General features: G+C 68.7%; 28 protein-coding genes and 2 rRNA genes (1 of these 30 running past the window's edge). 24 read left to right on the top strand and 6 right to left on the bottom strand.

Annotation, left to right across the window (positions count from 1 at the left end):
* Nucleotides 1-18,025: the 3' portion of a non-ribosomal peptide synthase/polyketide synthase gene (locus tag E1P53_RS00150; RefSeq protein ID WP_165484376.1), read on the top strand. 7,931 nt of this gene lie to the left of the window's left edge; only the last 18,025 of its 25,956 coding nucleotides appear in the window; the start codon falls outside the window, past its left edge; the stop codon is at nucleotides 18,023-18,025.
* Nucleotides 18,026-18,124: 99 nt separating this feature from the next.
* Here the strand turns inward: E1P53_RS00150 and E1P53_RS00145 are convergent, their stop codons facing one another.
* The 3 genes from E1P53_RS00145 to E1P53_RS00135 form a co-directional block, all read right to left on the bottom strand.
* Nucleotides 18,125-20,479, bottom strand: a complete 2,355-nt coding sequence (locus tag E1P53_RS00145; RefSeq protein WP_131733123.1) for a HelD family protein — start codon at nucleotides 20,477-20,479, stop codon at nucleotides 18,125-18,127.
* A complete protein-coding gene (locus E1P53_RS00140) occupies nucleotides 20,476-21,126 on the bottom strand; it encodes a hypothetical protein (RefSeq protein WP_109239504.1) in 651 nt (216 codons plus the stop codon). The genes E1P53_RS00145 and E1P53_RS00140 overlap by 4 nt, the downstream gene beginning before the upstream one ends.
* Before the next feature lie 97 nt (nucleotides 21,127-21,223).
* Nucleotides 21,224-22,306, bottom strand: coding sequence for a DoxX family protein (locus tag E1P53_RS00135; RefSeq protein ID WP_131733122.1), 1,083 nt, complete (start codon nucleotides 22,304-22,306; stop codon nucleotides 21,224-21,226).
* Between the two features lie 296 nt (nucleotides 22,307-22,602).
* Here E1P53_RS00135 and E1P53_RS00130 point away from each other — a divergent pair, with 296 nt between their 5' ends.
* Complete coding sequence (locus E1P53_RS00130; RefSeq protein WP_006901977.1) at nucleotides 22,603-23,415, top strand: hypothetical protein; 813 nt, start codon at nucleotides 22,603-22,605, stop codon at nucleotides 23,413-23,415.
* 91 nt (nucleotides 23,416-23,506) lie between these two features.
* On the opposite strand, the gene E1P53_RS00125 is transcribed toward E1P53_RS00130, so the two are convergent.
* Nucleotides 23,507-24,202 carry an MBL fold metallo-hydrolase gene (locus tag E1P53_RS00125; protein ID WP_006901976.1) on the bottom strand — a complete coding sequence of 232 codons (696 nt, stop codon included), beginning with the start codon at nucleotides 24,200-24,202 and terminating at the stop codon, nucleotides 23,507-23,509.
* Between the two features lie 285 nt (nucleotides 24,203-24,487).
* Here E1P53_RS00125 and uvrA point away from each other — a divergent pair, with 285 nt between their 5' ends.
* Nucleotides 24,488-27,370, top strand: a complete 2,883-nt coding sequence (uvrA, locus tag E1P53_RS00120; RefSeq protein ID WP_131733121.1) for an excinuclease ABC subunit UvrA — start codon at nucleotides 24,488-24,490, stop codon at nucleotides 27,368-27,370.
* A 106-nt stretch (nucleotides 27,371-27,476) separates the two neighbouring features.
* On the opposite strand, the gene E1P53_RS00115 is transcribed toward uvrA, so the two are convergent.
* Both E1P53_RS00115 and E1P53_RS00110 read right to left on the bottom strand, forming a co-directional pair.
* Nucleotides 27,477-27,803, bottom strand: coding sequence for a PspA domain-containing protein (locus E1P53_RS00115; RefSeq protein ID WP_131733120.1), 327 nt, complete (start codon nucleotides 27,801-27,803; stop codon nucleotides 27,477-27,479).
* A 66-nt stretch (nucleotides 27,804-27,869) separates the two neighbouring features.
* On the bottom strand, nucleotides 27,870-28,295 hold the full coding sequence (locus tag E1P53_RS00110; RefSeq protein ID WP_006901973.1) for a DUF1844 domain-containing protein: 426 nt from the start codon (nucleotides 28,293-28,295) through the stop codon (nucleotides 27,870-27,872).
* Nucleotides 28,296-28,566: 271 nt separating this feature from the next.
* Here E1P53_RS00110 and infC point away from each other — a divergent pair, with 271 nt between their 5' ends.
* The 21 genes from infC to E1P53_RS00005 all read left to right on the top strand — a co-directional run.
* The gene (gene infC, locus E1P53_RS00105; protein WP_165484379.1) at nucleotides 28,567-29,226 is read left to right on the top strand and encodes a translation initiation factor IF-3; all 660 of its coding nucleotides are present in this window, start codon (nucleotides 28,567-28,569) and stop codon (nucleotides 29,224-29,226) included.
* A 122-nt stretch (nucleotides 29,227-29,348) separates the two neighbouring features.
* Complete coding sequence (gene rpmI / locus E1P53_RS00100) at nucleotides 29,349-29,543, top strand: 50S ribosomal protein L35 (protein WP_006901971.1); 195 nt, start codon at nucleotides 29,349-29,351, stop codon at nucleotides 29,541-29,543.
* A 43-nt stretch (nucleotides 29,544-29,586) separates the two neighbouring features.
* Nucleotides 29,587-29,967, top strand: a complete 381-nt coding sequence (rplT, locus tag E1P53_RS00095) for a 50S ribosomal protein L20 (protein ID WP_006901970.1) — start codon at nucleotides 29,587-29,589, stop codon at nucleotides 29,965-29,967.
* A 47-nt stretch (nucleotides 29,968-30,014) separates the two neighbouring features.
* Nucleotides 30,015-30,824 (top strand): TrmH family RNA methyltransferase, encoded by an 810-nt coding sequence (locus E1P53_RS00090; protein ID WP_131733119.1) that lies wholly within the window; start codon nucleotides 30,015-30,017, stop codon nucleotides 30,822-30,824.
* Nucleotides 30,825-30,870: 46 nt separating this feature from the next.
* Complete coding sequence (locus E1P53_RS00085; RefSeq protein ID WP_371830980.1) at nucleotides 30,871-33,324, top strand: Tex family protein; 2,454 nt, start codon at nucleotides 30,871-30,873, stop codon at nucleotides 33,322-33,324.
* 144 nt (nucleotides 33,325-33,468) lie between these two features.
* Nucleotides 33,469-34,821, top strand: a complete 1,353-nt coding sequence (locus E1P53_RS00080; RefSeq protein WP_131733117.1) for an acyltransferase family protein — start codon at nucleotides 33,469-33,471, stop codon at nucleotides 34,819-34,821.
* A 190-nt stretch (nucleotides 34,822-35,011) separates the two neighbouring features.
* Nucleotides 35,012-36,064, top strand: coding sequence for a phenylalanine--tRNA ligase subunit alpha (gene pheS, locus E1P53_RS00075; RefSeq protein ID WP_006901965.1), 1,053 nt, complete (start codon nucleotides 35,012-35,014; stop codon nucleotides 36,062-36,064).
* Nucleotides 36,065-36,121: 57 nt separating this feature from the next.
* Nucleotides 36,122-38,593, top strand: a complete 2,472-nt coding sequence (pheT, locus tag E1P53_RS00070) for a phenylalanine--tRNA ligase subunit beta (RefSeq protein WP_131733116.1) — start codon at nucleotides 36,122-36,124, stop codon at nucleotides 38,591-38,593.
* Nucleotides 38,594-38,700: 107 nt separating this feature from the next.
* Nucleotides 38,701-39,738 carry an N-acetyl-gamma-glutamyl-phosphate reductase gene (argC, locus tag E1P53_RS00065; protein WP_131733115.1) on the top strand — a complete coding sequence of 346 codons (1,038 nt, stop codon included), beginning with the start codon at nucleotides 38,701-38,703 and terminating at the stop codon, nucleotides 39,736-39,738.
* On the top strand, nucleotides 39,735-41,009 hold the full coding sequence (argJ, locus tag E1P53_RS00060) for a bifunctional glutamate N-acetyltransferase/amino-acid acetyltransferase ArgJ (RefSeq protein ID WP_109239513.1): 1,275 nt from the start codon (nucleotides 39,735-39,737) through the stop codon (nucleotides 41,007-41,009). Before argC ends, argJ begins: the two co-directional genes overlap by 4 nt.
* Nucleotides 41,006-41,956, top strand: a complete 951-nt coding sequence (argB, locus tag E1P53_RS00055) for an acetylglutamate kinase (protein WP_006901961.1) — start codon at nucleotides 41,006-41,008, stop codon at nucleotides 41,954-41,956. The genes argJ and argB overlap by 4 nt, the downstream gene beginning before the upstream one ends.
* A complete protein-coding gene (locus E1P53_RS00050; RefSeq protein ID WP_131733114.1) occupies nucleotides 41,953-43,158 on the top strand; it encodes an acetylornithine transaminase in 1,206 nt (401 codons plus the stop codon). The genes argB and E1P53_RS00050 overlap by 4 nt, the downstream gene beginning before the upstream one ends.
* Nucleotides 43,155-44,078, top strand: a complete 924-nt coding sequence (gene argF, locus E1P53_RS00045) for an ornithine carbamoyltransferase (RefSeq protein WP_006901959.1) — start codon at nucleotides 43,155-43,157, stop codon at nucleotides 44,076-44,078. The genes E1P53_RS00050 and argF overlap by 4 nt, the downstream gene beginning before the upstream one ends.
* A 49-nt stretch (nucleotides 44,079-44,127) precedes the next feature.
* On the top strand, nucleotides 44,128-44,664 hold the full coding sequence (locus E1P53_RS00040) for an arginine repressor (protein ID WP_109239516.1): 537 nt from the start codon (nucleotides 44,128-44,130) through the stop codon (nucleotides 44,662-44,664).
* A gap of 148 nt (nucleotides 44,665-44,812) precedes the next feature.
* Nucleotides 44,813-46,012, top strand: coding sequence for an argininosuccinate synthase (locus E1P53_RS00035; RefSeq protein ID WP_006901954.1), 1,200 nt, complete (start codon nucleotides 44,813-44,815; stop codon nucleotides 46,010-46,012).
* Nucleotides 46,009-47,460 carry an argininosuccinate lyase gene (gene argH, locus E1P53_RS00030; RefSeq protein ID WP_109239517.1) on the top strand — a complete coding sequence of 484 codons (1,452 nt, stop codon included), beginning with the start codon at nucleotides 46,009-46,011 and terminating at the stop codon, nucleotides 47,458-47,460. Before E1P53_RS00035 ends, argH begins: the two co-directional genes overlap by 4 nt.
* 84 nt (nucleotides 47,461-47,544) lie before the next feature.
* Nucleotides 47,545-50,541: an AMP-binding protein gene (locus E1P53_RS00025; RefSeq protein ID WP_131733113.1), complete on the top strand. Its 2,997-nt coding sequence runs from the start codon at nucleotides 47,545-47,547 to the stop codon at nucleotides 50,539-50,541.
* Between the two features lie 5 nt (nucleotides 50,542-50,546).
* Nucleotides 50,547-50,762: a Trm112 family protein gene (locus tag E1P53_RS00020; RefSeq protein WP_131733112.1), complete on the top strand. Its 216-nt coding sequence runs from the start codon at nucleotides 50,547-50,549 to the stop codon at nucleotides 50,760-50,762.
* Between the two features lie 78 nt (nucleotides 50,763-50,840).
* The gene (gene tyrS, locus E1P53_RS00015; RefSeq protein ID WP_131733111.1) at nucleotides 50,841-52,178 is read left to right on the top strand and encodes a tyrosine--tRNA ligase; all 1,338 of its coding nucleotides are present in this window, start codon (nucleotides 50,841-50,843) and stop codon (nucleotides 52,176-52,178) included.
* Nucleotides 52,179-52,607: 429 nt separating this feature from the next.
* Nucleotides 52,608-54,131: ribosomal RNA gene (locus E1P53_RS00010) — 16S ribosomal RNA — on the top strand.
* 464 nt (nucleotides 54,132-54,595) lie between these two features.
* A 23S ribosomal RNA gene (locus E1P53_RS00005) occupies nucleotides 54,596-57,671 on the top strand; the annotation flags it as partial.

Genomic DNA, 57,671 nt, shown 5'->3' with positions numbered 1-57,671 from the left:
CGAGCTCTACCTCGGCGGTGTGCAGCTCGCGCGCGGGTACGCACGCCGCGCGGACCTGACCGCGGAGCGTTTCGTCGCCGACCCGTTCGGCCACGGCACCAGGCTGTACCGCACCGGCGACCTCGTGCGGCGCAACCGCGACGGCGCACTGGAGTACCTGGGCCGCAGCGACTTCCAGGTCAAGCTCCGCGGCCAGCGGATCGAGCTCGGGGAGATCGAGGCCGTCCTCGCCGCCGTCGACGGGGTCCGGCAGGCCGCGGTCACCCTGGTGCGCGCACCGGGCGGGGCCGAGCATCTCGTCGGTCACCTCATCGGGCCCGACGCCGACGGCGCGCTCGACCGTGCGAAGCAGGCGGTGGCCGACTCGCTGCCGGCATACATGCATCCCACCCTGTGGACGACCCTGGCCGAGGCCCCGTTGAGCAGCACGGGCAAGCTCGACCGGAAGGCGCTGCCCGCGCCGCGATTCGACGTTGCGGCCGAGTTCGGTGGCGACGCCGAACCGGCCGACGACGCCGAACGGGTCGTCGCCGATATCGTCGCCGCGGTCCTCGGCGCCGACCGCGTGGCGATGACCGAGTCGTTCTTCGCACTCGGCGGGGACTCCATCGCCTCCATCCGCCTGACCTCGATGCTCCGCGCCGCAGGTTTCACCCTCAGCCCGCGCGACGTCTTCGCCGCCGGATCGATCCGTGACCTCGCCCGCCTTGCCCACCGCGAACCTGCCGCCGTCCTCGAGGAACTGCCCGGCGGAGGCATCGGAGCGGTCTCGCCGACGCCGGGCGTCGCCTGGATGTTCGAGCTCGCCGACGACCCCGCGCAGATCTCCGACTTCTCGCAGACCACGGTCCTCACCCTCCCGGCCGACATCGACGAGGATGCCCTGCGCAGCGTGATGGTCGCGGTGGTCGCCGCCCACCCGATGCTCACCGCCGCCCTGACCGTCGACCCGGACGGTGAACCAGTGGTGGTCGCCGGTGCCGGGAACGCCGAGGACATCCTCGTCACGATCGCCGAGCGGGACCTCCGGCACGATGCGCCGCAGGCGTCGCTCGACGATGCGATCAGCGACGCGCATCGCCGGGCACTCGAGGCGCTCGCGCCCGCGGACGGTCGTCTGGTGTCGGCCGTCGGCGTCCGCCTCACCGGCGCCGGACACACCGTCGGTCGCCTGGTGATCGCCATCCACCACCTCGGTGTCGACGCGGTGTCCTGGCCGACGATCGTCTCCGGACTCGGTCGCGCGTGGTGGCAGTACCGCAACGGCGAGCGACCCCACCTCATCACCACCGGGACGTCCTTCCGCCGGTGGGCCGCCGTCCTCTCCGGGCTCGCCGAGCGGACCGAGGAGATCGGTTGGTGGACCGAGCAACTCGGCGGCCGGCGGGACGCGGTGATCGACCGCGCCCGCGACACCTTCGACTCCACGGTGTCGACGACCCACACGATCGACGTCGCCCGCTCGGAGGCGACCGTCGGACGCGTGGCCGAGGCGTTCGGCGCGCGCGTCGACACCATCCTCGCGGCGGCGCTGGTGAGCGCGATCGCCGGCGGCCCCGGTCGGCAGCGACTCGGGTTCACCGCGGACGAGATCTCACTGGTGCTGGAGAACCACGGCCGAGAAGAGGACGTCGCCCCGGGCGCCGATCTCAGTGAGACCGTCGGCTGGTTCACCTCCTTCGTTCCCGTGTCCGTCGAGGTGAGTGCGCAGGGGGAGACGACCGGACGGGAGGTCGCCCGCCTGGTCAAGGCGCTCAAGGACCGACAGAAGCGCATGCCCGACAACGGGATCGCGTTCGGCCCGCTCCGGTGGCTGCGCCCGGCGTCACCCCTGGCCGACCTGCCGCTGCCGCCCGTCACCGTCAACTACCTGGGCGCCCTCACCTCCGAAGGGGACGAACAGGGCGCGGGGGCAACGGAATTCGTCCCGGTGGCGGACGCCCCGTTCCTGCCGCCGTCGGTCCGCGGGGACATGGTGGCCCCGGCCGCGCTCACCGCGACGATGGGAACCGTGGCGTCGGGCGAGGGCAGGAGGCTCCGGCTGGACCTGACCGCGCCCGAGGCGATCCTGACGCGGGCCGATCTCGACGGCCTCGCCGATCGCTGGGAGTCGGCGCTGGCGGCGCTCGCCGGATACGTCGACGGCATCGGTGATCCCGGCCCCGCCGAGACCGATGTCATCGGCGGCGGACTCGTCCAGGCGGAGATCGACGCCCTGGTCGACAGGTACCGGGGTCACACGGGCACCCGTTCGGCGACGATCTGGCCCGCCACACCACTGCAACAGGGACTGTTCTACGAAGCGGAACGGACGGCGGCCGCGGAAGCGGAGGACCCGTACGTCACCCAGTCGGTGATCGAGTTCGCCGGCGAGCACGCACCCGAGGCCCTGTTGCCCGCCGTACGGGAGGTGCTGGCCCGGCAGCGTGTCCTGCGGTCGGCGTTCACCCGCTCGGCGTCGGGCCTGCCGGTGGTCGTCGTCCCGCCGGCCGACCACCCGTGTGTCCGCGAACCCGACTTCCGCGGCGTCGACCTGACCGCGGAACACCCGGTGGTCGCCGCGGAGCTGATCGCCGAGCTCGCCGCGGAGGATCGGGACAGGCCGTTCGACCTGTCGGCACCGCCGCTGATCCGGTTCACCGCGGTCTCGCACCGCACGGCGGACGGCCCCGCCCACACGTTGGTGATCACCGCCCACCACATCATCCTCGACGGCTGGTCCGGACCGATCCTCGTCGCCGACCTGCTCGCCGCCCACCTCGGGCGCCCGGCGATCACCCCGGCCGCCGACATGGAGTCCTACCTCGCGTGGCTCGACGACCGCGACCGCGACGCCGCCCGGGCGGCCTGGCGCGCCGAGCTCGCCGACGCCACCCCGACCCTCGTGGCGCCCCAGCACGCGGCTCGGACGGAGCCGGGCAGGCGCCGTCCGCACGAGGTCGCGGTCCGGCTCGACGCCGCCACCCGTGACGCCCTCGAAATGCGTGTCCGAAAACTCGGCAGCACCGTGAGCACGGCCCTGCACGCGGCCTGGGCGATCGTGCTGTCCCGGCTGACCGGCGAGCGACGGATCGTGTTCGGCGAGACCGTGTCGGGCCGTCCGGCGGATCTCGACGGCGCCGAGGCGATGATCGGGTTGTTCATCAACACGGTTCCGGTGGTGGCCGACGTGGCGCCGGACCGTGCCGTGGGCGACCTGGTCGCCGAACTCCACGAGACGCGGGCGCGGCTCGTGGACCACCAGTTCCTCGGACTCGGCGAGATCATCGGTGCGACCGGGCATTCCGCGCTCTTCGACACTCTCGTCGTCTACGAGTCCTACCCGGTCGACGCCGACGCGGTGATGGACGGGTCCCGCGACTCCGGACTCGAGATCCGCGATGTCGCCACCTCCGACGCCACCCATTACCCGCTGGCCCTCATCGCGTCACCCGAAGGCGACGGTCTGTCCCTCGTCGTCAGGGCCGACCTCGCCGCCGTCGATGCCGAGGTCGTCGAGGTGGTCGCCGCCAACCTGGTCGACCTGCTCGGCGCCGTCGCGGACGACCCGACCACACCCGTCGCCGCACTCGACCCGATGCCGGAGCAGATGCGTGGGGTTGTCGAGTCGTGGTCGGGTGGTCCGGTTGTGGGGTTTGGGTGGGGTGGTTGTTCGTTGGGGTCGTTGGTTGCTGGGTGTGTGGGTGTGTCGGGGTCGTCGGTGGCGGTGTGGTGTGGGGATCGTGCGGTGTCGTATGGGGAGTTCGGTGGGTTGGTTGCGGGGGTTGCGGAGCGGTTGTTGGGGTTGGGTGTGGGTGTGGATTCGGCTGTGGGTGTGGTGATGTCGCGGTCGTTGGAGTTGTTGGTGGCGGTGCATGCGGTGGTGGTTGTGGGTGGTCGGTATGTGCCGGTGGAGCCGGATGTGCCGGTGGAGCGGGTGGGGTTTGTGTTGTCGACTGCTGGGTGTGGGGTGGTGTTGAGGCGGTCGGGTGATGTGGGTGTGGTGGTTCCGGAGGGTTTGGGTGTGGTGTGTGTTGAGGTGGATTGTGGTGTGGGGTCGGGTGTTTCGGGTGATTTGGCGGGTGTGGTGGAGCGTGTGGGTGAGTTGTCGCCGTTGGTGGGTGCGTACACGTTGTTCACGTCTGGGTCGACGGGTCGGCCGAAGGGTGTGACGGTGTCGCATGGGGCGGTGGTGAATCGGTTGGCGTGGATGCAGTCGTTGTTCGGGTTGTCGGTTGATGATGTGGTGTTGTGGAAGACGCCGGTGTCGTTTGATGTGTCGGTGTGGGAGTTGTTCTGGCCGTTGATGGTTGGGGCGTCTGTGGTGGTGGCGGAGCCGGGTGGTCATCGGGATCCGTGGTATGTGGCGTCGGTGGTGGAGCGGTTCGGGGTGTCGGTGTGTCATTTCGTGCCGTCGATGTTGTCGGTGTTTGTGGATGCGCTCGGTGGTTCTGTTGATGGTGGTGTGGGTGTGTCGGGGTTCGGGTCGTTGCGTCAGGTGTTTTGTTCGGGTGAGGCGTTGGGTGTGGGTGCGGTGCGGGGGTTGCAGGGGTTGGTGCCGGGTGTGCGGGTGGTGAATTTGTATGGGCCGACTGAGGCTGCGGTGGATGTGACGTCGTATGTGTGTTCGGGTGGTGAGGTGGTGGTGCCGATTGGTCGTCCGGTGCCGAATGTGTCTGTGTGGGTGTTGGATTCGCGGTTGCGGCCGGTGCCGGTCGGGGTGGTGGGTGAGTTGTATCTGGGTGGTGTTCAGGTGGCTCGGGGGTATGAGTCGCGGGCGGGGTTGACTGCGGAGCGGTTTGTGGCGGATCCGTTCGGGGTGGCGGGGTCGCGGTTGTATCGGACGGGTGATCTGGTGCGGTGGAGTGGTGTGGGGGAGTTGGAGTATGTGGGTCGTGTTGATTTCCAGGTGAAGTTGCGTGGGCAGCGGATCGAGTTGGGCGAGATCGAAAACGTCCTCGCAGACGCGCCCGGCGTGATCTCTGCCGCGGTGCTGGTCCGCGACGAACGACTCGTCGCCTATGTGTCCGGTCCCGTCGGCACGACGGGGGCCGACATCCGCGAGCATGCCGCCCGGCACCTCGCGCCCTACATGGTTCCCGACACCGTCGTCGTGCTCGACGAGATGCCGCTGGGGACCTCGGGGAAGATCGATCGCAAGGCGCTTCCCGCGCCCGACCTCACCCCGCGCGCGATCGTCCCGCCGGCCTCGGACACGGAACGACAGATCGCCGACATCGTCGCGGAGGTCCTCGAGCGCCCGGCCGGCCAGATCTCGGTGACCGACGGATTCTTCGAGATCGGTGGCCATTCGCTCTCGGCCACGCGGGTGGCGGCGCGGGTCTCCCACGCCTGCGGCGTGCCGTTCGGCGTCCGGGAACTCTTCGACGGTCCCTCGGTGCGCGCCATGGCCCGGTGGGTCGACGAACGACGCGACGAGACGACCACCGGGCGGGAGCACGATGCGGCACATGTCCGCGACCTGGGGTCCATCCCGCGGCCCGCGCGTCCTCCGCTGTCGCCCGCGCAGGAGCGGATGTGGTTCATCAACCAGTTCGATCCGTCGTCGCCGGCCTACAACATCCCCTTCGCCCTGCGGCTGTCCGGGCGCGTCGACGTCGTCGCGCTCCGCACGGCCCTGGCCGACGTCATCGTCCGCCACGAGGTGCTCCGCACCCGGTACCCGCAGGATCTCGAGGGGCGCCCCTGGCAGGACGTCCTCGACGTCGAGGAGCTCGGCGTCGGACAGTGGTGGTACGACGCCGACGTCGAGAACCTCCCGAACACCGCCTTCGACGTGACCCGGGACCTGCCGATCCGCGCCGGAGTCGTCACGCTCGGATCGACCGGAGACCACCTGCTCGTCGTCGTGCTGCACCACATCGCCGCCGACGGGGAGTCGTTGCGGCCGCTCGTCGCCGATCTGCTCACGGCCTACCGTGCGCGCGTGGCCGGAACCGAACCGACCTGGGAACCGCCGGTCGTGCAGTATGCGGACGTCGCCCTCTGGCAGCGTCACACCCTCGGCCGTCTCGACGACCCGGATTCCGAACTCGGCCGCCAGGCCGCGTGGTGGAAGGATCAGCTGGCCGATCTGCCCGACGTCCTCGAACTCCCGACCGACCGTCCCCGGCCGGCGGTCGCCTCTCACCGGGGCCGGGTCGTGGACATCGAGGTACCCGACGACCTCGCGTCGGTGATCGAGGACTACGCACACCGACGCGGCGTCACGCTCTTCATGGTCCTGCATGCGGCCGTCGCGGTCGTCCTGTCGCGCCTGGCCTCGACCACCGACATCGCAGTCGCCACCCCCGTCGCGGGCCGCGGCCGCGCCGAACTCGACGACCTCGTCGGCATGTTCGTCAACACCGTGGTCCTGCGCACCCGGGTCGATCCGAACACGACCTTCGGCGAGGTGATCGGCCAGGTCCGCACGACCGATCTCGATGCCTTCGCCGCCTCGGACGTGCCGTTCGAGTACCTGGTCGATGCCCTCGCACCCACGCGCAGCGAGGCCTTCGCCCCGCTCGCGCAGGTCATGTTCACCCTCGAACAGTCCCCGGTCGGGGAGATCTCCGTCCCGGGTCTCACGGCCACCCCCGTCGACACGGGCAGCCCCGCGGCGCGATTCGACCTGATGATCGGCATGACCACCGACCGCGACGACGACGGCCGTCTCGCCGGTCTCGCCGGTCGCATCGTCTACGCCACCGATCTCTTCGACGAGCGGACGGTTCGCGAACTGGGGGCGCGCATCGTCGACGTCCTGACCGCAGGCGTCGCCGACGACCGGGTGGTCGTCGGCGACATCGACCTCGCCGACGCCGCCGAACGTGGGGTTGTCGAGTCGTGGTCGGGTGGTCCGGTTGTGGGGTTTGGGTGGGGTGGTTGTTCGTTGGGGTCGTTGGTTGCTGGGTGTGTGGGTGTGTCGGGGTCGTCGGTGGCGGTGTGGTGTGGGGATCGTGCGGTGTCGTATGGGGAGTTCGGTGGGTTGGTTGCGGGGGTTGCGGAGCGGTTGTTGGGTGTGGGTGTGGGTGTGGATTCGGCTGTGGGTGTGGTGATGTCGCGGTCGTTGGAGTTGTTGGTGGCGGTGCATGCGGTGGTGGTTGTGGGTGGTCGGTATGTGCCGGTGGAGCCGGATGTGCCGGTGGAGCGGGTGGGGTTTGTGTTGTCGACTGCTGGGTGTGGGGTGGTGTTGAGGCGGTCGGGTGATGTGGGTGTGGTGGTTCCGGAGGGTTTGGGTGTGGTGTGTGTTGAGGTGGATTGTGGTGTGGGGTCGGGTGTTTCGGGTGATTTGGCGGGTGTGGTGGAGCGTGTGGGTGAGTTGTCGCCGTTGGTGGGTGCGTACACGTTGTTCACGTCTGGGTCGACGGGTCGGCCGAAGGGTGTGACGGTGTCGCATGGGGCGGTGGTGAATCGGTTGGCGTGGATGCAGTCGTTGTTCGGGTTGTCGGTTGATGATGTGGTGTTGTGGAAGACGCCGGTGTCGTTTGATGTGTCGGTGTGGGAGTTGTTCTGGCCGTTGATGGTTGGGGCGTCTGTGGTGGTGGCGGAGCCGGGTGGTCATCGGGATCCGTGGTATGTGGCGTCGGTGGTGGAGCGGTTCGGGGTGTCGGTGTGTCATTTCGTGCCGTCGATGTTGTCGGTGTTTGTGGATGCGCTCGGTGGTTCTGTTGATGGTGGTGTGGGTGTGTCGGGGTTCGGGTCGTTGCGTCAGGTGTTTTGTTCGGGTGAGGCGTTGGGTGTGGGTGCGGTGCGGGGGTTGCAGGGGTTGGTGCCGGGTGTGCGGGTGGTGAATTTGTATGGGCCGACTGAGGCTGCGGTGGATGTGACGTCGTATGTGTGTTCGGGTGGTGAGGTGGTGGTGCCGATTGGTCGTCCGGTGCCGAATGTGTCTGTGTGGGTGTTGGATTCGCGGTTGCGGCCGGTGCCGGTCGGGGTGGTGGGTGAGTTGTATCTGGGTGGTGTTCAGGTGGCTCGGGGGTATGAGTCGCGGGCGGGGTTGACTGCGGAGCGGTTTGTGGCGGATCCGTTCGGGGTGGCGGGGTCGCGGTTGTATCGGACGGGTGATCTGGTGCGGTGGAGTGGTGTGGGGGAGTTGGAGTATGTGGGTCGTGTTGATTTCCAGGTGAAGTTGCGTGGGCAGCGGATCGAGTTGGGCGAGATCGAAAACGTCCTGGCCACCACTCCGGGGGTCGCCGAGGTCGTCGCCTCGGTCATGTCGCTGCCGTCGGGCGACCAGCTCGTCGCCCACCTCACCGGAACCGGCCTCGATCTCGACTCCGTCCGCGCGGTCGCCGAGGAGCGGCTGCCCGCCTACATGCGGCCCACGTCCTGGGTGGTGCTCGAGGAGATGCCGCGCAACACCTCCGGAAAGATCGACCGCAAGGCGCTGCCGCTGCCCGACTTCGCCGGTGACGAGCACGTCGAACCGGCGAACCCGCTCGAGGTCGCGATCGCCGAGATCTTCGCCGACGTCCTGGGCCTCGACGAGGTCTCGGTCACCACGAGCTTCTTCGACGCCGGCGGCAACTCGCTGGCCGCCACCCGGCTCACGGCGCGCATCGGCCGGATGCTCGACGCCGCGGTGACAGTGCGTGACGTCTTCGACGAACCGACGGTCCGCGGACTGGCCGGACGCTTCGCCGGCGCCGCCCGGATGTCCACGGTGCCGGCGGCCGCGACACCGAGACCGCGGCCGGAGACGCTGCCGTTGTCCAGCGCCCAGCGTCGGATGTGGTTCCTCAACCAGTACGAGCCCGATGTGGCGTCCTACATCATCCCGTTCGCGTTCCGGATCGGCGGGGGCGTCCGCGCCGACGACATCCGGGCCGCGATCGGCGACGTCGTCGCCCGCCATGAGATCCTGCGCACCACCTACCCGGTCGGTGCCGACGGACGCCCGCACCAGGTGATCGCCGTGGACGCCGACTTCGACTGGGCCGTCGTCGATTCCGAGGAACGGGCGCGCGAACTCGTCACGATGCCCTACGACCTCACCCGCGACCGTCCGATTCGGGCGCGCCTGTACGACGATCCCGCCGCTGGCTCCTTGCTGGTGCTGGCGATCCACCACATCGCCGCCGACGGCGCCTCGGGGCCGGTGCTCGCCCGCGACCTCCTGACCGCCTACGAGGCCCGCCGCGCCGGACGACGCCCCGACTGGATTCCACTGTCCCGTCAGTACGCCGACCATGTGCTGAGCCTGGTCGAGGACCCGGCCGTCGCGTCGCAGCGCCGCCGTTGGTGGGTGGAACGACTCGCCGGCGCGCCGACCCTCTTGGAGATCCCGACCACGTACCCGCGTCCGGGCACGCGCGATTCCCGAGGAGCGACGGTCGAGTTCACCATTCCGGGCCGGACCGCCCGGGCGGCGGCCGAACTGGCACGCACCGCGGGCGTCAGCACGTTCATGGTCCTGCACGCCGCACTCGCCGCGCTGCTGGGACGGCTGTCCGGCGGCCGCGACGTGGTGATCGGCACCGCGACCGAGGGGCGAGACGGCGGCACCGACGACCTCATCGGCATGTTCGTCAACACCGTCGCGCTGCGGACCGGGGTCGAACCGTCTGCGCCGTTCCGGGATCTGCTCGCCGTCGTGCGGGACACCGATCTCGACGCCCTCGCCCACGCAGACGTGCCCTTCGACGAAGTGGTCGACGCGCTCGGCATCGCTCGCACCGGATCGCACGCGCCGCTGGTGCAGGTGCTGCTGACCACCGACGCCGCCGGAGGCGCCGGTATCGCCGCGGAACTGCCACAGGATCTCGACATCGTGCCGATCGCGATCAGCGACGAGACGGCGAAGTTCGATCTGACGGTCGCGATCCGGACCGACGGGAGCGAAGGAGCACCCTGGCGGGGCACGCTGGGCTACGCTCGCGATCTCTTCGACCACGCCGACGCCCGCCGCCTCGCCGACCGCTACGTCGGACTCCTGGCCTCCGCGGTCGCCGACATCGACACCGCAGTCGGCGAGCTCGACCTCCTCGTCGACGGCGAGGAGACGTCTCCGTTGGTGTCCGGGGAACCCGATCCGGACCCGGTGGTGCTCGGCGACCTCTTTGCCCACGCGGCTGCGACCCGGCCGGATCACGTCGCGGTCGTCGACTCCGGACGGAGCTGGACCTACGCCGAACTGGACCGTGCGAGCACACATCTCGCCGCCGAGCTAGTCGAGCGCGGGGTCGGCCCCGACGACGTCGTCGTCTGTGCGTTCACCCGCTCGGCGGTCGCGCAACTGGCGTTGTGGGCCGTGGCCAGGTCCGGTGCGGTGTATTGCCCGATCGACCCGCGGCACCCCGCCGATCGCATCGCCCGGATCATCGAGGCGAGCGGCGCGGCGGTCGGGCTCACCGACGGCTCGGCGGATGCCTTCGACGACAGCGGCTCCCGAGGCGCCGGCCTCACCTGGCTGCGAGTGGACGACGGCCGTGCCGCCGACCTCCGGGCCCGCGCCGACCTGCCGCGACCGGAACCCCGCACCGCGGTGCGCCCCGACAACGGGGCCTACATGATCTTCACCTCCGGTTCCACGGGCCTGCCCAAGGGCGTGCTGGTGACCCATCGCGGACTGACGGGTGTCGCGACGGTGCTCCGCAGCCGGCACGGTTCGGGGCCGGACGCGCGCTGGCTGGGGATCAGCTCGCCGGCCTTCGACGCCGCGATGCTCGAGGCGTTGGGCGCCTACGGCAGCGCTGCGACCCTCGTCGTGGTGCCGCCGGAGATCTACGGCGGACGCGAGCTGGCCGACTTCATCACCGAGCAGCGCACCACACACGCGTTCCTGGTCACCTCGGTCGCGGCGTCACTGCCCGATCCCTCGACGTTGCCCATGACCGATGTGCTCGTCGGCGGGGAGGCGGTGCCGGACGCGGAGAAGGACCGGTGGGCCGGCCACACCGGGTTCCACAACGGATACGGCCCCACCGAGACGACGATCATCAGCGTCACCTCCCCGGCGATCGGCCCGGCCGAGCCGGTACGGCTGGGACGCCCGGTCCCCGGCGTCACCGCCCATGTTCTCGACGAGCGTCTGCATCCGGTTCCGCCGGGCGTCGTCGGCGAGCTCTATCTCTCCGGCGGCGCCCTGGCCCGCGGCTATCACGGCCGAGCGGCCCTGACCGCCGAGCGCTTCGTGCCGTCGGTCTTCGGGCCCCCGGGAAGCCGGATGTACCGAACCGGCGACCTGGTCCGGCGGTCCCGCACCGGCGATCTGACGTACCTCGGCCGCAGCGACTTCCAGGTCAAGCTGCGCGGGCAGCGCCTCGAGCTCGGTGAGATCGAGGCGACGCTGAGAGCACATCCGGCGGTTCGGAACGCGGTCGTGATCGGCGTCGGGGATCCGGTCACCGACCTCGCCGGATACGTCGAGCCCATCGGGCCGGATCGCGATCTCGGGATCGACGAGTTGCGGGATCATCTCGCCGGTCATCTGCCGCCGTACATGGTCCCGGCCGCGCTGCGCATCATGGACGAACTCCCGCGCAATCCGGTCGGCAAGATCGACCGGGCAGCTTTGCCACCGATCGACCTCGACGCCGGTACGGAGGCGTTCGTGCCCCCTGTCGGCCACACCGAGCGCGTCCTCGCCGCCGTGGTCGCCGACCTGCTCGACCTCGAGAAGGTGTCGGCCACCGAGGATTTCTTCGCCATCGGCGGGAACTCGCTGTCCGCGACGCGGTTGTCCGCCCGCGCCGGCGACGAGTTCGGCGTGCGGGTCGGCGTCCGAGACGTCTTCGAGAACCCCACCGTCCGCGGCCTCGCCCGGCACATCGACACCGTCCACAACTCCGAGGCACCTCTCGTGCCAATGACGGCGGTCCCAGACCGGCCGGCCCGTATCCCGCTGTCGTATGCGCAGCAACGCGTCTGGTTCCTCAACCGGTTCGAACCCGAGTCCGCTGCGTACACGATCCCCCTCGCGGTCAGGCTCGTCGGGGACCTCGACCGGGACGCGCTGTTCGAGGCCTTCTGTGATGTCGTGGCCCGTCACGAGGTGCTGCGCACGGTGTTCCCGGATGACGCAGGCGAGCCGTACCAACGCATTCTTCCGGCAGATGCGGCGCGCGAGGCGCTGCGCTGGGATGATCTGACGGTCACCTCGGCGACCGACGTGCCCGCCGAGGGTGGCCTCGGTGAACTGGTGGGCACGACCGGATTCGATCTCACCGCGGAGATCCCGCTCCGTGTCCGCCTCATCTCCGGGCCGGGCTACCACGTGCTGATCGTCTTGATCCATCACATCGCCGCGGACGGCGAATCGATGCGCCCCCTGATGTCGGACCTCTGGAGTGCCTACCTGGCCCGATCCAGCGGGCGCGTGCCCGAGTTCTCCGAACTGCCGGTGCAGTTCGCCGATCACGCCCTGTGGCAGCGTCGGACACTGGGCGACGTCGAGGCCCCGGATTCGGTTCTGGGCCGGCAGGTGCACTACTGGGTGAACCGGTTGTCGGGCCTCCCCGACGTGCTGGCTTTGCCGACAGACCGCCCGCGGCCCGCGGTGGCCTCGCAACACGCTGCTCAGGTGCGGGGAGAGATACCGGTCGAGCTGACCCGGCGTCTCGCTGACGTCTGCCGCGAGCACGGCCTCACCGAGTTCATGCTCTTGCATGCGGCGCTCGCGTTGCTGCTCGCCCGGTTGTCGGCGACCCGCGACATCGCGATCAGCACGCCGGTGGCCGGCCGCGGACAAGCGCACCTCGACGACCTGGTGGGCATGTTCGTCAACACCCTCGTGTTGCGCAGCGAGGTCGATCCGACGTTGCCGGTCGGCGAGTTCCTCGATCGCACCCGTATCGACGACATCAACGCCCTCGCCCGTCCGGACGTGCCGTTCGATTACCTGGTCGAACGGCTCTCTCCTGTGCGCTCCGAGGCGTTCGCCCCGCTGTGCCAGGTCATGCTTTCGGTCTTCCACGGATCGACCGACGAGAACGTCGGTTGGCCGCAGTCGCTCGCCGGTCTCCGGATCGAGCCCGTGTCGGTGTCGACTGAAACCACCGAGCTCGACATGACCGTCGTGGCCACCGTCGACGAGGGCCGGGCATGGCCGATCGTGATCGTCTACGCCACCGACCTGTTCGACGAGTCCACCGTCCGCACGACCCTCGCCCGCCTGATACGCGTCCTCGAGCAACTCGCCGAACCTGCCGAACGCGAGGTCGGGGCGATCGACCTCGCCGACGCCGCCGAGCGGGCCCGAATCGCCACCATGGCCACCGGACCGGAACTCGACCTGCCGTGGTCGTCGATCACCGAGACCGTCTACGTTCAGGCCCGCACGAAACCGAACGCAGTCGCGCTCGTCGCGGGGGACCGGACCCTGTCCTACGCCGAATTCGCCGACCGCGTGTCGCAGCTCGCGCGTCGCCTGGCCGATGCCGGCGTCGGTCCGGAAACGGCTGTGGGCGTGTGTATTCCGCGGTCGGTCGATCTGGTCCTCGCCGTCCACGCCGTGGTCGCCGCCGGCGGGGGTTACGTCAGCATCGACCCGTCCACCCCGCCCGAGCGGCTGCGGGCCATGATCGACACCGCGGCGATCTCGGTGATCCTCACCGCCGACCCGCAGCCGGCGGTGCTCGACGGCGTCGCGCCCGCCGTGCTGACCGTCGACGCGACCGAGCCGGGCGCGGCCGACGCCGACCTGTGGTTCCGGCCCGTCCACCCGGACACCGGGCTGTACACCCTGTTCACCTCCGGATCGACCGGAACGCCCAAGGGCGTCACCGTGAGTCGTCGGGCGGTGCTCAACCGGCTGGCGTGGCTGCAGGACCGGGAACTGCTGTCTGCGGATGCAGTGGTGATGCTGAAGACCCCGGTGACGTTCGACGTGTCGGTGCCCGAGTTGTTCGCGCCGCTGCTCGTCGGCGCGCGACTGGTCATCGCCGAGGACGGGCGTCACGGCGACCCGTCATACATCCTCGACGAGATCGCCCGGCAGAAGGTCACCTCGGTCCACTTCGTGCCGTCGATGATGGCATCTTTCGTCGAGTACGTCGGCGACGATCCTCGGCGGCGAGAAGCACTCGCGTCGCTCCGGCGAGTGCATTCATCCGGCGAGGCCCTGCCCGCCGCGACCGCGCATGCGATGGCCGCACTCGCGGAAAACGCTGCCCTGGACAACCTCTACGGGCCCACCGAGGCCGCGGTCGATGTCACCGCGCACCTGCTCCACCCCGACGACGAGACGGTGCCGATCGGCGCGCCGGTCGCCAACACGCTCACGCTGGTCCTCGACGATCGGTTGCGACCGGTCCCGGTCGGGGTGGTCGGCGAACTCTACATCGGTGGGCCGCAGCTGGCCCGGGGCTATGCGTCGCGGCCGGATCTGACGGCCGAGCGGTTCGTCGCCGACCCGACCGGTAACGGCGCGCGTCTGTACCGCACCGGTGATCTGGTGCGGTGGAACGCAGCCGGCGAACTCGACTACCTCGGGCGTGCGGACTTTCAGGTGAAACTGCGCGGCCAGCGGATCGAACTCGGTGAGATCGAGTCGATCTTGACCGGAATCGACGGCATCACCCACGCCGCCGTAGCGGTCCACGGCGGCGCATCGACCGGTGTGCTCGTCGGCTATCTCGCGGGAGACGTCGACCTCGACGCCGTACGGGCCCGGGTCGCGGCGACCCTGCCGCAGTACATGCGGCCCACGCAGTGGGTGGTGCTCGACGATGTCCCGCTGACGGCGACGGGCAAGCTGGATCGTCGGGCGTTGCCGGCACCCGAGATCGCGGCAGGCGAGATCGTGCGCCCCGCCGACGGGATCGAGCGGGCCGTGGCCGGGATCTTCGCCGAGGTCCTCGGCGTCGACGAGGTCTCGGTGACCGTGCCGTTCTTCGAGCTCGGCGGTCACTCGCTCCTCGCCATGCGCGTCGTCGCCGCGATCGCCGACCGGCTCGGCGTCGACATCGACATCCGCGATCTGTTCCGCACCCCGAGCGTGCGTGAACTCGCCGCCACGCTCACGAGGCGACGGCTCGGCGCCCAGCCGCTGCGTGCCCGGCGCCGTCCGTCGCGGATCCCGCTGTCGTATGCGCAGCAACGCATCTGGTTCATCAACCAGTTCGACGTCACCTCGCCCGTCTACAACATGCCCGCCGCCTTCGACGTCCTCGGCGACCTCGACACGAGTGCGCTGCGCGCGGCCCTCGTCGACGTGATGAGTCGGCACGAGCCGCTGCGCACCGTGTACCCGCTGGGTGACGACGGGCTACCCGAACAGTCCGTCCTCGATGCCGACGATGCCGCGGAGCAGTTGGCCTGGCAGGAGACCGACGACATCGGAACCGCGATGATGCTGTGCGGCAGGGGCTTCGACGTCGCACGTGAGCTGCCGGTCCGGGTTGCGGTCGCCCCGATCGAGGGCGGGCATCGCGTCGTCGTGGTGATCCACCACATCGCCGGCGACGCGGCGTCCCTGGAGATCCTCACCGAGGAGCTCCTCGCCGGGTATCACCGCCATGCGACCGCGTCGGGGTCGGCCGGGGAGACCGGGGGCGCAGGAGCGGCGGAGAGCGCGGAACCGCTGGAGATCGGCTACATCGATCACACGCTCTGGTCGCGCGAGGTCCTGGGCGACATCGAGGACGAGTCGTCGCCGATGGCATCGCAGTTCGAGTACTGGTCGCAGACCCTTCGCGGGATCCCCGCGGCGATCGACCTGCCCGTCGACCGGCCGCGGCCTCCCGTGACCGACCATCGCGGCGGGCGGCTGACGATCGACTTCGGGGCGGAGCGCAGCGACGCCGTGTTCGCCACGGCGCGTGCCCACGGGATGACCGCGTTCATGGTCTGTCACGCCGCATTCGCGGCGACCCTCGCCCGCCTCACCCGAGTCGGCGACGTGAACATCGGCGCCGCGGTCTCCGGGCGCGGACAGGCGGCGACCCGGCGCATGATCGGCATGTTCGTCAACACCGTCGTGCTGCGGACCCCTGTGCGCGACGACGACACCGTCGGCGACCTGCTCGATCGGGTGCGCGCCATCGACCTCGAGGCCTTCGCCCACGCGGACATCCCGTTCGAGATGTTGGTCGAACACCTCGCGCCGGTGCGTTCGACGGCGCACCCGCCGCTGGTCCAGGTCATGATGAACTACCTGTCGGCAGGGGATTCGGCAGCGGCTCCCGTCGGCGACGAGGACTCGGCCTGGGATCTCGACGGGCTGCGGATCGTGCCCGTCGACGCGGGCGCGCCACCCGCGAAGGTCGATCTGAGTCTCGGCCTCGCCGAGCGGCACACCGCCGACGGGCTGTCCATCGTCGGCGAGATCGACTACGCGGCAGCGCTGTTCGACATCGAGACGGTCGAGACGATCGGGCAGGCCTTCTTCGTGATGCTCGACGCGATCACCGCCGGGTCGGACCCGACGGTCGGTGACGTCGAACTCGTGCCGAGCGCAGTGGCACAACGCCTGCGGTCTGCGACCGAAGCGATCGTCGTCGACGAGTGGGGACGGGTCCTGCCGCCGCGCGTGCCCGGCGAGCTGCGCTCGGCCGGTCGAGGTGTCTCCGGCGAGCGTCTGCTCGCCCGGTGGATCGACGGCGCCTCCGCTCCCCGGATCGAGATCCTCGGTCGCCTCGACCGGCAGACCAGGATCGGCGGCCTGCGGGTGGACCTGGACCGAGTCGAGTCCGTGCTGGCCGAACTCGACGTCGTCCAGTCCTGCGCCGTGGTCGCGGTCCCGGGGAATGATGGCGACGAGATCCACGCGTGGGTGGTCGTGGCCGCTCCCGACAGGACCGACGACGGCAACCGCGCGGCGACACTGCGTCGGGAGCTCGTCGAGCTCCTCGCACCGCACGAGATTCCGACCACCCTCACCATCGTCGGCGAACTGCCCGTGGATTCTGCCGGCCGGCCGGACCACGCCTGGATCGCCCGCAGGATCGCCGACACCTCGCCTGCACGGCTGCCGGGGGCGCCGGCCGCGCCCGACGGGCCGTGGGAGGAGATGGTCGCCGAGTGCATGTCGGAGGTCACCGGCAAGCCCTTCACCGATTCCACCCAGGGCTTCTTCGACCTCGGCGGCACCTCGCTGTCTGCCGTCCGGCTCGTCGCGGAGCTGCGACGACGCACCGGCATCCCGGTCGAGGTCGCGTGGGTCTTCGCCGGGCCGACCCCACGGGACCTCGGCGCCCGGCTCGCGGCGCACCACGACCCCGGCGTCGAGGAGCCGGCGCCGACGGGCGTCGTCGTGCCGCTTCGCGCCGAGGGGGCGCGGCCCCCGGTGTTCTGCGTCCATCCGGCGGACGGCCTCGCCTGGCTGTTCGGCGCGTTCACCCCGTATCTCGACGACCGGCCGGTCTACGGACTCCAGGACCCGTACGTGGTCGCCGGCGAGCTGCCGGATGCGACGATCCGCGACCTCGCGGTGCGCTACGTCGACGAGATCCGGCGCGTCGTGCCCGACGGTCCGTATCACCTGCTCGGCTGGTCGATCGGCGGACTGATCGCGCAGGAGATGGCCGTCGCGCTGCGCGAGCACGGCGCCGAGGTCGGATTCCTCGGACTGCTGGACAGTTACCCGGCCGACGAGGCGGGAGCCGACGAGCATCTCGCCGACGGGGTTGCCGCCGAGGGTTTGCCCGACGGATTCGATGCCCGGCGAGCGGCCGCCGGCCTTCTCGGCGGATGGCGGCAGGTCATCGACGTCGACGAACTCGTGGACCCGACCGATCCGCAGTCCGAGTCGCCGGAGGCCCTCGCCGCCGCGATCCGGGATCGGGTCATCGGCCTCGGACTGCTCGACGCGGACTCCTTCGACCGGATGTTGCAGCGGCTGGGCAGCTCCGCGGATCGGATCATCGCCCACCGGCCGCGTCACCACGCCGGCGACATGACGCTCGTCGTCGCGACCGGCGAACACGACGACCAGGTCGCGGAGTCGATCGCGGCTCGCTGGGAACCCTTCGTGGGAGGCGAGATCACGCGCGTCGACCTCGACACCGACCACCTCGGCATCGTCGGCAGCGAGGCGCTCGACCTGATCGGTCCGCGGATCGATGCGGCACTCCGTGAGGCGGACGGTCCTCGCGAACGCTGAGTCGGGATCTCGGGGACCCGACGCAGCGGTCGCTCCATGGTCTCGAAAGCCCGGTCGGGTCGTCGCAGCGTCGTGCGGTGCGTCCGGCCCCCGGGCCGCTCAGCCTGCGACGGCAGGCATGTCGGACAGCGACTCGGGGAGTTCCTCCGCGTGGACGACGAGGAGACGCTGGGTGGCGCGGGTGAGGGCGACGTACAGGTCGCTGAGACCACGTGGCGACTGGGCCACGATCTCGGCGGGTTCGACGACGATGGTCGTGTCGAACTCGAGGCCCTTGCAGGACCGCACGGTGTAGACCTTCGGCACCTCGACGTCCTTCGCCTCGAAGGATGCGGGGTCGAGCGCCGAGGTCACCGTCTCCAGAAGCGAGTCCGGTACCACGACCGCGGTGAGGCCCTCCGGCTCGGCGAGATCGACCGCGCGCAGGATCCCCTCGGCGATCTCGGAGGTGTCGTCGGATCCGATCGACACGGCGAGCGGTTCGATCCCGTTGCTGCGCAACGACGTCGGCGGCGTCTCACCGTTGCCGATCTCGTCCAGGACACGGGCCGCATAGGTCATGATCTCGGCGGGGGTGCGGTAGTTGACCGTGAGTTCCTTGAACTGCCACCGCTTGGCCACATACGGTTCCAGGACCTCGCCCCACGACCGGGTGCCCGCCTCGTCGGAGGTCTGGGCGGTGTCGCCGATGATGGTCATCCAGCGATTCGGGATGCGGCGCATCACCATCCGCCACGCCATCGGCGAGAGCTCCTGCGCCTCGTCGACGATCACGTGACCGAACGTCCAGCTGCGGTCGCCATAGGCCCGCTCCGCGGTGGTCAGGCGCTTCGTCTCGGTCTGTCGGGCCGCGAGCTGTTCGGCGTCGATCAGGTCGTAGGCCATGAGGATCTCGGGATCGAGTTCGTCCTCGAGATCCTGTGGCGCCGAACCGGTCAGAATGTCGAGCGCATCCTGGGCCTCGGCGAGTTGCCGGCGCCAGCGGGCGCGTTCGGCACGCTCGGCGTCGTCGGTTCCGTAGCCGACGAGCTCCGCGAGTTCGTCGAGAAGCGGCACGTCCGCGGGGGAGAAGTCCTCGCCCTCGCCGGAGTACGTCCGCGGCTTGCGGTACAGCGCGGCGCGGTCCTCGTCGCTCCACCCGGTGGTCGCCTTGCGGATCGCCTTGGCATCCGAGAGGAACTCCCGCAGCATGTCCTGCGGGGTCAGGGTCGGCCAGTACTTCAGGAGGGCGGCCCGGATCTCGGGGTCGCGGCTCATGTCGTCGCGGATGTCGGCGATGTCGCCCGGGCTGAGCAACTGCGAACCGTCGAGCAGGCTGGACCCGATGGCCGACGCGTGGCGCGCCGCCAGTTCGGCGAAACCGGCCTTCAGAAACGCCGGTTGGGCCTGGTTGTGCGGACGGCGCGAGGCACGCGCCTTCGCGCGCGCGGCCTTGATGAGCGCGGAGTCGATCTCGACGCGATAGCCGTCGAAGTCGATCGACTCGGGCTTGGACGGCAACGCCTGCTTCGCGCGGACGGCCTTCTTCATGACGTCGACCATCCGCAGGCTGCCCTTGATCGCGGCCGTGGCGCGCGGGTCCTCGGCGCGGGCACGGACGCCGGGGAACAGGTCGCCGATCGTCGAGAGCAGCACCCCCGACTCGCCGAGCGACGGCAGCACCTGTCCGATGTAGTTCAAGAAGTCGTCGTTCGGGCCGATGATGAGAATGCCGCTGCGCGAGAGGATCTCGCGATGCGTGTACAGCAGGTAGGCGGCGCGGTGCAGCGCGACCGCGGTCTTGCCGGTGCCCGGCCCGCCCTGGATGACCGTCACACCGCGATGGGTGGACCGGATGATCAGGTCCTGCTCGCGCTGGATGGTCTCGACGATGTCGGTCATCTCGCCGGTGCGGGCTGCGTTGAGCGCCGCGACGAGTGCCGACTCGTTCACGACGTCGCCGTGTCCGAGGTCGTCGAGCACGGCGTCGCCGGCGATGAGCGATTCGTCGCTGACGCCGCGCACCTTGCGGTTTCGGGTGCGGATGTGACGACGGCGCGACACACCTTCGGGGGACGCCGGGGTCGCGAGGTAGAACGGCCGTGCGAGTGGTGCGCGCCAGTCGAGGAGCAGGGTGGCGTCGGTCGCCGAGTCGTCGAGCGACCCGTCGTCGCCGAGTCCGTCGTCGAGGATGCCGATGCGGCCGATGCGGCGGATCTCGCCGTCCTCGAGGTCGAGTCGGCCGAAATACAGGTTGTGCTCGGCGGCATCGATCTTCGCGAGGTCCTCGATGTACATCCGCTCGTACGACTCGCGCTCGGACAGGGCCTGCGGGGTCCCGCCGCGTTCGCTGAGCGTTGCGGAGAGCCGACGCCTCGTGGTCTGGCGCATGCGGTCGAGGCGACCGTAGACCCGGTCGAGGTGGTGCTGTTCCTCGGCGAGCCTGGGGTCGGTGTCCGGGGAGAGCGCGGTCATCGGGCGCCTCCGTCCGCGGCGAGGGACGGCCAGGCCGGCTGCGACAACCCCGCGGCGCGCATGAGACCGGTCACCCGGGCACCGAGGTCGCCGGTCGCCAGCCGCGCACAGACGTCGGCGGGCGGACCGTCGAGTTCGGTCACTCCCAATCGGCGTGCGAGCCACGCCAGCACGGTCGGCTGATCGCCGAAGGGCAGCACGGAACCGCCGTCGGGGTCGGCCAGGACTCCATGACGTGAGACGTAGAGGTCGAACTCGTCCGGAGTGGGGACGCCCGGCAGGCGGTCTGCGAGCTGGAGGGGATGGTCGTGCGTGTTCACTGTCCGTCGATCGTAGTTGGGTTCGGTGCGGTCCAGAGCCTCGGTCTGCGACGGCGTCAGCCATGCACCGACGGTCGTCAACACGCCCTGACCTGCGTGAACAGGTGCTGCGGGGATGTATCCGCGAGCCGCGACGTGGGCGGAATGGCCCACTGTGATGTTGGCGACCCGCACCCTGCAGAGGGCGGGTTCCACCGCGTCACCGAGATGGTCCAGCTTACGCCGGAGAACGCTCGGGGCGGCATTCGAGCCGACGGCCATGACCAGACGCGAGTTCGGCGGCGGGGCCACGGACCCGAGCGGCTGCAGCAGAACGGACGCGGGCACCCACGGGTAGTCCTCCGGTGGGTGCGCCGCGTCCGGTCTGTTCTGGTTCGTACTCAGCGTCGTTCTCGGACCGAGCGGTGTGACGGGCCGCGCTCGATCAGGCGCGGGCCTTGCGCCAGCGCTTGCGTCCCTCGTCGGCGGTGTGAGCCGCGGACTCCTCGGCGGCGGCCGCGAGCTGACGCGCGGTCTCGGCGAGTTCGGCCGAGCGCTGACGCGCGATCTCGGCGAGCTCCGCCGAACGATCGCGGACGACATCGCCCAGTTCGGGGGCACGCTTGCGGGCGACCTCGGCGAGTTCCGCGGAACGGTCGCGGGCGATGTCGGCGAGCTCGCGGGCGGCGTCGGCGATCTCGGGTGCGCGCTTGCGCGCCTTGCGAGCGAGGATCGGTGCGCGCTTGCGGGCGGTCTCGGCGATCTCGGTCGAACGCTCGAGTGCCGCGTCGGCGAGTTCGGGAGCACGCTCGCGTAGGAGCTCGGCGGTCTCCGCGGCGCGCTCGGCGATCTCCTGCGAACGCTTCTGCGCTGCCTCGGCGATCTCCGGGGCGTGCTCGCGGAACCGCTCGGCCGCCTCCGCCGAACGCTCCGAGAGCAGATGCGCGCCCTTGCTCAGCAGCTCGCCGGCCTCGACGGACCGCTCGCCGACCAGCTCGGCACCCTCATGGGTGCGTTCGCGCAGCGAGTCCCACGTCGAGTGGCCGGCGGCGGTGCCGATCGGCAGTGCCGCGGCGACGGCCTGCGCCTTCTGCCGGCCACGCCATGCCAGCGACGGCTTGCCCTCGGTGTCCACCGCGGCGAGCAGGACTCCGCCGAGCAGGCCGACGTTCTTGACGAACGCGTCGCGCTGGGCCTGCTTGCGGACCGGATCGGCCTCGTTCCAGAAATCGGTGCCCGCTGCGGTCGTCGGGACCAGGGTGCCGGCCAGCACCACCGACGCCAGTCGCGGCAATTTGCCGGTGGCGAGCAGGATGCCGCCGCCGATCTGGGCGGCGGCGTTGATCTTCACCAGGGTCTCGGTGTCCTCCGGGATCTTCTCCGCCACCTCGGGCGGCAACGCGGTGCGAGCCCGGTCGACGACCGGCTCCGCGGACTGCGCGATCGGTTTGGGGCTGCGAATCGTCTCGACGCCTTGCGCGATGAACGCGGAGGCGAGGAGCGGGCGGGCGATACGGCGGAGAATCATCGGTCACAACCTTCTTCAGTCGATGCGGTTCGAGATCCGTCGGGTCGCGCTGACTTCGGGGTCAGAGCGATGGGCCTCGTCAACGCTACCCGTCCTTCGGATATGTGCTGGTGAATCGACTCTTCGTGATCCTTTCGGGGATATCCGTCCCAGATCGCGAACACAGTGCGCTTCGTCAGACCACGTATCCGGTGGGGGAGAAGGTCAAACACCGGCCGTCACGGCCCGCCGAGGACGTTGCGACTCGTCTCATATCCACCCGCTCGATGTCGTGGGTGCGTCCTAGGATTCGGCGCGTGGGCTCCAAGAAGAGTGACAACGGCAGCGCCATCGTCGTGGGGATCGTGCTGGTCGCCGTGTTCTGCGCACTCGCGTGGCCGTACTACCTCGGCACCTGGCTCGCGGTGGAGTTCGGAGCGGACAATCCGTCCACGGCGCGAACGGCGACGGGTTGGGTCCTGGAATCCATCTACCTGATCGGCCTGGTGAGCCTCGGGATCTGGTCGTGGTGGTCGGACGAGCGGGAGAAGGAGAAGGCCCGGCGTCTCGAAGCCGAGAAGCGTCAGCGCGAGATCGACTTCGGCTCGGACGGTGCCCGGCTCTACGAATCCGCCGAGGCGGCGATCGCGCGGATCGCCGGATCCGAGGCGGCCCGCGCCGGCTGGCTGGGGGACCCGGCCGACTTCGACTTCCGGGCAGATCTCTGGTCGATAGCGGCGAACCTGCGTCGCGCGGAGGAGATCCGGAAGGTGATGGCCGGCGCAGCCGGGATCCGCAGGTTCACCAGGACCGACGAGCAGATGCTCGACGACGCGCGGCGGACCGTCGCAGCCCTCGAGCAATCGGTCCAGCGTCGTGTCGAGCTCATCGGAGAGTGCGCGCGGCAGGCCGAGGACATCGACCGCGCGTTGCGCGAGGAACGCGAGAACGCCGAGGACGCGAGGCGACGCGAGGAGCTACGCGGCCGCCTCGGCACCGTCCTCTACGGTTCGCCTGCCACGCCGGCCGAGGAGGGCTCGGAATCCGCCGACGTCGTGAAGGCGCGGGCAGCGGCGTTCCACGAGCTCAAGGCGCTCGTCGACAAGCACCGGATCGACGAGGGGCAGTAGCGCCCGATCGGCCGGACCCACCACCGTTTGCGTGAACCCCTCCGGCCGATGCCGGGGCAGGAATGCGGAACGGCGGCGGGTGTGCGCGGGCTCACCAGCCGCGCTCGCGCCACTCCGGCAGGTGCGGGCGCTCGGCACCGAGCGTGGTGTCCTTGCCGTGCCCGGGGTAGACCACCGTCGAGTCCCCGAACCGGTCGAAGATCTTGGTTGACACGTCGTCGAGGAGTTTCTCGAAGTCGCCGGGCTGCCACGTCTTGCCGACGCCTCCGGGGAACAACGAGTCGCCGGTGAACAGCTGCACGACCTCCTCGCCGTCGGCGGTGGTGTCGGTCAGCGCGAGGGCGATCGACCCGGGGGTGTGGCCGACGAGGTGGATCGCCTCGAACCGGAGGTCGCCGATCTCGATGACGTCGCCGTCGTCGACGAGGCGGTCCGGGGCCACCGGGATCTCCGGGGCATCGTGGCGGCCGGCGGCGGTCGGGGCGCCGGTGTGCTCGGCGACCGCCTCGAGGGCCTGGACATGGTCGAAGTGCTGATGGGTGGTGAAGATGAGGGCGGGCTTTCCGCCGATCGCGTCGAGCGTGGCGATGATCGTCTCGGCGTCGTTCGCGGCGTCGATGATCAGCTGATCACCCGTCGCCTTCGAGGTGACGATGTAGACGTTGTTGTCCATCGGCCCGACCGAGAGCTTCACGATCGTGGCCTTGCCGAGGGTGCGGCGTTGCGGGGTCTTGGACTCGGAGAGGTCGCCGGTGTAGTCGTCGCTGATCGGTGTCGCGGAGGTCATGGGGAAAGGCTATGACACCGCGCGGTCGCCATCGCGCCCGTCACCGCCGTGTCGTGTGACGCTCGCGACGGCCGGACGCGCTCTGAGCACGGGTATCGTGGACTATCGGTTCGATGGTGTATGGCACGGGTGGCGAGACCGATCCTCCGGCCCTCGGACTGCGAATCCCCAACGGGTCTACGCCGTCGAGACGGCTTGTCGGTACCTGCCGATATGGTGCCCATGCGCCGCGCGTGCGCCCTGAGCTCGATGGACCTGTGACTCGAAAAGAATGTTAGGACTGCAGTGGTTGATCGTCTGATCGTCCGAGGTGCCCGCGAACACAACCTTCGCGGTGTCGATGTCGACCTTCCCCGGGACAGCCTCATCGTGTTCACCGGATTGTCGGGCTCGGGCAAGTCGTCGCTCGCCTTCGACACGATCTTCGCCGAGGGACAACGCCGTTACGTCGAGTCGCTGTCGGCCTACGCCCGGCAGTTCCTCGGCCAGATGGACAAACCCGACGTCGACTTCATCGAGGGGCTCTCGCCGGCGGTGTCGATCGACCAGAAGTCGACCAACCGCAACCCGCGGTCGACGGTCGGCACCATCACCGAGGTCTACGACTACCTCCGCCTCCTCTACGCGCGCGCCGGAAAGGCCCACTGCCCGGAATGCGGCGAGCCGATCGCCAAGCAGACGCCGCAGCAGATCGTCGACCAGGTCCTCGCGATGGAGGAGGGCACCCGATTCCAGGTGCTCGCGCCGGTGGTCCGCACGCGCAAGGGCGAGTTCGTCGACCTCTTCGCCGAGCTGCAGACCCAGGGCTTCTCGCGTGCCCGCATCGACGGCGTCGTCCACCAGCTGACCGATCCGCCGAAGCTGAAGAAGCAGGAGAAGCACGACATCGAGGTCGTCGTCGACCGCCTCGTCGTCAAGCCCAGTGCCAAGCAGCGCCTCACCGACTCGGTCGAGACCGGCCTGCGCCTGGCCGACGGGATCATCGTGCTCGACTTCGTCGACCTCGACGAGGACGACCCGAACCGCGAGCGCCGCTTCTCGGAGAAGATGGCGTGCCCCAACATGCACCCGATCGCCATCGACGATCTCGAACCGCGATCCTTCTCGTTCAACTCGCCCTACGGCGCCTGCCCGGAGTGCGACGGCCTCGGCGTTCGCAAGGAGGTCGACGAGGACCTCGTCGTCCCGGACCCCGACCTGTCGCTGGCCGAGGGTGCGATCGCGCCGTGGTCGACCGGCCGCAACGCCGACTATTTCCTGCGGCTGATGTCGGGTCTGGCCGACCAGATGGGCTTCGACGTCAACACCCCGTGGAAGAAGCTGCCGGTCAAGGCCCGGCGCGCGCTGCTCAACGGCAGCGACCACCAGGTCCACGTGAAGTTCCGCAACCGCTACGGACGCACCCGCTCGTACTACACCGAGTTCGAGGGGGTGATGTCGTTCCTCGAGCGCCGGATGGAGCAGACCGAGTCCGAGCAGATGAAGGAGCGATACGAGGGGTACATGCGCGACGTGCCGTGCCCCGCGTGCGAGGGCGCACGCCTGCGCCCGGAGATCCTGGCCGTCACGCTCGACCACCCCGAGTACGGGGCGAAGTCGATCGCCGAGGTCTGTGCGCTCTCCGTCGCCGAATGCGCCGACTTCCTGGACAACCTGCACCTCGACGAACGTCAGGCCGCGATCGCCGGACGCGTCCTCAAAGAGGTCCAGGCCCGCATCCGGTTCCTGCTCGACGTCGGTCTGGAGTACCTGTCGCTGTCGCGCGCGGCAGGTTCGCTGTCCGGCGGTGAGGCCCAGCGCATCCGGCTCGCGACGCAGATCGGCTCCGGCCTCGCCGGCGTCCTCTATGTCCTCGACGAGCCGTCGATCGGCCTGCACCAGCGCGACAACCGACGACTCATCGAGACCCTCACCCGCCTGCGGGATCTGGGTAACACGCTGATCGTCGTCGAACACGACGAGGACACCATCCGCGCCGCCGACTGGATCGTCGACATCGGCCCGCGCGCGGGCGAGCACGGCGGCGAGGTCGTGCACTCGGGCAGTTACAAGGACCTGCTCAAGAACAAGAGGTCGCTGACCGGCGCATACCTGTCGGGCCGCGAGGAGCTGGCGATCCCGGAGATCCGCCGACCCATCGACCGCAAGCGGCAGCTGACCGTCGTCGGCGCCCGCGAACACAACCTGCGCGGCATCGACGTGTCGTTCCCGCTCGGCGTGCTGACCGCGGTCACCGGTGTGTCCGGGTCGGGCAAGTCGACGCTGGTCAACGACATCCTCGCGACGGTCTTGGCCAACAAGCTCAACGGCGCGCGGCAGGTGCCCGGCCGGCACACGCGCGTCAAGGGACTCGACAACCTCGACAAGCTCGTGCAGGTCGACCAGTCGCCGATCGGTCGCACCCCGCGGTCCAACCCGGCGACCTACACCGGCGTCTTCGACAAGATCCGCACCCTGTTCGCCGCCACCACAGAGGCGAAGGTCCGCGGCTACCAGCCGGGCCGCTTCTCGTTCAACGTCAAGGGCGGCCGCTGCGAGGCGTGCACCGGCGAGGGCACGATCAAGATCGAGATGAACTTCCTGCCGGACGTCTACGTCCCGTGCGAGGTGTGCCACGGCGCCCGCTACAACCGCGAGACGCTCGAGGTCCACTACAAGGGCAAGACCATCGCGGAGGTCCTCGACATGCCGATCGAGGAGGCCGCCGACTTCTTCGAGCCGGTCACCTCGATTCACCGGTACCTCAAGACACTCGTCGACGTGGGCCTCGGCTACGTCCGCCTCGGTCAGCCGGCGCCGACGCTGTCCGGCGGCGAGGCGCAGCGCGTGAAGCTGGCCGCCGAGCTGCAGAAGCGCTCGTCGGGCCGGACGATCTACATCCTCGACGAGCCGACCACCGGCCTGCACTTCGAGGACATCAAGAAACTGCTCGCGGTGATCAACGGACTGGTCGACAAGGGCAACACGGTCATCACCATCGAGCACAACCTCGACGTCATCAAGACCGCCGACTGGATCATCGACATGGGTCCCGAGGGCGGCAGCGGCGGCGGCATGGTCGTCGCCGAGGGCACGCCAGAGGACATCGCGGTCGCGCCCGGCAGCCACACCGGCAAGTTCCTCGCCGAGATCCTCGACGTCGACCAGACGGTCGCGTCGGCCGGCTGACGCAACCGCAAGAGGAATCGCCACTTCTGGTACAGGATCGCGGGTTTCACCCAGCGACTCGGTCCGGAAGTGGCGATTCTGCTGAGACTCGAATGGCGCCGGCGGGCTACTTGCCCATCGACTTGCGGATCTCCTCGAGGCGCTTCTTGGCGGCCTCGTCGCGCTTGCGCACCATCTCGTCGACGCTCTGTCCCTCGGGCGTGGCCTCGGCGAGCTCCTGCGATCCGATGGCCGTCGTGATGCGGTTCTCGATCTTCTCCCGCACGTAGTCGAAGGTCGGGATGCCGTCCTCGGTGTAGTCCGGGTCCGGGAGAGAGCCCGGCAACGGGGCCCCGGTCACCGGGCCCGGCACGATCTCGGCGTCGACGATGTCGTCCGACGGGGTGCCCGCGGGCTGCGTGCCGTGGGTGCCGGATTCTCCTGGGGTGGTCATACCGTCAGGGTAAGCGGTTTCGGCATGTGTCGTCGGCACGCTCGGCCCACCAGGTGAGGCCGAAACCTATTTCCTCGGCGCCCGGACCGGCCCGGTGTACTTCTCGCCGGGACCCTCGCCCGGCTCGTCGGGGTAGGCGCTGGCCTCGCGGAACGCCAGCTGCAGGCTCTTCAGGCCGTCGCGGATCGGCGCGGCGTGGATGCCGAGGTCGGCCTTCGAGGCGTCGACCAGGCCGGCGAGCGCGTTGATCAGGACCCGGGCCTCGGGGAGGTCGATCTTGTCCTCGGGGGTGCCCTCGGCCAGGCCGAGCTTCTCCGCCGAGGCGCTCATCAGCATCACGATGGACCGGGTGATCACCTCGATCGCCGGAATATCCTGCAGGTCGCGGACGTTCTCTGCCTCAGTGTGCGCCGCGTCTTCCGCGCCGGTGCCACTGCCCGTCGCACCCTTCTGGGGTTCCGGTGCTGGTGACGAATAGGAGTTCTCGGCCATGGCTGATAGACTCCCATAGCACGACCGCCCTGGGATGCGCCGGGGTCGTAAGTGGAGTTCCGCTCCCACCGTGTGACGCGAGTCCTCGCCAGTCGAGATCGCAGTTGCTCGGTCCGGTTCACGCCGACGGTCACGACCACATCCTCGTCGATGTGTCGCACGACGTCGGCAGTCGCCACGCGAACACGCGGCGATGCGAATCGGTCGGTATCGGAGCCCCGCGGACCTGTGTCCCGGGGCTCTCTTGCTGAGGGTTTCACACTCGGATCTCCTGCCTACGGCCCCCGCGCGACGACGCGACGGTTACCACTGCAGGATTGAACTAGGAGGCCCCATCAGCACTGAGACCCGCATCAACGAGCGCATCCGCGTCCCTGAGGTCCGACTCGTCGGACCCAACTCGGAGCAGGTGGGCATCGTGCGTGTTGAAGATGCGCTTCGCTTGGCCTACGAGGCCGACCTCGACCTGGTCGAGGTGGCCCCGGACGCCCGTCCGCCGGTCTGCAAGATCATGGACTACGGCAAGTTCAAGTACGAGGCGGCCCAGAAGCAGCGTGAAGCACGCCGCAATCAGCAGATGACCGTCATCAAGGAGCAGAAGCTCCGGCCCAAGATCGACGACCACGATTACGAGACCAAGAAGGGTCACGTCATCCGGTTCCTCAAGGACGGGTCCAAGGTGAAGGTCACGATCATGTTCCGCGGCCGTGAGCAGTCGCGTCCGGAACTCGGCTACCGGTTGCTGCAGCGCCTGGGCAACGACGTCGCCGACTACGGCTACGTCGAGACCGCAGCCAAGCAGGACGGTCGCAACATGACGATGGTCCTCGCCCCGCACAAGGGAGCGAAGACCCGCCAGAAGGCGCAAGAGAGCCGCGAACGTTCCGGCGGAGGCCAGAAGAAGGCCGACGCCCCCGCGGACGAGAGCTGAGCCGATCGGCCGGGCGGGGAGCACATGCCCCGCGCCGGCCGTGATCACGAGACGTGAACCCGGGATTCCAGCCGTACCTGGTCAGGTTCGGTTGCCCGCGTTCGCCCGACAGAAGGAAGAAAATGCCTAAGAGCAAGACCCACAAGGGCACCGCGAAGCGGTTCAAGGTGACCGGCAGCGGCAAGATCGTCCGCCAGAAGGCCAACCGCCGCCACCTCCTGGAGCACAAGCCCTCCAAGCGCACTCGTCGCCTCGACGGCACCACCGTCGTCAGCGACAACGACGCGCCGCGTATCAAGCGCCTGCTGAACCGCTGACGCGAGCGACCCCGGACATCTGACGAGCAAAAGGATCTAGAACATGGCACGCGTGAAAAGGGCCGTCAACGCCCAGAAGAAGCGTCGGACCACCCTCGAGGCCTCGAAGGGCTACCGCGGTCAGCGGTCGCGCCTGTACCGCAAGGCCAAGGAGCAGCAGCTCCACTCGCTGAACTACGCCTACCGGGACCGTCGTGCCCGCAAGGGTGAGTTCCGCAAGCTGTGGATCGCCCGCATCAACGCTGCGGCCCGCGCCAACGACATCACCTACAACCGCTTTATCCAGGGCCTGAAGGCCGCCGGTGTCGAGGTCGACCGCAAGGTCCTCGCCGACATCGCGGTGACCGATCCCGAGGCCTTCACCGGCCTGGTCGAGGTCGCCCGCAAGGCCCTGCCGGCCGACGTCAACGCCCCGGCTGCCTGATTGAGCAACACCGCACACGACCCGCGAGTCGCGCGGAGGATGTCCCGATGACGGAGATCCTGTCCGAGCGATCCTCGCGGGTCGTGTCGTTTGCCAAGCTCCACCGCGCCGCCGCCAGGCGCGAGCAGGGCCGATTCCTCGCCGAGGGGTCGAACGCGGTGGAGACCGCCCTGGCCGTCGAGAAGGCGGAGACGGTGCTGGTGGCGGAAGAGCATCTCGATCGTCACCGCGCGATCGTCGAGACCGCCGAGGCCGGGGGAGTGCCGGTCCTGCTGATCTCCGGGCGTGCGGCGTCGAAACTGTCCGAGACCACCACACCGCCCGGCGTCTTCGCCGTGTGTCGGCTCCTGGACGCGTCGCTGGCCGACGTGCTCGCCGACGAGCCGCGTCTGCTGGCGATCGCGGTCGAGCCCCGTGAGCCCGGCAACGCCGGCACCCTGATCCGCTGCGCCGATGCGATGGGCGCCGACGCGGTGGTCCTGCTCGGCGACTCCGTCGACCCCCACAACGGCAAGTGCGTCCGCGCGAGCGCGGGGACGGTCTTCACCGTGCCGGTGGTGCGCGAGAGGCGGGTGGCCGAGGGTCTCGCGACGATCGCGGCGTCGGGCATCACGCTGCTCGCCACGGCCGCCGACGGCGAGGTGAACCTCGACCACGCCGACGAGGTGCTCGCCGGCCGGATCGGCTGGCTGTTCGGCAACGAGGCCCACGGCCTGTCGCCGGAGGTCCAGCGCGTCGCCCACCACCGGGTGTCGATCCCCATCCGCGGCCGCGCGGAGAGCCTGAATGTGGCCGCCGCAGCGGCGATCTGCCTGTACGAGAGTGCGCGGATCCACAACGCGGTGGGTCGCGGCTGACAGCTGTCCGACGCGGCCGGTAGGGTCGGCGATCGTGTCAGAAACCGTGTCACCCGAGTCCGTGCCGTCAACCGAGTCCGCCTCGGCGTCCGCCCCCGTCGCCGGGGCGCAGCAGACAGAGACGCCCGCGACCCCTCAGACCGTTCCGGCCCCTGATCCGGCCGTGGTCAACGCCCGCGTCGCGACGGCGATCGCCACCGAACTCAACGTCGGAGTCGGCCAGGTCCGTGCGGCGATCGAGCTGCTCGACGGCGGGTCGACGGTCCCGTTCGTCGCGCGCTACCGCAAGGAGGCGACCGGCGGCCTCGACGACGCCCAGCTGCGCACGCTCGAAGAGCGTCTCGCCTACCTTCGCGACCTCGAGGCACGGCGCCAGGCCGTACGCGAGTCCATCGCCGCCCAGGGCAAGCTCGACGCCGAGCTCGACGCGCGCATCCTCGCCGCCGACACCAAGGCGCGGCTCGAGGACATCTACCTGCCCTACAAGCCCAAGCGGCGCACCAAGGCCCAGATCGCGCGCGAGGCCGGGCACGAGCCCGTCGCCGACGCCCTGCTGTCGGATCCGAACACCGACCCGTCGACCTTCACCGCCGAGCAGCTCGACGGTGCCCGGGCGATCGCCGTGGAGCGCATCGCCGAGGACGCCGATCTCGTCGGCGAACTCCGTGAGCTGATGTGGCAGAAGGGCGTTCTGCGGACTGCCGTCCGTGAGGGCAAGGAGTCCGCGGGCGCCAAGTTCGCCGACTACTTCGAGTACTCCGAGCCGTTCACCACGATCCCGTCGCACCGCGTGCTCGCCGTGCTGCGCGGTGAGCGCGAGGAGATCCTGAGCGTCACCCTCGACCCCGATCCCGAGGCCGCCGAGCGCCCGGCCGGGCCCGGCATCTACGAGCAGCTCATCGCCGCCCGGTTCGGCATCTCCGATCAGGGGCGCCCCGCCGATCGCTGGCTCGCCGACACCGTGCGGTGGGCCTGGCGCACCAAGCTCTTCGTCGGGTTGTCCATCGACATCCGCACCCGGTTGCGCCAGCAGGCGGAGGCCGACGCGGTCGCGGTGTTCGCGACCAACCTCAAGGACCTGCTGCTCGCCGCACCGGCCGGTGCGCGCACCACGATGGGCCTCGATCCCGGTCTCCGCACCGGCGTGAAGGTCGCGGTGGTCAACGAGACCGGCAAGGTCGTCGACACCGCCACCATCTACCCGCACGAACCGCGCCGGGACAAGGCCGGTGCGCTCGCCGTGCTCGGCGCGCTCGTGCAGAAGCACGGCGTCGAGCTGATCGCCATCGGCAACGGCACGGCCTCCCGAGAGACCGACGCGCTCGCGGGTGAACTCGTGGCCGCGATCAAGGCGGCGGGCAAGACCCCGCCCACGACGGTCGTCGTCTCCGAGGCCGGCGCGTCGGTGTACTCGGCGTCGGCGTACGCGTCCAAGGAGCTGCCCGACCTCGACGTGTCGTTGCGCGGCGCGGTGTCCATCGCCCGGCGCCTGCAGGATCCGCTCGCCGAGCTGGTGAAGATCGACCCGAAGTCGATCGGCGTGGGCCAGTACCAGCACGACGTGTCCGAGACGCTGCTCGCCCGGTCGCTGGGCGCGGTGGTCGAGGACGCGGTGAACGCGGTCGGCGTCGACGTCAACACCGCCTCGGTCCCGCTGCTCTCGCGCGTGTCAGGCATCACCCCGAGCCTGGCGGAGTCGATCGTGTCGTATCGGGATTCGAACGGGGCGTTCCGCAACCGCAAGCAGATCACCGAGGTTCCGCGCCTGGGGCCCAAGGCGTTCGAGCAGTGCGCGGGCTTCCTCCGGATCACCGACGGCGACAACCCGCTCGACGCATCGGCGGTGCACCCGGAGGCGTACCCGGTGGTGACCCGGATCCTGGAGAAGGTCGGCACCGACGTGCGTTCGCTCATCGGTGACACCGCCACGCTGACCAAGCTGCGTCCCGACGACTTCGTCGACGAGACCTTCGGTCGCCCGACCGTGGTCGACATCATCTCCGAGCTCGACAAGCCCGGCCGCGACCCGCGTCCCGAGTTCAAGACGGCGACCTTCGCCAGCGGCATCGAGAAGGTCTCCGACCTCGAGCCCGGCATGATCCTCGAGGGACAGGTCACCAACGTCGCCGCGTTCGGCGCGTTCGTCGACGTGGGCGTCCATCAGGACGGTCTCGTCCATGTGTCGGCGATGGCTCATCGCTTCGTCTCCGACCCGCACGAGATCGTCAAGTCCGGCGACATCGTGAAGGTCAAGGTCATGGAGGTCGACGTCGAGCGCCAGCGCATCGGCCTGTCCCTGCGCCTCGACGACGAGCCGGGCACGACCGGCAAGGGCGGGTCACGCCCGCCCCGCGGAGAAGGAAACCGCGGCGGCGGTCAGGGACGCCGCAACGACCAGCGCGGTCGTGGCCAGGGTCGGGGCGGCAACCGCAACGACCGTCGTCCGGCTCCCGGCGGCGCGATGGCCGATGCGCTCAAGCGCGCGGGTTTCGGCAACTGACGCACCGGATCCGACGAATCGCGGGACCGGGTCCCGGACTCGCGCGCACCGCGTCGCGACTTCGGGCCCGACCCGCGATTTTGCCGTCTGCGACCGAGTGATTCTGCTCAGGTCCGCGGTGAATCGGCCGGTCAGACTCGGTGGATGCGCACGATCACGCCCGTCTCGACCCGCCCGCGCGGCCTCCCGACGCCTCGCGAACTCGCCGCCCTCACCGGTGACCGCGACCGCTACATCGATCTCATCCGCATCGTCTCGTTGCTGGTCGTCGTCGCCGGTCACTCGATCATGCTCACGGTCGACACCGCCGGGGACTCGATCCTTCTCGGCAACACTCTCGGCGAGATACCCGCACTGCAAGCCGCGACCTGGTTGTTGCAGGTCCTGCCGCTGTTCTTCTTCGCCGGAGCCGCCGCGTCGACGCACGCATGGAGGTCTCGTGCCGCCACCGACGCACCGAGTGCCGGACAGTGGCTGTTCGGTCGTGCCCAGCGCCTGCTCCGACCAGTGGTCTGGTATCTGAGCGCCGTGGTCGCCACGCTGGTGATCCTGGGGGTCACCGGTCACGACGCCGCGGTCGACGTCGTCGCCCGCCTGAGCGTGCAACTGCTCTGGTTCCTCGGAGCCTACCTGCTCGTTCTGGCCGTCGTCCCGTTCCTGCAGCGGGTCCGCACGACCGGCCACATCGCGATCGCGCTCGCTGCGTGCTGGGGGAGTACCGCGCTCGTCGACGCCGTTCGCCTGTCCGGCGGCCCGTCCTGGCTCGGCTATGCGGGCTTCCTCACCGTCTGGACTCTCCCCGCCGTGCTCGGCGTGGCCCACGCCAAGCGGATCCTGCGACCCGCGATCGCCGGGGTCGTCGCGGCGTGCGCGCTCGTCGTCGACATCTGCCTGGTCGTGTGGGGGCCGTACGAGATGTCGCTCGTGACGGTGCCGGGTCAGCAGCTGTCGAACATGAACCCGCCCAGCCTGCTGCTCGCCGGCCACGCGATCGTCCTCTGCGCCGGGGCGATCGCGCTGCGGGGCGTACTGGCCGGCATCGCCGACAGCCCGCGGGTCTGGTGGTGGGTCGTCCTCGGCAACCGGGGAGCGATGACCCTGTACCTGTGGCATCTGCCGGTTCTCGCCGCGATCGTCGCACTCGGCGCGGCGGCCGGATTCGACCGCGCCGACGCGCACAGCATGTCGTTCCCGATCGTCGTCGCGACGCAGACCGCGTTGCTGCTGATCCTGATGGTGCCGGTCCTCGTGCTGCTCTCCCCGCTGGAGAACAGGCCCCTTCCGTGGTGGGACGACCCCGTCGCCCGACGTGCGGGCCGGGCTCGCGACGCGGCCCTGGTGTCGCTCGTGGTGGTCCTCGGCATCGCGGTGCTGATGGTGGCGAGGTCCGGCCTCGTCGGCGACGGTCTGGTTTACCTGCTGATCGCCGCGGGCGGTGCACTCGGCGCCCGCTGCCTCGCGCTCGGCATCGACCCCGAGGCCCGCCCGCGGACGTAGAGCGCGTGCGGTCGCGCGCTGGTCACTCCTCCCTGCAGGTCAGGGCGAGGAGGCGGTCGACTACCCTCGATGGGAGTCATCGCCGTCGTCGACGGTGGTCCGGGAACGCAAAAAGCCAAGGTCCCGGGACCGCGTCGCGTGACGACGACGCAGTCCGTCCACCGACCCACGCATGAGGAGCTCGCCGACCGTGGCCACTTCCGCCGACGAAACGGTATTCCCTGGACCCGACGACCTCGAGGCCGCCGCCGCAGCGGCGATCGAGGCCTTCGAGGCGGCGGCCGATCTCGAGCAGCTCGCCGCGGCGAAGACGGCACACCTCGGGGACAAGTCGCCGATCGCCCTGGCACGACGCGCGCTCGGCAGTCTTCCGAAGGAGCAGCGGTCCGAGGCGGGCAAGCTCGTCAACCAGGTCCGCGGGCGGGTCACCGCCGCACTCGAACTCCGCACCACGACCCTCGAGGCCGAACGCGACGCGGCGGTGCTGGTCGCCGAGGCGGTCGACGTCACGCTTCCCAGCGGCCGCCGCCCGGTCGGCGCGCGCCACCCGATCACCGTGATCGCCGAACAGGTCGCCGACGTCTTCGTCGGGATGGGCTGGGAGATCGCCGAGGGACCCGAGGTCGAGACCGAGCACCACAACTTCGACGCGCTGAACTTCCTGCCGGATCACCCGGCGCGGTCGATGCAGGACACCTTCTACATCGCCCCCGAGGGGTCGCGTCAGGTGCTGCGCACGCACACCTCGCCGGTGCAGGTGCGCTCCATGCTCGACCGCGAGCTCCCCATCTACGTCGCGTGCCCGGGCCGGACGTTCCGCACCGACGAACTCGACGCCACCCACACCCCGGTCTTCCACCAGATCGAGGGACTCGCCGTCGACAAGGGCCTCACGCTGGCCCACCTTCGCGGCACCCTGGAGACCTTCGCGCGCGCCCTCTTCGGGCCCGAGACCACCACGCGCATGCGCGCGTCCTACTTCCCGTTCACCGAGCCGTCGGCCGAGGTCGACGTCTGGTTCCCGGGCAAGAAGGGCGGGCCCGGCTGGGTCGAGTGGGGCGGCTGCGGCATGGTCAACCCGAACGTCCTGCGGGCCAGCGGGATCGACCCGGACGTCTACTCCGGCTTCGCCTTCGGCATGGGCCTCGAGCGCACGCTGCAGTTCCGCAACGACATCTCCGACATGCGCGACATGGTCGAGGGCGACATCCGGTTCACCCTGCCCTTCGGCCCGGCGGCCTGATCACCGGCGAGCACCCTCACAGACTTCTCCCGACGCGACGAAAGTAGTTGATAGACAGTGCGTGCACCTCAGTCCTGGTACACCGAGGTCCTGCGTTCCGGCGACCCCGAGTGGTCGGCCACCACGGAGGAGATCGACGCGGGCTTCGTCCGGGTCGGTTTCGAGATCGAGGACATCGAGAAGTTCCCGGAGATCACCGGCCCGCTGGTCGTCGGGCGGGTGGAGACCATCGAGGAGCTCACCGGCTTCAAGAAGCCGATCCGCTTCTGCACCGTCGAGGTGGGCGAGGAGCAGCCGCGCGGCATCGTGTGCGGCGCACGCAATTTCGCCGAGGGTGACCTGGTCGTCGCCGCGCTGCCCGGAACCGTGCTGCCCGGTCCGTTCGAGATCGCCTCGCGCAAGACCTACGGCCGCGTCTCCGACGGCATGATCTGCTCGGTCTCCGAGCTGGGCATCGGCAACGACCACAGCGGCATCCTCGTGCTGGCGCCCGGCACCGCCGAACCCGGCGCCGACGCCCGCGAGGTGCTCGGCCTCGACGACGCGGCGATCGACGTGAACGTCACCCCGGACCGCGGGTACGCCTTCTCGATCCGCGGACTCGGCCGCGAGCTCGCGAGCGCCTTCGAGGTGCCTTTCGTCGACCCGGCATCGGTCGTCGACGAGGTGAAGGCCGACGGCACGCCGTGGCCGGTCGCCATCGACTCCGACTCCGGCGCGACCCGCTACACCGCCCGCGTCATCACCGGCGTGAACCCGAAGGCCGTGTCCCCGTGGTGGATGCAGAAGCGACTCCTCGTCGCCGGCATCCGTCCGATCTCGGCGATCGTCGACGTCACCAACTACGTGATGATCGAACTCGGCCAGCCGCTGCACGCGTTCGACGCCGACCGCGTCTCCGGCACGGTGACCGTCCGCTCGGCGAAGCCGGGGGAGAAGCTGCGCACCCTCGACGACGTCGAGCGTGTGCTCGATCCCGAGGACGTCGTCATCGCCGACGAGACCGGCCCGATCGCGCTCGCGGGCGTGATGGGCGGCGCGGCCACCGAGGTCGGCGACGAGACCACGACCGTGCTGCTCGAGTCGGCCACCTTCGACCAGGTCCGCGTCTTCCGCACCGGCAAGCGACACAAGCTGACCTCGGAGGCGAGCAAGCGCTTCGAGCGCATCGTCGACCCCGAGGTGACGGCGGTCGCCTCCGACCGGGCGGCGCAGCTCATCGTCGAGATCGCCGGCGGCACCATCTCCTCGCCGCTGTCGGAGGCCCGCGTCGACACCCCGAAGCCGGTCGCCATCAGCATCCCCGCCGACGAACCCGACCGCGTCGCCGGCGTCACCTACCCGGCCGGCACCACGGCCGCCCGCCTGCGAGAGGTCGGCTGCGAGGTCACCGGCTCCGACGTGCTCGAGGTGACCCCGCCGTCGTGGCGTCCGGACCTCAAACAGCGCGCCGACCTCGTCGAGGAGGTGCTGCGCCTCGAGGGGCTCGAGGACATCCCGGCCGTGGTGCCCCGCGCACCCGGCGGCACCGGCCTCACCCCGAAGCAGCGTCGTCGCCGGAGCATCGGCCGCACGCTCGCACTCGACGGCTACGTCGAGGTGCTGCCGTACCCGTTCATGCCCGCCGGCGTGTTCGACCTCTGGGACCTCCCGGCCGACGACGAGCGTCGCCGCACCGTCAAGGTGCTCAACCCGCTGGAGGCCGATCGTCCCGAGCTCAGCACGACGCTGCTGCCGGGCCTGCTCGAGATGGCCGCGCGCAACATCGCCCGCGGGAAGCGCGACCTCTCGCTGTACACGATCGGCCAGGTCGTCATCGCCGGTGACCAGGCAGCGCCCGTCCCGGCGCTCGACGTGACCCGCCGTCCGACCGAGGAGGAGATCGCCGCGCTCGACGCCTCGCTCCCGCACCAGCCGCTGCACGTCGGCGTGGTCCTCACCGGCCTGCGCGACCCCGCGGGCCATTGGGGTCCGGGACGTCCCGCCGATTACCTCGACGCCTTCGAGGCGGCCCGCACGATCGGCCGTGCGGCCGGTGTGACGATCGAGCTCACCGCCGACGACCACCGCCCGTGGCATCCCGGCCGCTGCGCGCGGCTGACCGTCGACGGTCGTACCGTCGGCCATGCGGGCGAGCTGCATCCCGCGGTCCTCGAGCGTGCGCATCTGCCCAAGCGGATGTGCGCGGTGGAGATCGACATCGACGCCCTGCCGCTCGACGTGGTCCTGCCCGCGCCGTCGGTGTCGGTGTTCCCGGCGGTTCTGCAGGACGTCAACGTCGTGGTCGCGAGGGACGTGCCGGCGGCCGAGGTGGAGAAGGCCCTGCGCGAGGGCGCCGGTGAACTCCTCGAGGAGATCTCGCTGTTCGACGTCTTCACCGGCGAGCAGGTCGGTGAGGGCAACAAGTCGCTGACGTTCTCCCTGCGGTTCCGCGCGGCCGACCGCACCCTGACCGAGGACGAGGCGAACGCCGCCAAACTCGCCGCGGTCGACGCCGCCGCCGAGCGGGTGGGGGCGCGCCTGCGCTGACGCCACGCGCGTCAGCGCCGGGACGAGCAGGGCGCCTGAGTGGCGCGCGACTCGCCGACGGCCACCCCACCGATGAATTGATTTGCATCGTTCTGCATAATGATTGCATGACGATCAAAGTGGCGGTGGCCGGCGCGAGCGGCTACGCGGGCGGTGAGATCCTCCGGCTTCTGTTGGGGCATCCCCGGCTGCGATCGGGTGAACTCGAGATCGGCGCGCTGACCGCAGGGGGCAACGCCGGCAGTGTGCTCGGCGTCCACCATCCGCATCTGTTGCCGCTGGCCGACCGGGTTCTCGAGGACACCTCGCCCGAGGTCCTCGCCGGTCACGACGTGGTCTTCCTGGGCCTGCCGCACGGCACGTCGGCCGTCATCGCCGACGCGCTGCCGCCGACGACCCTGATCATCGACTGCGGCGCGGACTTCCGGCTGCGGGACGCCGAGGACTGGGCCGCCTACTACGGCGGCGACCACGCGGGAACCTGGCCGTACGGCCTGCCCGAACTGCCGGGCAACCGGGAGGTCCTGAAGGCGGCGAGCCGCATCGCCGTCCCGGGCTGTTACCCGACGGTGTCGATCCTCTCGCTGCTCCCGGCGTTCGCCGCGGGCCTCGTCGAGCCCCACGCGACCATCGTCGCCGTGAGCGGCACCTCGGGAGCCGGCCGGTCGCCGAAGGTCGATCTCCTCGCCTCCGAGGTGATCGGGTCGGCCCGCGCCTACGGCGTCGGCGGCGTGCACCGGCACACCCCGGAGATCGGGCAGGCGCTGTCGGCGGCGGCCAGCGAGCCGGTCAGCGTGTCGTTCACCCCGGTCCTCGCTCCGATGGCGCGCGGCATCCTCGCCACCTGCACCGCGCGGACCACCGCCACCAAGGCCGAGATCCGGGCCGTCTACAAGCAGGCCTACGCCGACGAGGAGTTCATCCACGTCCTGCCCGAGGACCGGCTGCCCGCAACGGGTTCGGTGATCGGCTCCAACGCCGTCCAGCTCGGCGTGACCGTCGACGAGCGCGCCGGGACCCTCGTGGTCGTCGGTGCCGTGGACAACCTGACCAAGGGGACCGGCGGCGCCGCGGTCCAGTCGATGAACCTGGCGCTGGGCTGGACCGAGAACGAAGGACTGAGCACCGTGGGAGTGGCACCGTGACGAGCAGCGAGCAGACGCCGACACCGTCGGCGTTCCCGGAACCCGACCGGATCGAGGGCGGCGCGCCCGGCGACCGGCCCCGCCTCGTCCGCGAACAGGGCGTGACCTCACCCCTCGGCTTCCGCGCCGCGGGAATCGCCGCCGGCATCAAGGCCTCCGGCGCCCCCGACCTCGCGCTGGTCTTCAACGAGGGACCCGACCACTCGGCGGCCGGCGTGTTCACCCGCAACCAGGTCAAGGCGGCGCCCGTCCTGTGGTCGCAGCAGGTGCTGACGACCGGCCGGCTGCGCGCGGTGATCCTGAACTCCGGCGGCGCGAACGCCTGCACCGGCCCGGGCGGCTTCCAGGACACCCACAAGACCGCCGAGGCCGTGGCCGAGGCACTGAGCAACTGGGGGACCGAAACCGGTGCGGTGGAGGTCGCGGTGTGCTCGACGGGCCTCATCGGCGACCGGCTGCCCATGGACAAGGTCCTGGCCGGCGTGACCGAGATCGTCCACGAGATGGCCGGCGGACTGTCCGGGGGCACCGACGCCGCGCACGCGATCATGACCACCGACACCAAGCCGAAGCAGGCCGCGCTGCACCACCCGCAGGGGTGGAACGTCGGCGGCATGGGCAAGGGCGCGGGCATGATGGCGCCCTCGCTGGCGACCATGCTCGTGGTGCTGACCACCGACGCCGCCGCCACGCCCGAGCAGCTCGACACCGCGTTGCGGCGCGCCACGGCGCGGACGTTCGACCGGCTCGACATCGACGGCTGCATCTCCACCAACGACACCGTGCTCCTGCTGAGTTCGGGTGCGAGCCAGATCCCGGTCGAGCAGGCCGACCTCGACGAGGCCGTGTTCGCGGTGTGTGACGACCTGGCCGCGCAGATGCAGGCCGACGCCGAGGGCGTCACCAAGCGCATCCGCATCACCGTCGCCGGCGCGCGCACCGAGGACGACGCGGTCGCCGTGGCACGGTGGGTCGCGCGCGACTCGCTGGTCAAGACGGCGCTGTTCGGCTCCGATCCCAACTGGGGCCGCGTCCTGGCCGCGGTCGGTGCGTCGCCGGTCCGGATCGATCCGGACCTGATCTCGGTGTCGTTCAACGGTTCCCCGGTCTGCGAGAACGGATGTGGCGTCGCGGGTGCCCGCGAGGTCGACCTGTCCGGTCCCGACGTCGACGTGGTGGTCGATCTGAAGCTCGGCGACGCCTCGGCGTCGGTCCGGACGACGGACCTGTCGCACGCCTACGTCGAAGAGAACTCGGCGTACTCGTCATGAGCGGCGACGCATCGCAGGCCGGTGCCCCGAAGATCGATCCGGACGCCGGATTGGCCAAGGCGAGGGTCCTCGCCGAGGCGCTGCCGGCCCTCCAGGAACTCCATGGCGCGACGATCGTCGTCAAGTACGGCGGCAACGCCATGGTCGACGACGAGCTGAAGAAGGCCTTCGCCGCCGACATGGTGTTCCTGCGCGCCTGCGGCATGCACCCCGTCGTCGTGCACGGCGGCGGTCCGCAGATCTCGGCCATGCTGAAGAAGCTCGGCCTCCAGGGCGAGTTCAAGGGCGGATTCCGGGTGACCACGCCCGAGGTGATGGACGTCGCCCGGATGGTGCTGTTCGGTCAGGTGGGCCGCGAACTCGTCGGCCTCATCAACCGGCACGGCCCCTACGCGGTCGGCATCACCGGTGAGGACGCGCACCTGTTCACCGCGACCCGCCGCACCGTCATGGTCGACGGCGTCGCCACCGACATCGGACTCGTCGGCGACATCACCTCGGTGAACACCTCGGCGGTGCTCGATCTCGTCGCCGCCGGACGCATCCCGGTGATCTCGACGATCGCCCCCGACCGCGACGGCGTCGTGCACAACATCAACGCCGACACCGCGGCGGGCGCGATCGCAGAGGCGCTCGGCGCGACCCGGCTGGTGATGCTCACCGATGTCGAGGGCCTCTACACCGACTGGCCCGACCGCGGTTCGCTGGTGTCGCAGATCGACACCGACGCGCTCGCGGAGCTGCTGCCGTCGCTGGACTCCGGGATGATCCCGAAGATGGAGGCCTGCCTGCGCGCGGTGACCGGGGGAGTCGAACGCGCCCACGTCATCGACGGCCGCGTCGCCCATTCCGTGCTCGCCGAACTGCTGACCGAGAGTTCCACCGGCACCGCCGTCGTCGACCCCTCCGAGGCCGTCGCCGCGACCGGAACCGAGGAGGAGAAATGACCGCGCCCTTGCAGGAGCGCTGGGCCACCGCGCTAATGAAGATCTACGGCACCCCGCCGATCGCCCTGGTGGGCGGTTCGGGGCCGTACGTCACCGACGCCGACGGCAGGCGCTACCTCGACCTCCTCGGCGGCATCGCGGTCAACGCCCTCGGCCACGCCCACCCGGCGATCGTCGAGGCGGTCACCACCCAGCTGCAGACCCTCGGCCACGTGTCGAACCTCTACATCTCGCCTCCGGTCGTCGAGCTCGCCGAGAAGCTGCTCGACAGGTTCGGCCATCCCGGGCGGGTGTTCTTCTGCAACTCGGGCACCGAGGCCAACGAGGCCGCGTTCAAGCTCGCGCGGCGGACCGGTCGTCCCGAGATCGTGGCCGCGGAGAAGGCGTTCCACGGCCGCACCATGGGAGCGCTCGCGATGACCGGGCAACCGACGAAGCGCGCCCCGTTCGAACCGATGCCGCCCGGCGTGCGCTTCGTGCCGTACGGCGACGTCGAGGCCCTCGACGCCGCGGTCACCGATCAGACCGCCGCGGTCATCCTCGAGCCGATCCTCGGCGAGGCCGGAGTGATCGTGCCGCCCGCCGACTACCTGGCCGCGGCCCGGCGGATCACCAGTGAGCGCGGCGCGCTGCTGATCCTCGACGAGGTGCAGACCGGGGTGGCCCGCACCGGCACCTTCTTCGCCCATCAGCAGGTCGGCGTCGTCCCCGACGTCATGACCCTGGCCAAGGGACTCGGCGGCGGCCTGCCGATCGGCGCGTGCATCGCCACCGGTCCGGCGGCCGAGCTGTTCGAACCCGGCCAGCACGGCACGACCTTCGGCGGCAATCCGGTCGCCGCCGCCGCGGCGCTCGCCGTGCTCGGCGTCATCGAGTCCGAGGGGCTCGTCGACCACGTCGCCGCGGTCGGCAAGTCGATCGCCGCCGGCATCGAGGACCTGCACCACCCGCTCGTGTCGCACGTGCGCGGAGCCGGCCTGCTGCTCGGCGTCGTGCTCGCCGAGCCGGTGTCGGCCCACGTCGACGCGGCGGCCCGCGACGCCGGGTTCCTCATCAACGCCCCGGCGCCCGACGTCCTGCGGCTCGCGCCGCCGCTGATCCTCACCGAGGAGCAGGCGGAGAGCTTCGTGCAGGCATTGCCGGGCATCCTCGACGCAGCCAAAAACAGAGCGACGCAACAGAACCAGGGGGTCCAGCAATGACGCGTCACTTCCTCCGCGACGACGACCTCACCCCGGCAGAACAGGCCGAGGTGCTGGCGCTCGCCGCCGAGGTCAAGGCCAACCCGTTCAAGTACCGGCCCCTCGAGGGCCCGCGCGGGGTCGGCGTGATCTTCGACAAGAACTCGACGCGTACCCGGTTCTCGTTCGAGGTGGGCATCGCCCAGCTCGGCGGCCACGCCGTGGTCGTCGACGGGCGCACCACCCAGCTCGGCCGTGAGGAGACCCTCGCCGACACCGGCCGCGTGCTCTCCCGTTTCGTCGACGCGGTGGTGTGGCGGACCTTCGGCCAGGAGCGCCTGGAGGAACTGTCCTCGGCGGCGACGATCCCGGTCGTCAACGCGCTGTCCGACGAGTTCCACCCGTGCCAGGTGCTCGCCGATCTCCAGACGATCATCGAGCACAAGGGCTCGGCCGCCGGCCTGCGGATGACCTACCTGGGCGACGGCGCCAACAACATGGCCCACTCGCTGGCGCTCGGCGGCGTGACCGCCGGGATGCACGTCACCATCAGCGCACCCGAGGGCTTCCGGCCGGATCCGGCGATCATCGCCGACACCGAGCGTCGCGCCGCCGAGACCGGCGGCTCGGTGAGCCTCGTGGCCGACCCGGTCGCCGCGGTCACCGGCGCCGACGTCCTCGTCACCGACACCTGGGTGTCCATGGGCCAGGAGGACGACGGCAAGGACCGCAAGGCGCCTTTCCTGCCGTACCAGATCAACGACGAGTTGCTCGGACACGCCGCCGACGACGCGATCGTGCTGCACTGCCTTCCGGCCCACCGGGGCGACGAGATCACCGAGTCGGTCATCGACGGCCCGAGGTCGGTGGTGTTCGACGAGGCGGAGAACAGGCTGCACGCGCAGAAGGCGCTCCTCATCTGGCTGCTCGCGCACCAGTGAGGACCGGGCGAGACCACGACAGCCTACGACGAGTGACACAGGACGAGAGATGACCGCCGGAGCCGAACCACGCGGAACCGCGTCGAGCGGGGCCGAGCATTCGGAGACCCGCCTCGCCGCGACCCGTGCGGGCCGGCACGCGCGGATCGTCGAGATCCTGGCGACCCATCAGGTGCGGAGCCAGACCGAACTGCAGCGCCTGCTCGCCGAGGAGGGCATCGAGGCCACCCAGGCCACGCTCTCCCGTGACCTCGACGAACTCGGCGCGGTCAAGCTCCGCGCCGCCGACGGCGGGGCCGGCGTGTACGTCGTGCCCGAGGACGGCACCCCCGTCCGCGGGGTGTCCGGCGGCACCGACCGCCTCGCCCGACTCGTGACCGACCTGCTGGTCTCGACCGACAGCAGCGGCAACCTCGCGGTGCTGCGCACGCCCCCGGGCGCGGCGCACTACCTGGCAGCGGCCCTGGACCGGGCGCGGTTGCCCGACGTGGTGGGCACGATCGCCGGTGACGACACGATCCTCGTCGTCGCCCGCGAGCCGCTCACGGGCGCCGAACTCGCACGACGGATCGAGGGACTCGTGTAGCCGCCCCGGCCCGCAATCAGCACCAGAGAGAGACCCACAGCACAAGAACCGAACCGAGCACGCCGCGAACCGAGACCCGGGCGGCGTGGCCGGAACCCCGGGGCCGATGATGGACTCGGGTCATCGCTTAGAACAGGAGCTTCACCTCATGGCAGAACGTGTCGTACTCGCATACTCCGGCGGCCTGGACACCTCGGTCGCGATCAGCTGGATCCAGAAGGAGACCGGCAAAGAGGTCGTCGCCGTCGCCCTCGACCTCGGGCAGGGCGGCGAGGACATGGAGGTCGTCCGCCAGCGTGCTCTCGACTGCGGCGCCGTCGAGGCCGTCGTGGTCGACGCCCGCGACGAGTTCGCCGACGAGTACTGCCTGCCGGCCATCACCTCCAACGCCCTGTACATGGACCGCTACCCGCTGGTCTCGGCGCTGTCGCGCCCGCTGATCGCCAAGCACCTGGTGACCGCGGCCCGCGATCACGGCGGCACCGTCGTCGCGCACGGCTGCACCGGCAAGGGCAACGACCAGGTCCGGTTCGAGGTCGGCTTCGCCAGCCTCGCACCCGATCTGGAGGTCATCGCCCCGGTCCGCGACTACGCCTGGACCCGCGAGAAGGCGATCAAGTTCGCCGAGGAGAACGGGATCCCGATCACCGTCACCAAGAAGTCCCCGTTCTCGATCGACCAGAACGTGTGGGGCCGCGCGGTCGAGACCGGCTTCCTCGAGGACCTGTGGAACGCGCCGACCAAGGACGTCTACAGCTACACCGAGGACCCGACCGTCAACTGGAACTCGCCCGACGAGGTCATCATCGGCTTCGACAAGGGTCGTCCGGTCAGTATCGACGGCCGTCCGGTCTCCGTGCTGCAGGCCATCGAGGAGCTCAACCGTCGCGCCGGTGCGCAGGGCGTCGGCCGGCTCGACGTGGTCGAGGACCGTCTCGTCGGCATCAAGAGCCGCGAGGTCTACGAGGCCCCGGGCGCCATGGTGCTCATCCGCGCCCACGAGGAGCTCGAGCACGTCACCCTCGAACGCGAGCTGGGACGCTACAAGCGCGGCACCGACCGCAAGTGGGCCGAGCTGGTCTACGACGGCCTGTGGTTCTCGCCGCTGAAGCGTTCGCTCGACGCCTTCGTCGAGTCGACCCAGGAGCACGTGTCGGGTGAGATCCGCCTGGTCCTGCACGGCGGCAACATCATCCCGAACGGCCGCCGCAGCTCGGAGTCGCTGTACGACTTCAACCTGGCGACCTACGACGAGGGCGACACCTTCGACCAGTCGGCGGCCCGCGGCTTCGTCGAGCTGCACGGCCTGTCGTCGAAGATCGCGGCGAAGCGGGACCTGAATCTGTGAGTGGCGAGCAGACCGGCGGGACGACCAACGAGGGCTCGCTGTGGGGCGGCCGGTTCGCCGGCGGCCCCGCCGCCGCCATGGCGGCCCTGAGCAAGTCGACCCACTTCGACTGGGCCCTCGCCCCGTTCGACATCCAGGCGTCCAAGGCCCATGCCCGCGTGCTCAACCGGGCGGGGCTGCTGACCGATGACGATCTCGCGGCGATGCTCGAGGGTCTCGACCGTCTCGCCGCCGACGTCGCAGACGGCACGTTCGTGCCGGCCGAATCCGACGAGGACGTGCACGGCGCGCTCGAGCGCGGCCTCATCGAACGAGTGGGCCCCGAGCTCGGCGGCCGGCTGCGTGCCGGCCGGTCGCGCAACGACCAGGTGGCCACCCTGTTCCGGATGTGGCTGCGGTCGGCGATGCAGCGGGTCGCACTCGGCGTGCTCGACGTGGTGGACGCGCTCACCGCCCAGGCGGCGGCGCACCCCGACGCGATCATGCCGGGCAAGACCCATCTCCAGGCGGCGCAGCCGGTCCTGCTGGGGCATCACCTGCTGGCGCACGCGCAGCCGCTGCTCCGCGACATCGACCGGCTCGCCGACGCCGACCGCCGTACCGCGGTGTCGCCGTACGGCTCCGGCGCTCTCGCCGGTTCGTCGCTCGGGCTCGACCCGGCCGCGATCGCGGCCGACCTCGGGTTCGACGCGCCGGCCGAGAACTCCATCGACGCCACCTCCTCGCGTGACTTCGCGGCCGAGGCCGCGTTCGTCTTCGCGATGATCGCGGTCGACCTGTCGCGGTTGTCGGAAGAGGTGATCATCTGGAGCACACCGGAATTCGGCTACGTCACGCTCGCCGACGCCTGGTCGACGGGCAGCTCGATCATGCCGCAGAAGAAGAACCCCGACGTCGCCGAGCTCATGCGCGGCAAGGCCGGGCGGCTCATCGGTGACCTCACCGGCCTGCTGGCGACCCTCAAGGCCCAGCCGCTGGCCTACAACCGTGATCTGCAGGAGGACAAGGAGCCGGTCTTCGACGCCGTCGCCCAGCTCGAACTCCTCCTGCCGGCGGTGACCGGCCTGGTGGCCACGCTCGAGTTCCACACCGACCGGATGGAGGAGCTGGCCCCGGCCGGCTTCACCCTGGCCACCGACATCGCCGAGTGGATGGTCCGGCAGGGCGTGCCGTTCCGCGTCGCCCACGAGGTGGCCGGGGCGTGCGTGCGGGAGGCGGAGTCGCGCGGCGTCGGCCTCGACGAGCTCGACGACGAGACCCTCGCCGGGATCAACCCGGCACTCACGCCGGCCGTCCGCGAGGTGCTCACGGTCCGTGGTTCGGTGGAGTCGCGCAACGCGCACGGCGGCACCGCGCCCGAGCAGGTGCGCCGTCAGATCGAGGTCGTCTCGGCCTGCTCCGCCGATCTACGGACACGGTGGTCCGCGGGCTTCGGGGGACGCAACTGAACAGCTGCCCGGATGGGTAGAGTGAGCTTGGTCACCGCTGCGTCGGTGACTGTGTCTCGGTGACGACGGGAGGGAATCGACGCGATGGTGTCTTGGGAGGGGCTCCCGGATCTCGGCGGGGTGGTCGACCGAGTGCTGGCGACCGCGCAGAACGGGCTCGAGGTGCTGCGCTACGGCGGCCTCGAGACCGGTACCGAGCCGGCTCCGTTCGCGGTGGTGGAGACCCGCAGGATGTTCAAGCTGCGCCGGTACTTCCCCGATGAGCCGTCGACCGGGCCGAACATCGTGCTCGTGCCGCCGATGATGGTGTCGGCCAACGTCTACGACGTGACCGAGCACAACGGCGCCGTGTCCATCCTGCACCGCAACGGGATCACCCCGTGGGTCGTCGACTTCGGCTCGCCCGAGCGGGAGGAGGGCGGGCTCGAGCGCACGCTCGCCGATCACGTGGTGGCCGTCAGCGAGGCCATAGACCTGATCGTCGAGGAGACCGGCCAGGACATCCACCTCGGCGGGTACTCCCAGGGAGGCATGTTCGCCTACCAGACCGCGGCATACCGGAGTTCGAAGAACATCGCCAGCGTCATCACCTTCGGCAGCCCGGTCGACGTGCTCGCGGCGTTGCCGCTGGGCATGCCCGCAGGGCTCGTCGCGCCGGCCGCGGAGTTCCTCGCCGAGCGCTCGTTCACGCAGAACCTGTGGGTCCGGGATTGGATGGCGCGCACCGGTTTCCAACTGCTCGACCCGGTCAAGACGATCCGCAGCCGGATCGACTTCCTCCGCCGGCTCCACGACCGCGAGGCACTGCTCACCCGCGAGGACCAGCGCCGGTTCCTCGAGGCGGACGGCTGGGTCGCGTGGTCGGGTCCGGCCATCGCCGAGCTGCTCCGTCAGTTCGTCGCCCACAACCGCATGGTCTCGGGCGGTTTCGTCATCAACGGCGACCTGGTGTCGCTGACCGAGATCACCTGCCCGGTCCTCGCGTTCGTGGGTGAGGCCGACGACATCGGCCAGCCCACCGCGGTGCGCGGCATCGTGAAGGCGGCCCCCGACGCCGAGGTCTACGAGTCCACCCTGCCGGTCGGCCACTTCGGCCTGGTGGTGGGTTCCACTGCCGGCCAACACACCTGGCCCACGGTGGCCGACTGGGTGACCTGGCTGTCGGCCGACGGTCCCCGTCCCGACCTCATCCGCGAGATGGAGTACGTGGAGAGCGGACACGGCGGCGGCGTCAGCCTGTCCTCGCGCATCACCCACGGCGTGGGCGCGGTCGCCGACGCCGGCTCGGCGTACTCCCGCGAGATCCTCGGCCTCCTCAACTCCTTCCAGCGCACGTCGATCGCCGTCGCATCGGAGTCGGTGCGGACGGTCCCACGGCTCCTGCGCCTCGGCCAGATCCAGAGCGGCACGCGGATCTCGCTGTCGAAGCTGATGGCCGAGAACACGCGCAAGCACGGCGAGAACGAGCTGTTCCTGTTCGAGAACCGCGTGCTCACGCACAGCCAGGTCGACGCCCGGATCAACAACGTCGTCGCCGGCCTCGTGGAGTGCGGCATCCGGCCGGGCCAGCACATCGGCGTTCTGATGGACACGCGCCCGAGCGCCCTGGTCGTGATCGCGGCACTGTCCCGCCTGGGCGCGGTTGCGGTGCTCCTCGCCGCCGACGCGGACGTGCGCGAGATGATGCTGCTGGCCGACAGCTCGGTCATCGTCACCGACCCGAACAACCTCGACCTCGCGACCGCGGCGTCGGATCGGGTTCTCGTCCTCGGCGGCGGCAGCGGCGACAGCCGCTCCATCGAGGGGGCCGACGGCGACACGATCATCGACATGGAGCAGATCGACCCGGATCAGGTCGAGATGCCGAGCTGGTACCGCCCCGATCCGGGACTCGCGGGCGATCTGGCGTTCATCCTGTTCAGCCGCTCCAAGGGCAAGCTCGTGCCGTGGCCGGTCACCAACCACCGGTTCGCGATGTCGGCGTTCGGCGCGGCGTCGGCGGCCGCACTCACCGACCACGACACCGTGTACTGCCTGCCGCCGCTGCACCATGCGTCGGGACTGCTCACCACCCTGGGCGCGACGGTCGTCGGCCGGTCGCGCATCGCGCTGTCCAACGGCATCGACCCGGAGACGTTCTCCACCGAGGTGCGCCGCTACGGCGTGACCGTGGTGTCGTACACGTGGTCGATGCTCGCGCAGGTGGTCCGCGACCCGGCCTTCCGGATCAACCAGCACAACCCGATCCGGCTCTTCATGGGTTCGGGCATGTCGGGCGGACTCTGGGAGGACGTGTGCAAGAGTTTCCCGCGCGCCCGGATCCTCGAGTTCTTCGCCACCGCAGACGGTTCGGCGATCCTGGCGAACGTCACCGGCGAGAAGCTCTCCTCGGTCGGACGTGCGCTCCCCGAGACCAACCCGGTCGAGGTCGCCGCCTACGACATCATGCGCGACCAGCTCCTCATCGACGAGCACGGCTACGTCCGGCGCGCGGAGGTGGGCGAGCCCGGCCTGCTGCTCGCCAAGGCGCGGCACAAGTTCGACGTCAACGGGACGGTGCTGCGCGACGTGTTCGCCGCCCGCGACCGCTGGGAGGTGTCGGGCCACCTGTTCGTCCGCGATGCCGATGGCGACCTGTTCTTCCTCGGGTCCGTCGATCGCGTCATCAAGGCCGAGACGGGGCCGATCTTCATCCCGACCATCAACCACGCGTTGTCGCGGGTGACGGGAATCGACAAGGTCGTCACCTACGGGATCGGTGAGCCGGGGCACCAGATCGCCATCGCGGCGGTGACCCTGCGCCCCGGCGTCAAGGCCGACTCGCTGACGGCCACTCAGCTGCGCGTCGCGCTCGGCGAGTTCCCGTCCGTGCTGCGACCGCACCTGATCCGCGTGGTGGACGAGATCCCGCTCTCGGCGTCGTTCCGGCCGTTGAGCACGGTGTTCCTCGCCGAGGGACTGCCGAAGCCCGGGCCGCGGATCTGGTACCGCGACGAGGAGGGCCGGTACCGGCGCTACACGAGGACCGCCGCAGCCAAGCTGGACTGGGCGGCTGCGCCGGTCGACGATGCCATAGGCTGATCCGCGTGACATCACGAGCTGAGGCCATCGATCCGATCGTCCGCGAGCGGCTGGCCTGTCCGCAGGACCACGGCCCGTTGATCGACGCCGGCGACGAGCTCTACAACCCGCGTCTGCGCGTCGCCTACCGCATCGACTCCGACGGCATCCCGGTCATGCTGATCGACGAGGCCCGCAAGGTCGACGACGCCGAGCACGAGCGCCTGGTCTCCGGGCAGTAGGCGGCTCCCAGGAGCCGCACGCGGCCACCTCGGTCACCTCTCACACGCCCCGATCTGGGTGGATGACAAGATCGAAGGGTGAGTGCTGAGACTGAGGGAACCGCCAACACGACCGAGCCGGGTGTCGCCACGGCCTCTGCGGAGGCAGGCCCGACCGACATCCTCGACGAACTCCAGTGGCGAGGCCTGATCGCGCAGTCCACCGATCTCGACGCGTTGCGCGCAGAGATGGCCAAGGGGCCGATCACGTTGTACGCGGGTTTCGACCCGACGGCGTCGAGCCTGCACGCAGGTCACCTCGTGCCGCTGCTGACGCTCAAGCGGTTCCAGCTCGCCGGCCACCGGCCCATCGTTCTCGCCGGCGGCGCCACCGGTCTGATCGGTGATCCCCGAGAGGTGGGGGAGCGCACCATGAACGCACCGGACACGGTCGCGGAGTGGGCGAGTCGGATCGACGCCCAGCTGCGCCGGTTCGTCGACATCGACGATTCGCCCACCGGCGCGGTCGTCGTCAACAACCTCGACTGGACCGGGAAGATGACCGCCATAGAGTTCCTGCGGGACCTCGGCAAGCACTTCTCGGTGAACGTCATGCTGGCCCGCGACACGGTGAAGCGTCGCCTCGAGGGCGACGGCATCAGTTACGCCGAGTTCAGCTACCTCCTCCTGCAGTCGAACGACTTCGTCGAGCTCAACCGCCGCTACGGCTGCGTGCTGCAGATCGGCGGATCCGATCAGTGGGGCAACATCATCGGCGGCGTCGACCTGGGTCGTCGTCTCGACGGCGTCTCGCTGCATGCGCTCACCGTTCCGCTGGTCACCTCCTCGGACGGCAAGAAGTTCGGCAAGTCGACCGGCGGCGGGAGCCTCTGGCTCGATCCCGAGCTCACCAGCCCCTACGCCTGGTACCAGTACTTCGTGAACACCGCCGATGCCGATGTCATCCGCTACCTGCGGTGGTTCACCTTCCTCGGTCGTGAGGAGATCGCCGAGCTCGAGCAGGCCACCGCGGACAAGCCGCACCTGCGTCTCGCCCAGAAGCGGCTGGCCGCCGAGATGACCACCCTCATCCACGGAGAGGCCAACACCCGGGCCGTCGAACTGGCCAGCCAGGCGTTGTTCGGACGTGCCGACATCACCGAGCTGGACGAGGCGACCCTCGCAGCCGCCGTGGGGGAGACCGTCGTCGCCGAGTTCTCCGAGCGCCCGACGATCATCCAGCTCCTCGTCGAGACCAAGCTCGCCGACAGCAACAAGGCTGCGCGGCGGACGGTTTCCGAGGGCGGCGCCTACGTGAACAACACCAAGATCACCGATCCCGAGTGGCAGCCGGCCGACGCCGAACTGCTCCACGGCCGATGGCTGGTGGTGCGCCGCGGCAAGAAGAACTTCGCGGGTGCCAAGTTAAGCCTCTGACCAGGCGATTTGACGTGGTGTTCGCGCCTGTGTAACTTAATCGACGCACCGCAGAGAGCAACGCCCCCGGGGCCGAGAGGACCGGGGAGGCAAAAGTGCCCGGGCCACTCGCTCGGGCCGCCTGTGCGGTGCCACTCCCGAGAACAAGAGCGTGAGAATATTGCGCTCTGGGAGAGCTCTTCGGAGCCGGCCTCCTCACGGAGGACGTCCGTTGGGTGTGTGTTCTTTGAGAACTCGATAGTGTGATGATGGATTGTCTGATGCCGTTTTTGGCATCGAGCATTCTTTACGAATGTTGATGTATTTTTTGTTCATGTCATCTGGCCCCGTCTGGGTGGCGTGAGCTGGTTTTTGGATTGGTCAGGTTTTCTTTCCTGGTCTTCTAGTGTTGAAACGCCGGCTCTTGTGGGTTGGTTGTTTTGCTAGGTTTTCATGGAGAGTTTGATCCTGGCTCAGGACGAACGCTGGCGGCGTGCTTAACACATGCAAGTCGAACGGAAAGGCCCAGCTTGCTGGGTACTCGAGTGGCGAACGGGTGAGTAACACGTGGGTGATCTGCCCTGGACTCTGGGATAAGCCTGGGAAACTGGGTCTAATACCGGATATTCACTTTCTCTCGCATGGGGGTTGGTGGAAAGCTTTTGCGGTTCAGGATGGGCCCGCGGCCTATCAGCTTGTTGGTGGGGTAATGGCCTACCAAGGCGACGACGGGTAGCCGACCTGAGAGGGTGATCGGCCACACTGGGACTGAGACACGGCCCAGACTCCTACGGGAGGCAGCAGTGGGGAATATTGCACAATGGGCGCAAGCCTGATGCAGCGACGCCGCGTGAGGGATGACGGCCTTCGGGTTGTAAACCTCTTTCACCAGGGACGAAGCGTGAGTGACGGTACCTGGAGAAGAAGCACCGGCCAACTACGTGCCAGCAGCCGCGGTAATACGTAGGGTGCGAGCGTTGTCCGGAATTACTGGGCGTAAAGAGCTCGTAGGCGGTTTGTCGCGTCGTCTGTGAAATTCTGCAACTCAATTGTAGGCGTGCAGGCGATACGGGCAGACTTGAGTACTACAGGGGAGACTGGAATTCCTGGTGTAGCGGTGAAATGCGCAGATATCAGGAGGAACACCGGTGGCGAAGGCGGGTCTCTGGGTAGTAACTGACGCTGAGGAGCGAAAGCGTGGGGAGCGAACAGGATTAGATACCCTGGTAGTCCACGCCGTAAACGGTGGGTACTAGGTGTGGGACTCTTTTCACGGGTTCCGTGCCGTAGCTAACGCATTAAGTACCCCGCCTGGGGAGTACGGCCGCAAGGCTAAAACTCAAAGGAATTGACGGGGGCCCGCACAAGCGGCGGAGCATGTGGATTAATTCGATGCAACGCGAAGAACCTTACCTGGGTTTGACATCTACCGGACCGCTCCAGAGATGGGGCTTCCCTTGTGGCTGGTAGACAGGTGGTGCATGGCTGTCGTCAGCTCGTGTCGTGAGATGTTGGGTTAAGTCCCGCAACGAGCGCAACCCTTGTCCTGTATTGCCAGCGCGTAATGGCGGGGACTTGCAGGAGACTGCCGGGGTCAACTCGGAGGAAGGTGGGGATGACGTCAAGTCATCATGCCCCTTATGTCCAGGGCTTCACACATGCTACAATGGCTGGTACAGAGGGCTGCGATACCGTGAGGTGGAGCGAATCCCTTAAAGCCAGTCTCAGTTCGGATTGGGGTCTGCAACTCGACCCCATGAAGTCGGAGTCGCTAGTAATCGCAGATCAGCAACGCTGCGGTGAATACGTTCCCGGGCCTTGTACACACCGCCCGTCACGTCATGAAAGTCGGTAACACCCGAAGCCGGTGGCCTAACCCCTTGTGGGAGGGAGCTGTCGAAGGTGGGATCGGCGATTGGGACGAAGTCGTAACAAGGTAGCCGTACCGGAAGGTGCGGCTGGATCACCTCCTTTCTAAGGAGCACACAACATCACACGTTTCTGCCAGCGTATGTCTGTGCGGCGTGTGTGTGTTCGAGGGTGAAACATCAGACACAGCCTGTGGGTTTCGTCGCCTGACGAAACATCTGGGTTGCCGCTGAGGTCGTGAGGCCGGCGGGTTGATCGTCACACTATCGGGGTTCTGAGGGAACACACGTTTTCCTCTGAGCTGCAGATCGGGTGTGTGTCGGTGAGGTGTCCTGTGGTGGGGCGCGGAGGCATGCAGCTGGGTGCGGTGTGTGTTGTTTGAGAAGTGCATAGTGGATGCGAGCATCTTTATTTCGCGCCGGCAAGGCTGGCGGCCCCTTGTGGGGTGGCTGGTGTTGTTGGTGTGTGATTGAGCAGAAAACTTTTGAGTTTTTGGTGATGTCTACATTCGATCCTCGTGTGCAGGGCCCTTTGTGGTTCTGTGTGTGGGGGGTTGTTTGTAGGTGTTGTTGTAAGTGTGTAAGGGCGTTCGGTGGATGCCTTGGTACCAGGAGCCGATGAAGGACGTGGTAGGCCGCGATAGTCCTCGGGGAGTTGTCAAACGAGCTGTGATCCGAGGGTGTCCGAATGGGGAAACCCAGCACGAGTGATGTCGTGTTACCACCAGCTGAATGTATAGGCTGTGTGGGGGGAACGTGGGGAAGTGAAACATCTCAGTACCCATAGGAAGAGAAAACAATAGTGATTCCGTGAGTAGTGGCGAGCGAAAGCGGAGGAGGCTAAACCATGCGCATGTGATACCGGGTAGGGGTTGTGCGTGTGGGGTTGTGGGGTTCATCTTCTTCCATCTACCTGTGGAAGCGTGAGTCAGAAAACTGTGTGTTAGGTGAAGTGGCCTGGAATGGTCTGCCGTAGACGGTGAGAGTCCGGTAGCTGAAAGCACATGGTCTTGCGTGATGTTCTCCCAAGTAGCAGCGGGCTCGTGGAATCTGCTGTGAATCTGCCGGGACCACCCGGTAAGCCTGAATACTTCCTGGTGACCGATAGCGGACTAGTACCGTGAGGGAAAGGTGAAAAGTACCCCGGGAGGGGAGTGAAATAGTACCTGAAACCGGACGCTTACAATCCGTCAGAGCCTGTGCCTCCTTTGGAGGGTGGGTGATGGCGTGCCTTTTGAAGAATGAGCCTGCGAGTTAGTGCTCGGTGGCGAGGTTAACCCGTGTGGGGTAGCCGTAGCGAAAGCGAGTCTGAATAGGGCGTTTGAGTCGCCGGGTCTAGACCCGAAGCGGAGTGATCTACCCATGGCCAGGGTGAAGCGACGGTAAGACGTCGTGGAGGCCCGAACCCACTTCAGTTGAAAATGGAGGGGATGAGCTGTGGGTAGGGGTGAAAGGCCAATCAAACTCCGTGATAGCTGGTTCTCCCCGAAATGCATTTAGGTGCAGCGTCACATGTTTCTTACCGGAGGTAGAGCTACTGGATGGCCGATGGGCCCCACAGGGTTACTGACGTCAGCCAAACTCCGAATGCCGGTAAGTGAGAGTGTGGCAGTGAGACTGCGGGCGATAAGGTTCGTAGTCGAGAGGGAAACAACCCAGATCGCCGGCTAAGGCCCCTAAGCGTGTACTAAGTGGAAAAGGATGTGGGGTCGCGAAGACAACCAGGAGGTTGGCTTAGAAGCAGCCACCCTTGAAAGAGTGCGTAATAGCTCACTGGTCAAGTGGTCCTGCGCCGACAATGTAGCGGGGCTCAAGTACACCGCCGAAGCCGCGGCACTCACACGTTAGCTTGTCGGTTCTCTACGGAGGGCCGGCCAGGTGTGTGGGTGGGTAGGGGAGCGTCCTGCATCCGTGGAAGCCACAGAGTGATCTAGTGGTGGAGGGTGTGGGAGTGAGAATGCAGGCATGAGTAGCGAAAGCAGAGTGAGAAACTCTGCCGCCGGATGACCAAGGGTTCCTGGGCCAGGCTAATCCGCCCAGGGTGAGTCGGGACCTAAGGCGAGGCCGACAGGCGTAGTCGATGGACAACGGGTTGATATTCCCGTACCCGTGTATCCGCGCCCATGCTGAATCAGTTGTACTAACCATCCAGATCCTTTCCGAGGCGCCTTCGGGTGCCCGGTGGGGTGATGCGTGGGACCTCGGCTGGTAGTAGGCAAGCGATGGGGTGACGCAGGAAGGTAGTGGGGCCAGTTAGTGGTTGTACTGGTGTAAGCCTGTAGGGCGAGGCATAGGCAAATCCGTGTCTCGTGATGCCTGAGAGGTGATGCGTAGCCGTTGAGGCGAATTCCATGATCCTATGCTGCCGAGAAAAGCCTCTAGCGAGTTGGTACACGGCCCGTACCCCAAACCGACACAGGTGGTCAGGTAGAGAATACTAAGGCGATCGAGATAACTGTGGTTAAGGAACTCGGCAAAATGCCCCCGTAACTTCGGGAGAAGGGGACCCAGGCTGGTGAACACCCTTGCGGTGGGAGCTGGTGTGGGTCGCAGAGACCAGAGAGAAGCGACTGTTTACTAAAAACACAGGTCCGTGCGAAGTCGTAAGACGATGTATACGGACTGACGCCTGCCCGGTGCTGGAAGGTTAAGAGGACCGGTTAGTGGATTCGTCCGCGAAGCTGAGAATTTAAGCCCCAGTAAACGGCGGTGGTAACTATAACCATCCTAAGGTAGCGAAATTCCTTGTCGGGTAAGTTCCGACCTGCACGAATGGCGTAACGACTTCTCTGCTGTCTCAACCACAGACTCGGCGAAATTGCAGTACGAGTAAAGATGCTCGTTACGCGCGGCAGGACGAAAAGACCCCGGGACCTTCACTATAGCTTGGTATTGGTGTTCGGTACGGTTTGTGTAGGATAGGTGGGAGACTGTGAAGCCGGCACGCCAGTGTTGGTGGAGTCGTTGTTGAAATACCACTCTGATCGTATTGGACTTCTAACCTCGGACCCTGATCGGGTTCAGGGACAGTGCCTGGTGGGTAGTTTAACTGGGGCGGTTGCCTCCTAAAAGGTAACGGAGGCGCCCAAAGGTTCCCTCAGCCTGGTTGGCAATCAGGTGTTGAGTGTAAGTGCACAAGGGAGCTTGACTGTGAGACGTACATGTCGAGCAGGGACGAAAGTCGGGACTAGTGATCCGGCACCGGCAAGTGGAAGCGGTGTCGCTCAACGGATAAAAGGTACCCCGGGGATAACAGGCTGATCTTCCCCAAGAGTCCATATCGACGGGATGGTTTGGCACCTCGATGTCGGCTCGTCGCATCCTGGGGCTGGAGTAGGTCCCAAGGGTTGGGCTGTTCGCCCATTAAAGCGGCACGCGAGCTGGGTTTAGAACGTCGTGAGACAGTTCGGTCTCTATCCGCCGCGCGCGTAAGAAACTTGAGGAAACCTGTCCCTAGTACGAGAGGACCGGGACGGACGAACCTCTGGTGTGCCAGTTGTCCCGCCAGGGGCACCGCTGGTTAGCTACGTTCGGAAGGGATAACCGCTGAAAGCATCTAAGCGGGAAGCCTGTTCCAAGATGAGGTTTCTCACCCCCTCAGCGGGGTTAAGGCCCCCACAGATCATGGGGTTGATAGGCCAGAACT

The sequence above is a fragment of the Gordonia paraffinivorans genome, from assembly GCF_900683595.1.
Taxonomy (GTDB): Bacteria; Actinomycetota; Actinomycetes; order Mycobacteriales; family Mycobacteriaceae; genus Gordonia; species Gordonia paraffinivorans.
Note: the sequence above shows the minus strand (reverse complement) of the source record. Positions and strands in the feature narration are given on the sequence as shown.

What these genes read in the sequence shown, in the direction of transcription:
- E1P53_RS00145 (WP_131733123.1), bottom strand. Translation starts at nt 20,479, where the DNA reads ATGACCGCGCTCTCCCCGGACACCGACCCCAGGCTCGCCGAGGAACAG.
- E1P53_RS00135 (WP_131733122.1), bottom strand. Translation starts at nt 22,306, where the DNA reads ATGATTCTCCGCCGTATCGCCCGCCCGCTCCTCGCCTCCGCGTTCATC.
- E1P53_RS00125 (WP_006901976.1), bottom strand. Translation starts at nt 24,202, where the DNA reads ATGACCTCCGCGACACCGATCAGCGACGACTACACCGGCGACCTCTCC.
- E1P53_RS00115 (WP_131733120.1), bottom strand. Translation starts at nt 27,803, where the DNA reads ATGACCACCCCAGGAGAATCCGGCACCCACGGCACGCAGCCCGCGGGC.
- E1P53_RS00110 (WP_006901973.1), bottom strand. Translation starts at nt 28,295, where the DNA reads ATGGCCGAGAACTCCTATTCGTCACCAGCACCGGAACCCCAGAAGGGT.
- rpmI (WP_006901971.1), top strand. Translation starts at nt 29,349, where the DNA reads ATGCCTAAGAGCAAGACCCACAAGGGCACCGCGAAGCGGTTCAAGGTG.
- rplT (WP_006901970.1), top strand. Translation starts at nt 29,587, where the DNA reads ATGGCACGCGTGAAAAGGGCCGTCAACGCCCAGAAGAAGCGTCGGACC.
- E1P53_RS00090 (WP_131733119.1), top strand. Translation starts at nt 30,015, where the DNA reads ATGACGGAGATCCTGTCCGAGCGATCCTCGCGGGTCGTGTCGTTTGCC.
- E1P53_RS00080 (WP_131733117.1), top strand. Translation starts at nt 33,469, where the DNA reads ATGCGCACGATCACGCCCGTCTCGACCCGCCCGCGCGGCCTCCCGACG.
- argC (WP_131733115.1), top strand. Translation starts at nt 38,701, where the DNA reads ATGACGATCAAAGTGGCGGTGGCCGGCGCGAGCGGCTACGCGGGCGGT.
- argB (WP_006901961.1), top strand. Translation starts at nt 41,006, where the DNA reads ATGAGCGGCGACGCATCGCAGGCCGGTGCCCCGAAGATCGATCCGGAC.
- E1P53_RS00050 (WP_131733114.1), top strand. Translation starts at nt 41,953, where the DNA reads ATGACCGCGCCCTTGCAGGAGCGCTGGGCCACCGCGCTAATGAAGATC.
- argF (WP_006901959.1), top strand. Translation starts at nt 43,155, where the DNA reads ATGACGCGTCACTTCCTCCGCGACGACGACCTCACCCCGGCAGAACAG.
- E1P53_RS00040 (WP_109239516.1), top strand. Translation starts at nt 44,128, where the DNA reads ATGACCGCCGGAGCCGAACCACGCGGAACCGCGTCGAGCGGGGCCGAG.
- E1P53_RS00035 (WP_006901954.1), top strand. Translation starts at nt 44,813, where the DNA reads ATGGCAGAACGTGTCGTACTCGCATACTCCGGCGGCCTGGACACCTCG.
- E1P53_RS00025 (WP_131733113.1), top strand. Translation starts at nt 47,545, where the DNA reads ATGGTGTCTTGGGAGGGGCTCCCGGATCTCGGCGGGGTGGTCGACCGA.